Origin of the sequence: uncultured Winogradskyella sp., from assembly GCF_937958655.1 — a bacterium.
In the GTDB taxonomy this organism is placed as follows: Bacteria; Bacteroidota; Bacteroidia; order Flavobacteriales; family Flavobacteriaceae; genus Winogradskyella.
Genome location: NZ_CALGNH010000025.1, coordinates 1 through 57,671, shown reverse-complemented (window position 1 = coordinate 57,671; position 57,671 = coordinate 1). Strand labels below are relative to the sequence as shown.

At 34.0% G+C, this 57,671-nt stretch carries 45 protein-coding genes and 1 tRNA gene; 31 read left to right on the top strand and 15 right to left on the bottom strand.

The features are described 5' to 3' along the window. Nucleotides 1–39: 39 nt before the first annotated feature. Nucleotides 40–1,428 carry a dipeptidase gene (locus Q0800_RS05175; RefSeq protein WP_299128139.1) on the bottom strand — a complete coding sequence of 463 codons (1,389 nt, stop codon included), beginning with the start codon at nt 1,426–1,428 and terminating at the stop codon, nt 40–42. Nucleotides 1,429–1,533: 105 nt separating this feature from the next. Between Q0800_RS05175 and Q0800_RS05170 the strand changes: the two genes are divergently transcribed. Beyond that, nucleotides 1,534–1,615 (top strand) — tRNA-Leu (locus Q0800_RS05170). A 45-nt stretch (nt 1,616–1,660) separates the two neighbouring features. Here the strand turns inward: Q0800_RS05170 and Q0800_RS05165 are convergent. Continuing rightward, nucleotides 1,661–2,095, bottom strand: coding sequence for a DUF4174 domain-containing protein (locus tag Q0800_RS05165; protein WP_299128137.1), 435 nt, complete (start codon nt 2,093–2,095; stop codon nt 1,661–1,663). 138 nt (nt 2,096–2,233) lie between these two features. Between Q0800_RS05165 and pgmB the strand changes: the two genes are divergently transcribed. The 5 genes from pgmB to Q0800_RS05140 all read left to right on the top strand — a co-directional run bounded on the left by pgmB (nt 2,234) and on the right by Q0800_RS05140 (nt 11,387). Beyond that, nucleotides 2,234–2,890 (top strand): beta-phosphoglucomutase, encoded by a 657-nt coding sequence (pgmB, locus tag Q0800_RS05160; protein WP_299128135.1) that lies wholly within the window; start codon nt 2,234–2,236, stop codon nt 2,888–2,890. A gap of 40 nt (nt 2,891–2,930) precedes the next feature. Continuing rightward, nucleotides 2,931–5,246, top strand: coding sequence for a glycoside hydrolase family 65 protein (locus Q0800_RS05155; RefSeq protein ID WP_299128134.1), 2,316 nt, complete (start codon nt 2,931–2,933; stop codon nt 5,244–5,246). A gap of 94 nt (nt 5,247–5,340) precedes the next feature. Next, a complete protein-coding gene (locus tag Q0800_RS05150; protein WP_299128133.1) occupies nt 5,341–7,221 on the top strand; it encodes an alpha-amylase family glycosyl hydrolase in 1,881 nt (626 codons plus the stop codon). A 1-nt stretch (nt 7,222) separates the two neighbouring features. Next, nucleotides 7,223–8,905: an alpha-amylase family glycosyl hydrolase gene (locus Q0800_RS05145; RefSeq protein ID WP_299128132.1), complete on the top strand. Its 1,683-nt coding sequence runs from the start codon at nt 7,223–7,225 to the stop codon at nt 8,903–8,905. A gap of 103 nt (nt 8,906–9,008) precedes the next feature. Then, entirely contained in the window at nt 9,009–11,387 is a 2,379-nt protein-coding gene (locus Q0800_RS05140) for a GAF domain-containing protein (RefSeq protein WP_299128131.1), read from the top strand. Between the two features lie 2 nt (nt 11,388–11,389). Here the strand turns inward: Q0800_RS05140 and Q0800_RS05135 are convergent, their stop codons facing one another. After that, the gene (locus Q0800_RS05135; protein ID WP_299128130.1) at nt 11,390–12,658 is read right to left on the bottom strand and encodes a Pycsar system effector family protein; all 1,269 of its coding nucleotides are present in this window, start codon (nt 12,656–12,658) and stop codon (nt 11,390–11,392) included. A 190-nt stretch (nt 12,659–12,848) separates the two neighbouring features. Between Q0800_RS05135 and Q0800_RS05130 the strand changes: the two genes are divergently transcribed. The 7 genes from Q0800_RS05130 (at nt 12,849) to Q0800_RS05100 (ending at nt 22,602) form a co-directional block, all read left to right on the top strand. Next, a complete protein-coding gene (locus Q0800_RS05130) occupies nt 12,849–14,411 on the top strand; it encodes a protein adenylyltransferase SelO (protein ID WP_299128129.1) in 1,563 nt (520 codons plus the stop codon). A gap of 15 nt (nt 14,412–14,426) precedes the next feature. Next, nucleotides 14,427–15,152, top strand: a complete 726-nt coding sequence (locus Q0800_RS05125) for an NAD(P)H-dependent oxidoreductase (RefSeq protein ID WP_299128128.1) — start codon at nt 14,427–14,429, stop codon at nt 15,150–15,152. 27 nt (nt 15,153–15,179) lie between these two features. Continuing rightward, the gene (locus tag Q0800_RS05120) at nt 15,180–15,461 is read left to right on the top strand and encodes a DUF427 domain-containing protein (protein WP_299128127.1); all 282 of its coding nucleotides are present in this window, start codon (nt 15,180–15,182) and stop codon (nt 15,459–15,461) included. A gap of 23 nt (nt 15,462–15,484) precedes the next feature. Beyond that, a complete protein-coding gene (locus Q0800_RS05115) occupies nt 15,485–16,711 on the top strand; it encodes a bifunctional alpha/beta hydrolase/OsmC family protein (protein ID WP_299128126.1) in 1,227 nt (408 codons plus the stop codon). Nucleotides 16,712–16,713: 2 nt separating this feature from the next. Then, on the top strand, nt 16,714–17,880 hold the full coding sequence (gene egtB / locus Q0800_RS05110) for an ergothioneine biosynthesis protein EgtB (protein WP_366518833.1): 1,167 nt from the start codon (nt 16,714–16,716) through the stop codon (nt 17,878–17,880). Between the two features lie 7 nt (nt 17,881–17,887). Beyond that, complete coding sequence (locus tag Q0800_RS05105) at nt 17,888–18,826, top strand: L-histidine N(alpha)-methyltransferase (RefSeq protein ID WP_299128125.1); 939 nt, start codon at nt 17,888–17,890, stop codon at nt 18,824–18,826. Between the two features lie 77 nt (nt 18,827–18,903). Beyond that, the gene (locus Q0800_RS05100; protein WP_299128124.1) at nt 18,904–22,602 is read left to right on the top strand and encodes a metallophosphoesterase; all 3,699 of its coding nucleotides are present in this window, start codon (nt 18,904–18,906) and stop codon (nt 22,600–22,602) included. A gap of 93 nt (nt 22,603–22,695) precedes the next feature. Here the strand turns inward: Q0800_RS05100 and Q0800_RS05095 are convergent, their stop codons facing one another. Continuing rightward, nucleotides 22,696–30,585: a kelch repeat-containing protein gene (locus Q0800_RS05095; protein ID WP_299128123.1), complete on the bottom strand. Its 7,890-nt coding sequence runs from the start codon at nt 30,583–30,585 to the stop codon at nt 22,696–22,698. Between the two features lie 247 nt (nt 30,586–30,832). Further along, nucleotides 30,833–31,639, bottom strand: coding sequence for a hypothetical protein (locus Q0800_RS05090; protein ID WP_299128122.1), 807 nt, complete (start codon nt 31,637–31,639; stop codon nt 30,833–30,835). Between the two features lie 82 nt (nt 31,640–31,721). On the opposite strand from Q0800_RS05090, the gene Q0800_RS05085 reads away from it, so the two are divergent. The 8 genes from Q0800_RS05085 (at nt 31,722) to Q0800_RS05050 (ending at nt 38,150) form a co-directional block, all read left to right on the top strand. Further along, the gene (locus tag Q0800_RS05085; RefSeq protein WP_299128119.1) at nt 31,722–32,987 is read left to right on the top strand and encodes an NAD(P)/FAD-dependent oxidoreductase; all 1,266 of its coding nucleotides are present in this window, start codon (nt 31,722–31,724) and stop codon (nt 32,985–32,987) included. A gap of 97 nt (nt 32,988–33,084) precedes the next feature. Next, the gene (locus Q0800_RS05080) at nt 33,085–33,336 is read left to right on the top strand and encodes a hypothetical protein (protein WP_299128117.1); all 252 of its coding nucleotides are present in this window, start codon (nt 33,085–33,087) and stop codon (nt 33,334–33,336) included. Next, nucleotides 33,320–33,589, top strand: coding sequence for a type II toxin-antitoxin system RelE/ParE family toxin (locus Q0800_RS05075; RefSeq protein ID WP_299128116.1), 270 nt, complete (start codon nt 33,320–33,322; stop codon nt 33,587–33,589). The genes Q0800_RS05080 and Q0800_RS05075 overlap by 17 nt, the downstream gene beginning before the upstream one ends. Continuing rightward, nucleotides 33,590–34,123, top strand: a complete 534-nt coding sequence (locus Q0800_RS05070) for a DUF1697 domain-containing protein (RefSeq protein WP_299128115.1) — start codon at nt 33,590–33,592, stop codon at nt 34,121–34,123. A gap of 8 nt (nt 34,124–34,131) precedes the next feature. Further along, the gene (locus tag Q0800_RS05065) at nt 34,132–35,265 is read left to right on the top strand and encodes a diphosphomevalonate decarboxylase (protein ID WP_299128114.1); all 1,134 of its coding nucleotides are present in this window, start codon (nt 34,132–34,134) and stop codon (nt 35,263–35,265) included. A 35-nt stretch (nt 35,266–35,300) separates the two neighbouring features. Next, nucleotides 35,301–36,230, top strand: a complete 930-nt coding sequence (locus tag Q0800_RS05060; protein WP_299128113.1) for a mevalonate kinase — start codon at nt 35,301–35,303, stop codon at nt 36,228–36,230. A 68-nt stretch (nt 36,231–36,298) separates the two neighbouring features. Beyond that, nucleotides 36,299–37,201: a geranylgeranylglycerol-phosphate geranylgeranyltransferase gene (locus tag Q0800_RS05055; RefSeq protein ID WP_299128112.1), complete on the top strand. Its 903-nt coding sequence runs from the start codon at nt 36,299–36,301 to the stop codon at nt 37,199–37,201. Between the two features lies 1 nt (nt 37,202). Continuing rightward, entirely contained in the window at nt 37,203–38,150 is a 948-nt protein-coding gene (locus Q0800_RS05050) for a carbon-nitrogen hydrolase family protein (RefSeq protein WP_299128111.1), read from the top strand. Here the strand turns inward: Q0800_RS05050 and Q0800_RS05045 are convergent. Further along, nucleotides 38,143–38,487, bottom strand: a complete 345-nt coding sequence (locus Q0800_RS05045) for a helix-turn-helix transcriptional regulator (RefSeq protein ID WP_299128110.1) — start codon at nt 38,485–38,487, stop codon at nt 38,143–38,145. The two genes, Q0800_RS05050 and Q0800_RS05045, sit on opposite strands and share 8 nt — an antisense overlap. Nucleotides 38,488–38,602: 115 nt before the next feature. Here Q0800_RS05045 and Q0800_RS05040 point away from each other — a divergent pair, with 115 nt between their 5' ends. Beyond that, nucleotides 38,603–39,136 carry a hypothetical protein gene (locus tag Q0800_RS05040; protein ID WP_299128109.1) on the top strand — a complete coding sequence of 178 codons (534 nt, stop codon included), beginning with the start codon at nt 38,603–38,605 and terminating at the stop codon, nt 39,134–39,136. 267 nt (nt 39,137–39,403) lie between these two features. After that, the gene (locus tag Q0800_RS05035; protein ID WP_299128108.1) at nt 39,404–40,243 is read left to right on the top strand and encodes a pseudouridine synthase; all 840 of its coding nucleotides are present in this window, start codon (nt 39,404–39,406) and stop codon (nt 40,241–40,243) included. Nucleotides 40,244–40,246: 3 nt separating this feature from the next. Here the strand turns inward: Q0800_RS05035 and cysM are convergent, their stop codons facing one another. After that, nucleotides 40,247–41,125, bottom strand: a complete 879-nt coding sequence (gene cysM / locus Q0800_RS05030) for a cysteine synthase CysM (protein WP_299128107.1) — start codon at nt 41,123–41,125, stop codon at nt 40,247–40,249. Continuing rightward, nucleotides 41,126–41,914 carry a serine O-acetyltransferase EpsC gene (gene epsC / locus Q0800_RS05025; RefSeq protein ID WP_299128102.1) on the bottom strand — a complete coding sequence of 263 codons (789 nt, stop codon included), beginning with the start codon at nt 41,912–41,914 and terminating at the stop codon, nt 41,126–41,128. A gap of 453 nt (nt 41,915–42,367) precedes the next feature. Here epsC and Q0800_RS05020 point away from each other — a divergent pair, with 453 nt between their 5' ends. Both Q0800_RS05020 and Q0800_RS05015 read left to right on the top strand, forming a co-directional pair. Further along, entirely contained in the window at nt 42,368–43,237 is an 870-nt protein-coding gene (locus Q0800_RS05020; protein ID WP_299128101.1) for a tetratricopeptide repeat protein, read from the top strand. A gap of 185 nt (nt 43,238–43,422) precedes the next feature. Then, nucleotides 43,423–44,664 carry a response regulator gene (locus Q0800_RS05015; RefSeq protein ID WP_299128099.1) on the top strand — a complete coding sequence of 414 codons (1,242 nt, stop codon included), beginning with the start codon at nt 43,423–43,425 and terminating at the stop codon, nt 44,662–44,664. 11 nt (nt 44,665–44,675) lie between these two features. Here the strand turns inward: Q0800_RS05015 and Q0800_RS05010 are convergent, their stop codons facing one another. Both Q0800_RS05010 and Q0800_RS05005 read right to left on the bottom strand, forming a co-directional pair. After that, nucleotides 44,676–45,686 (bottom strand): transglutaminase domain-containing protein, encoded by a 1,011-nt coding sequence (locus tag Q0800_RS05010; RefSeq protein WP_299128098.1) that lies wholly within the window; start codon nt 45,684–45,686, stop codon nt 44,676–44,678. A gap of 106 nt (nt 45,687–45,792) precedes the next feature. Continuing rightward, nucleotides 45,793–46,209: a carboxypeptidase-like regulatory domain-containing protein gene (locus tag Q0800_RS05005; RefSeq protein ID WP_299128097.1), complete on the bottom strand. Its 417-nt coding sequence runs from the start codon at nt 46,207–46,209 to the stop codon at nt 45,793–45,795. 635 nt (nt 46,210–46,844) lie between these two features. Between Q0800_RS05005 and Q0800_RS05000 the strand changes: the two genes are divergently transcribed. From Q0800_RS05000 to Q0800_RS04975, 6 genes are all read left to right on the top strand, one after another. Then, on the top strand, nt 46,845–48,293 hold the full coding sequence (locus Q0800_RS05000; RefSeq protein WP_299128096.1) for an arginine decarboxylase: 1,449 nt from the start codon (nt 46,845–46,847) through the stop codon (nt 48,291–48,293). A 77-nt stretch (nt 48,294–48,370) separates the two neighbouring features. Then, a complete protein-coding gene (gene speB, locus Q0800_RS04995; protein ID WP_299128095.1) occupies nt 48,371–49,312 on the top strand; it encodes an agmatinase in 942 nt (313 codons plus the stop codon). Then, nucleotides 49,302–50,276, top strand: a complete 975-nt coding sequence (locus tag Q0800_RS04990; RefSeq protein WP_299128094.1) for a deoxyhypusine synthase family protein — start codon at nt 49,302–49,304, stop codon at nt 50,274–50,276. The genes speB and Q0800_RS04990 overlap by 11 nt, the downstream gene beginning before the upstream one ends. A 155-nt stretch (nt 50,277–50,431) precedes the next feature. Beyond that, nucleotides 50,432–50,755: a hypothetical protein gene (locus Q0800_RS04985; RefSeq protein ID WP_299128093.1), complete on the top strand. Its 324-nt coding sequence runs from the start codon at nt 50,432–50,434 to the stop codon at nt 50,753–50,755. Then, on the top strand, nt 50,755–51,531 hold the full coding sequence (locus tag Q0800_RS04980) for an RMD1 family protein (protein WP_299128092.1): 777 nt from the start codon (nt 50,755–50,757) through the stop codon (nt 51,529–51,531). Before Q0800_RS04985 ends, Q0800_RS04980 begins: the two co-directional genes overlap by 1 nt. A gap of 21 nt (nt 51,532–51,552) precedes the next feature. Beyond that, nucleotides 51,553–51,915, top strand: coding sequence for a hypothetical protein (locus Q0800_RS04975; protein ID WP_299128091.1), 363 nt, complete (start codon nt 51,553–51,555; stop codon nt 51,913–51,915). A gap of 55 nt (nt 51,916–51,970) precedes the next feature. On the opposite strand, the gene Q0800_RS04970 is transcribed toward Q0800_RS04975, so the two are convergent. The 5 genes from Q0800_RS04970 to Q0800_RS04950 all read right to left on the bottom strand — a co-directional run. Further along, on the bottom strand, nt 51,971–52,444 hold the full coding sequence (locus Q0800_RS04970) for a hypothetical protein (RefSeq protein ID WP_299128090.1): 474 nt from the start codon (nt 52,442–52,444) through the stop codon (nt 51,971–51,973). Between the two features lie 20 nt (nt 52,445–52,464). After that, nucleotides 52,465–53,142 carry a hypothetical protein gene (locus Q0800_RS04965; protein WP_299128089.1) on the bottom strand — a complete coding sequence of 226 codons (678 nt, stop codon included), beginning with the start codon at nt 53,140–53,142 and terminating at the stop codon, nt 52,465–52,467. Between the two features lie 54 nt (nt 53,143–53,196). After that, complete coding sequence (locus Q0800_RS04960) at nt 53,197–54,360, bottom strand: hypothetical protein (RefSeq protein ID WP_299128088.1); 1,164 nt, start codon at nt 54,358–54,360, stop codon at nt 53,197–53,199. Nucleotides 54,361–54,698: 338 nt separating this feature from the next. Next, complete coding sequence (locus tag Q0800_RS04955; protein WP_299128086.1) at nt 54,699–56,159, bottom strand: mannosyltransferase; 1,461 nt, start codon at nt 56,157–56,159, stop codon at nt 54,699–54,701. A 303-nt stretch (nt 56,160–56,462) separates the two neighbouring features. Beyond that, nucleotides 56,463–57,671, bottom strand: a 1,209-nt coding sequence (locus tag Q0800_RS04950; protein ID WP_299128083.1) for a glycosyltransferase, incomplete at its 5' end; no start/stop codon positions are given.

Sequence of the window (57,671 nt, the reverse complement as noted above, 5' to 3'; positions counted from 1 at the left end):
TATAGCCTCCTAAGGCTTTAGGAAATATTGACAACAACTCTATGTCTTCAATTCCGTAAAATATTTATAGAAATAAGGAATGGTTTCTATACCTTTCAAATAATTCCAAATCCCAAAATGCTCATTTGGTGAGTGAATAGCATCGCTATCTAAACCAAAGCCCATTAAAATGGTTTTACTTTTTAGTTCCTTTTCAAAAAGTGATACTATAGGAATGCTGCCACCACTGCGCTGCGGAATTGGCGTTTTGCCAAAGGTTTGTTTATAAGCTTTTGAAGCCGCTTTATATCCAATACTATCAATTGGTGTTACATAGCCTTGACCACCATGGTGTGGTGTTACTTTTACCTTCACTCCTGCTGGAGCTATACTTTCAAAATGTGATTTAAATAATTCGGTGATCTCTTCCCAATCTTGGTTGGGCACTAATCGCATAGAAATTTTGGCATAGGCTTTACTGGCAATCACAGTTTTTGCACCTTCACCAGTATAGCCTCCCCAAATACCATTGACATCTAAGGTTGGCCGAATAGAATTACGCTCATTAGTAGTATAGCCTTCTTCACCATAAACGGCATCAATATCCAAAGCTTTTTTATAGGCTTCTAATGAGAAAGGTGCTTTGGCCATTTCGGCACGTTCTGCATCAGACAAATTTTCAACCTTATCATAAAAACCTGGTATGGTAATATGTTTATTTTCATCATGAAGCGATGCAATCATTTTAGTTAATACATTTATTGGATTGGCAACGGCTCCACCATATAAACCAGAGTGTAAATCTCTATTTGGCCCTGTGACTTCGACTTCAACATAACTAAGACCTCTAAGCCCTGTTGTGATTGATGGTACATCTTTGGCAATCATTCCGGTATCAGAAATGAGGATGACATCATTCTCTAGTTTTTCTCTATTATTAGCGACAAAAACGCCCAAATTTTTACTACCTACCTCTTCTTCACCTTCAATCATAAATTTAACGTTGCAGGGTAATTCGTTGTTCTTGGTCATGTACTCTAAAGCTTTTACGTGCATGTACATTTGGCCCTTATCGTCACAAGCTCCTCTGGCAAATATGGCACCATCAGGGTGCTTCTCTGTCGCCTGAACTACGGGCTCAAAAGGTGGTGAGTTCCATAAATCTAAAGGGTCTGGTGGTTGTACGTCGTAGTGGCCGTAAACTAAAACAGTAGGTAAGTTTTTATCTATTATTTTTTCTGAATAAACAATGGGATAACCATCAGTCTCACAAACTTCTACATAATCGCAGCCGGCAGTCTCTAAACTTGTTTTTATAGCATCAGCCGTTTTTAATACGTCAGCTTTATAGGCAGAATCTGCACTAATGGATGGAATCTTTAAAAGTGCAATAAGCTCATCTATAAAGCGTTGCTTGTGTTGTTGGATATATATATTTATATTTTGCATAATAAGTTCTGATTTCTAACAAAAGTAAGAAAAAGTAAGCCTAATAATTCTTTGATTAATTGCTGTTTGAAATTATAAAGTATTGTTTATATTTGCAAACCTTTTGCAGGCGTGGTGGAATTGGTAGACACGCTAGACTTAGGATCTAGTGCCGCGAGGTGTGCGAGTTCGAGTCTCGCCGCCTGTACAATTCGAGAGCTTCAGTTTAATACTGAAGCTTTTTTTGTTCATTTTAGTTTTTGTTTTTCATCTCAGATTGACGCATTGACATTTTATCTATCTTATTAAATAGGGTCAAAATTGATACTACCTCAAAACTTTCAAATTTAATAGTGCCATCTACACCTATCAAAACAACCTTAAAATTAAAAGCGTCGTTATTATAGTTTTTGTATAAATGCTCTGATGTTTTCCATTCATATTTTTTAGTTTTAATTCTATACATTTTAGGTAAAACTTCATAAACAATTAGCTTTCTGTCTCTAAAGCCTTTGGTAGTATTACTAAAAATCTGAGATTGCTTTTTAAAGTTGGTAGACTCAGACGTCTTAGAAAAAATCAATACCACCCTATGTTTCCATTGGTGCTGTTTTAAGTTTTGAGCCGTAAGACAGCTATAGGAATTTAAAAGCATTACAATTATAAGATACTTTAGGATTGTTTTCATAGTTAAAATTAATTAAAATAAAGGATGAATGCAGTGTCTTTAAAATTCTATGATATGTTTTGAAGAATTAATAAATCCTATTAGCTTAGCAGTACTAAATACAATCTGTATTTTAGATTTCAATAACCCAGATTTTACATGAAAACAAAAGGATTTATATTCGATTTAGATGGTGTTATCGTAGACACAGCTAAGTACCACTTTTTGGCGTGGAAAAAACTAGCAAATCAATTAGGTATAGATTTTACCGAGCACGAAAATGAACAACTTAAAGGTGTAAGTAGGGTGAGATCCTTAGAAAAGATATTGTCTTGGGGAAATAAAACCATTTCCCAAACTCAGTTTTCTGAGCTAATGGAAGCTAAAAATAACGACTATTTACAGTATATTTCTGCAATGGATACGCAAGAAATATTACCAGATGTACCAAGGGTGCTTAACACATTAAAGGGTTTAGAGCAATCCATTGCTTTAGGTTCGGCTAGTAAAAATGCACGTGCAATTTTAGAGCGTGTTAATTTAAAACATCACTTTAATGCCATAGTTGATGGTAATGATGTGAGTAAAGCCAAACCAGATCCAGAAGTTTTTATAATTGCTGCAAAGCTCTTAAATGTTAATCCAGAAGATTGTGTTGTTTTTGAGGATTCAGTTGCAGGAGTAAAGGCGGCTAATGCTGCAAATATGGTTTCGATTGGTATAGGAAATTCTGCTATTTTAGGACATGCCAAGCATGTATTTAACGACTTTACAGAAATCTCCAATGCATTTATTGATTCACTAATATCAAAATAAAATAGTGTATAAAAATTACACAATAAACGATACTAATTAAATGAATTTAGATTACATCATACCCAATGAGTGGTCAATTATAGAAAAAGGCTTTAATACAGATACAATTAAAGCATCAGAAAGTTTATTCAGCATAGGCAATGGCGCCATGGGACAACGTGCTAATTTTGAAGAAAAATTTTCAGGGCCTACATTTCAAGGCAGTTACATCGCAGGTGTATATTACCCAGATAAAACTAGAGTTGGTTGGTGGAAAAACGGGTACCCAGAATATTTTGCTAAAGTACTTAACGCACCCAATTGGATTGGTATTAATGTGCACATTGATGATGTAGAATTAGATTTAAATACCTGCAAGAACGTTGAAAATTTTAGAAGAGAACTCAATATGAAAGAAGGTTGGCTCTCTCGAAGTTTTAAAGCTACACTACAAAATGATATTGAAATTGAAGTCAATACCAAACGCTTTTTAAGCCTAGATTTAGATGAAATGGGTGCTATTGAGTACTCTGTAACACTTTTAAATAAAGATGCTAAAGTAGTATATCAGCCATATATAGATGGTGCCATAACCAACGAAGATTCTAATTGGGACGATAAATTTTGGGATCTTCTAAACGTATCTCATGAAAATGAGCGTGCCTATATAATGGCAAAAACTATGAAAACCGATTTCTATACCTGCACGTATATGGAATCGAAAATTTTTATAAACGGTAAGGCATGCTCTGTAAAACCTTTAGAAAACGCCTCATCCACACACGTTGCACTTATTTATTCCTTAGACGTTAAATGTGGTGAGACGCTAACCATTCAAAAATTTGGTGGTTATACCGTGGATAGAAATCATGATAAAGATGAATTAATTACTGCAGCAAATACTGTTTTAGATAAAGCAATTAGTGCAGGGTTTTTAACCCTTTTAAAAGCCCAAAAAGCAGCCTGGGCTAAAATTTGGGATATGGCAGATATCACTATTCATGGAGATGTAAAAGCTCAGCAAGGTATCCGATTTAATATTTTTCACCTAAATCAAACCTACTTGGGTAAAGATCCGCAATTAAACATAGGGCCAAAAGGCTTTACTGGTGAAAAATATGGAGGTAGCACCTATTGGGATACAGAAGCCTATTGCATACCATTCTACATGGCAACCAAGGACCAAAGTGTGGCACGTAATCTATTGACGTACAGATATAAACACTTAGGTAAGGCTATAGAAAATGCAGAAAAACTTGGTTTTAAAAACGGAGCTGCATTATACCCAATGGTAACCATGAATGGAGAAGAATGCCATAACGAATGGGAAATTACCTTTGAAGAAATCCACAGAAACGGAGCTATTGCTTTTGCAATATTCAACTATTACCGTTTTACAGGAGATTTTAGTTACATACCAGAAATGGGCTTAGAAGTGTTAATTGGTATCGCAAGATTTTGGCATCAAAGAGCTACATTTTCAACCGATAAAGATAAATATGTAATATTAGGTGTCACAGGACCTAACGAATACGAAAATAATATAAATAACAACTGGTACACTAATTACATCGCCAAATGGTGCATTGATTATACATTAGAGATTTTAAATAAAGTTAAGGAAGGCTATAAAGAAGATTACAAGCGAGTTATTGGTAAAACAAACCTTTCTGATAATGAATTGGTACAGTGGTCTAAGGTAGCAGATAGCATGTATTTTCCATTTTCAGAAAAGCACAATGTTTACTTACAGCAAGATGGCTTTTTAGATAAGGAGTTAATAACCGTTGCGGATTTAGATAAGTCACAACGACCAATTAATCAAAAATGGTCATGGGATCGGATTCTTCGCTCACCCTATATAAAACAAGCAGACACGCTTCAAGGCTTTTACTTTTTTGAAGACCATTTTAGTACAGAAGAACTAGAACGACATTTTGATTTTTATGAGCCCTTCACCGTTCACGAAAGTTCATTGTCGCCATGCGTACATAGCATACAGGCGGCAAAACTAAATAGAATGGATCAGGCTTATAAATTTTATTTAAGAACCTCTCGGTTAGATTTAGATGATTACAACCACGAGGTGCACGAAGGTTTGCATATTACCTCTATGGCTGGGACATGGATGAGTATTGTAGAAGGCTTTGGTGGTATGCGTGTACTAAACGATAAACTTACCTTTGAGCCTAGAATACCAAATGAGTGGGAAGGGTATTCTTTTAAGGTAAATTTTAGACATCAAATATTGAGCGTTGAGGTTTCTAAGACTACAATTAATTTTAAAATAAGCGGTACTCAGGATTTAGAAATAGTAGTAAATTCCGAATCAGTTTTAGTGTCTCCAGATAAAGACGCAGCAGTAAAAATGAAATAAGATACTATTTCTAAACTAACAAGTTCAAAGTATTTGGCCATAGCTTGGGCGAAAGATGAAATAAATCTCTAGTCTTTATATAAACAACGTAGTAATGAAATCTGCTAAAATAATTTACATAGCAATTGTTTTAATAACGTTTAGTGCGTGTAAAAAACATATAAAAACATTGCCTAAAGCACAAGTAATTAAATTAAAAATGAAGAAAAAAGAAGTGGTTTATCAGGTATTTACAAGATTATTTGGCAACACAAATACTAACAATAAACCTTGGGGAACGCTTAAAGAAAATGGTGTAGGAAAATTTAATGACTTTACAGATAAAGCACTTTCAGAAATTAAAGACTTAGGTGTAACACATATTTGGTATACAGGTGTACCGCATCATAATGTAATCACAGATTATTCTCAATATGGAATAAGTAATGACGATCCAGATATTGTAAAGGGTAGAGCAGGTTCTCCGTATGCGGTAAAAGACTATTACAATGTAAATCCGGATTTAGCAGAAAGCGTAGAAAACAGATTACAAGAGTTTGAAGCTTTAATTACGCGAACACACAAAGCAGGGTTAAAATTAATTATCGATATTGTTCCAAATCATGTGGCACGTAATTACCAAAGTTTAACCAATCCAGTTGGAATTACGGATTTTGGAGCTGATGATGACACTTCACTTCAATACCATGTTAACAATAACTTTTATTACAATCCAGGAGAAGCATTCAAATTACCAAATTGGGAAAACGGTTACCAACCACTTGGAGGTAAAAGCCACCCAATGGCTGATGGATTATTTGAAGAAAACCCAGCAAAATGGACCGGTAATGGATCTAGAGCCTCACAACCCAATATGAATGATTGGTACGAAACCGTAAAAGTAAATTACGGCGTCGATCCCGATGGAAAAAAGGATTTTGATGAATTACCAGAAGGATACGATAACGAAGATTACAAAAAACATTATAAATTTTGGCAAGATAAAACCGTGCCAAGCTCTTGGGTAAAATTTAAGGATATTGCTCTGTATTGGACCGATAAAGGTGTGGACGGATTTAGATTTGATATGGCAGAAATGGTGCCTGTTGAGTTTTGGAGTTATATGAATTCGCATATAAAAACCAAAAATCCAGATGCCTTCTTGTTAGCAGAAGTCTATCAACCACACTTGTACCGTGATTATATTAAGAAAGGTAAAATGGATTATCTTTATGATAAAGTTCAGCTATACGATACACTTAAGCACGTTATGCAAGGCTATGGGAGCACCAATGCTATTCCACCCATTTTAGATGAGTTAAGTGATATAGAGCATCACATGCTACATTTTTTAGAAAACCATGATGAGCAACGCATTGCGAGTCCAGATTTTGCAGGCAGTGCAGATAAAGGAAAGCCGGCTATGGTGGTCTCAGCAACATCTACTACCGCACCAACTATGATCTATTTTGGACAAGAGTTTGGTGAAGCTGCCCAAGAAGATTTAGGTTTTGGAGACCCAACCAGAACTTCGATTTTCGATTATGGTTCCGTACCAAGTGTAGTGCGTTGGGTAAATGATAAAAAGTTTGATGGTGGGCAATTAACCAAAGACGAAAAAAACCTAAGAGATTTCTACAAACGGTTACTCAATTTTACAATAGCTAGTGAAGCCCTAATGGGTAATTATCAAGATATTCACCACTATAATCAGCAGCATACCGAATGGTACAATGATAAGGTCCTGTCTTTTGTGCGTTGGAGTGCTAATGAACAACTTATTATCATTTCAAATTTTAATGCAGAAAACACGTATGGTTTTGATTTACAGTTGCCAGAAGATCTAACACTAAAACTAAAACTTAAAGAAGGTGTTTATATGGTTGAAGACCAGCTATATAACACGTATCAATCAAAATTAAAAATTGAAAACGGAAAAGGAACCGTTAGGATAGATATTAAACCCTTGGAATCCTTTATATTGAAAATAAATTAACATGAAAAAAGTAATAATAATAATATTAACACTATTAGTTTTAGCCTTGAGTTGCAAAGAAAATACTACCAATAAAGATAATTTAGAAGTGAGGGTTGAAAAGCAACATTTTGATTGGGCTGGTGCTAACTTATACTTTTTGTTGACAGATCGTTTTAATAATGGAGATACCTCTAACGATGTTAACTTCGATAGGACAAGAGAAACAGCTAAACTCCGTGGCTTTAAAGGAGGTGATATAAAAGGGATAACCCAAAAAATAAAAGAAGGTTATTTTACAGAACTTGGCATTAATGCCATTTGGATGACTCCCATTGTAGAACAAATTCATGGTGGTACAGATGAAGGTACTGGTGTAACTTATGGGTTTCATGGGTATTGGACTAAGGACTGGACAAAAATTGACCCTAATTTTGGTACCAAAGCCGATTTACATGAGTTGGTAAAAGAAGCTCATGCTAGAGGGATTCGTATTGTATTAGATGCAGTCATTAACCACACAGGTCCCGTCACTGAAAAAGATCCTGTTTGGCCAGATAGTTGGGTAAGAACCAATGACAAATGTACCTTTGATAGTTACGAAAACACAGTAACCTGCACACTTGTAGAAAATCTACCAGATATTAGAACAGAGTCTAATGAAGATGTAGATCTTCCGCCACAACTGTTGCAAAAATGGAAAGATGAAGGACACTACGAGCAGGAAGTAAAGGAGTTAAATACTTTTTTTAAAAGAACAGGCCATCCAAGAGCACCACGTTTTTATATTATGAAATGGCTAACCGATTACATCACAGAATTTGGAATTGATGGTTACCGAGTAGATACAGTTAAGCATACCGAAGAATACGTGTGGCAAGAATTTAAGGTAGAATGCGATTACGCTTTTAACCAATACAAAACAAATAACCCAGAGAAGGTTTTGGATGATAACGCGTTTTACTTAGTCGGTGAAATTTATAATTACAACATCAGTAGTGGTCAGTATTATGATTTTGGAGACAAAAAAGTCAATTATTTTGATCCGCCAAGCTTTCATAGTTTAATCAATTTTGAGTTTAAGTGGAATTCAAAAGAGTTAAGCTACGAAGAACAATTCAAAAAATATTCAGACACTTTACATGGAGTTCTTAAAGGATTTGGAACGCTTAATTATCTGAGCTCTCACGACGATGGCAGCCCATTTGATGCGGTAAGAAAAAAGCCTTATGAGACAGCAAATAGACTCTTACTATCACCAGGAACGTCTCAAATATATTATGGAGACGAATCATCTAGATCTTTAATAGTGCCAGGCACAGAAGGAGATGCAACACTGAGATCTACTATGAATTGGGATTCCATAGCAAAACGCAAAAGGACTAAAGCCGTTTTAAAGCATTGGCAAAAACTAGGACAGTTTAGAGCTCATCATCCGTCAGTAGGTGCAGGTACTCATCATATCATAAGTGAAACACCTTATGCGTTTTACAGAAATTATACAAAAGGAGATGTTAAGGATTTTGTAGTTGTCGGACTAGATTTACCGAAAGGAAAAAAGGTGTTGGACGTATCTAAAGTTTTTGAAAACGGTGATAAGATTCGTGATACCTATTCGGGTAAATTTTCTAAAGTAAGCAGCGGTAATGTTACCATCGATTCGGAATACAGTATCCTACTTTTAGAAAAAGTAAAACCGAACTAAGGGTTTTTAACGTATATATCCCATAAACACAAAGTAAGGTTGCGTAAAAGCAGCCGACTATATTTAATTATACGTAACTTTGCATTAAATAGAACGGTAAGCATTGGATATTAATGATAACATAGAGTCACCTCTTATTATTAAAGTAAGCTTTAATAAACTGCTCAATCATTACGAAGCGTTGATTAAGGCAGATAATGATTTTATTGCTGCTAATGCTAGGCGAGTCCTTAAAATAGCAGAAGAAAATCCTATTTTACGTAAGGGTTTTAGCGACCTTTCTGTTTTTAATGACTACGAAAAAGAGATTGAAGGTATACTACAAGATACATTTAGTCCTATACTCACTAAAAATGAAATTAAAACAGCGTCTGTACCTTTTCAAGATATTATATTTAACACCTCTGCACGTTTTAAATCTATAATTGAAACAGCAGGTAAGGATTTTGAGCTTCAGATCAAAAATATGCCAACAGATCAGCGGTATATTATTGCCTGTACTATTATTCTAAACTTTTGTTACGGTTATAATATTAATTTTAAAAGACCTTTTCTTTATGAAATTCCAGATGCCAATGGCATAATGCGCTATTATAAAATATTATATAATGCAGATTTTACTGAAATAATACCAAAAGAAAATGCCCCTAAAATTACTGAGGAAGATTATAGTCAACTTATAGATAATTTTGAAAACTTAGACCTCTGGAAAGAAAAGTTTCCACCAAATAGTTATGAGTTTAAAGGCTTTGTAATCTCAAATATTTTTGACGTTACGGACGATCAGTCTATTTCAAATATTAAATCTTCATTAATTGGCGAGGATAAACGAAATAATAAAAGCTTTATGACAGGGTTTTATGATATATTTCGTTCCTTATTTGGACTTAAAAACCTAGAAATAGGCTTTTCTATATATAACGAAGAAGAAAGTAGGTTTGAATGTGTTTATGGTGTTGGTATGAATAGTTTTTTACTAAACGATTTAGAAAGTAAACCATGCTCAGACGCCCTTTGCGATTGGTCCTATAACCGGTTAATTAATGAAAAATCTTACTTTTCTATTTCTGATGTAGACCGACTGTATAAATTAGCTAAAGGAAAAGCACCACATATAAATGTTTTACATGAGCAAGGTTTTAAAAGTGCCATTTTTGCACCAATAGCTAACGACGAGGGTTTAATGGGTGTTATTGAAATTGTCTCTAGAGAAGCTAAAGTGCTCAATAGCGTCAATGCTAATAAGCTAATAGATGTAATGCCTTTTATTGTATCTGCGGTAGAGCGCTCAAAAAAGGAAGAAGAAAATTTAATAGAAGCTATTATCCAAAAAGAGTGTACATCTATTCACTCTAGTGTGCATTGGAAGTTTGAACAAGAGGCTAGGCATTACATTAAAACCCAATACAAAACTGATGAGTCTACTACCTTTAGAAAAATTACTTTTAATGAGGTGTATCCATTATTTGGTCAAATAGATGTTAAAGGCTCGTCAAACGCCCGAAATGAAGCTACGCAAAAAGATTTGGCGTTGCAATTAACTTTGGCAGAAAAAATAATAGATAAAAGTTTAGAAGAACGGAATTTGCCAATCTATGAGCAGATTAAATTTCAGATTAAAAAATTCAATACAGGGCTTAATGAAAATTTCAAAGTAGATAGTGAGCATGCCATTACCCTTTTTTTAAAAGACGAGGTAAAATCAGTACTACACTTAATTGCTCAAACTCAAAAATCTTTAATAGACGATATTGAAGATTATTTTAATAAAATCGACGACGATTTAGATGTAATCTATTATTACAGAAAACATTACGATGATACTATAAGACTTATTAATAAAAATATGTCTTTGCTATTAGATCAAAAACAGCAAGAGGCGCAGAAAATGTACCCACATTTCTTTGAGCGATTTAAGACAGATGGTGTTGAGCATAATATGTACATTGGAGAATCTATAACTAAGAAAAATAGTTTTAATATTATTTACCTATACAATCTTAGATTATGGCAGTTACAAGTGATGTGCCAAATGGAAAATCATTACTACCATAATCAACATAAGTATCCTCTTGCGTTGGATGTAGCGTCTATGGTTTTGGTATTTAACCAACCGCTATCAATACGCTTTAGAATGGACGAAAAAAGATTTGATGTAGATGGTACTTACAATGCACGTTATGAGGTTGTAAAAAAGCGTGTAGATAAAGCCTATATTAAAGGCACGGAAGAACGTATTACCGCAAAAGGAAAACTTACCATTGTTTATTCGCAAAAAGAAGACGAAGAAGAGTATATAAGATATATTAGTTTCTTACAATCTAAACAAATGCTAAATGATGATTTAGAAATTCTAGAATTAGAAGATTTACAAGGTGTTACAGGGCTAAAAGCACTACGTACCAGTATACTTTATCATAGTGAAAACAATACGAAAGATTATTACACCTATAACGATTTAATGGAAACGATTAAGTCTTAGAATTACACATAAATTTTAAGCGTACTATCTATAATCATTGAAGAAGAAGAACTGTTATCTGGTAAAACATCTTCTATATCCACACCACCAGGAATATTTTTTACAGCAATAGCAAAAGAAATTAGAGATACTATAATGCCAAACATAAAAACGGTATACGTTATGCGTAATAATCTATATTTTCGTTCCAATACCTTACCTAAGAAATAAAGATCTTTTGTGAGCGCCTTATATATGTAATCTTTGTCCTGTACCATTTCTTTTATAGCCCATTCAAAATCTTCGAGTTTCATTTTATGGAAGTTTCCAAAGAAACTTAAGTTTACCTTTTGATTTTTTACATCCTCTTTAGTAAACTCACCACTAGTAACATTAGGTCTTGTCGCTATTATTGAAAGGATCATAGACACCACGCAAAAAAACAAGAAAATTACAGTAGGCCAAGTTAAATATGGATTGGTGTCTAACTTAGATACAAGATTAGCTAAGACAACAGAAATTATAATAGCATTAACGGATAATAAAATATTAGCTTTAGTATCTGCGATATCACTTAATTTAATATGGTTTCTTAAGGCTACTCTATAAAATGTCTGTACACCTCGTTCTGGGCTTATATTTTTGTATTCAGCTTTATACTTGGCCTTAAGCTTTTCTACATTGAGTTTCTTTTTTCGTTTTTTCTTTTTGCCCATTAAATTGGCAAGATTTTTTTCTTTTCTGGGTTGCCAAGTTTTTAATGCATATTCAGTGTAATAACTATGTTTTTCCGTTAAGACTTTAATGTTTTCTGTACGCCATTCCTCAGGTGAGTAATTCTTAATACCTTGTAGTTCTAACTCTTTTCTTAAAAATTCACTAGCCTCACTAAAATATTTTTTACCAAAATGAGAAGCATCAGCATCGCGTATTATTTTTTCGAGTTCATTATTGGGTGAAGCATCAAATTTAGTAGCCATAATACAGGCAGAGACGCTTTCAATCGTTGCTTTGTCAACATTATGTTCTTTTAAAAAGGCTGTTGCAATTTTTACACTCTCGGCTTCGTGTTTGTCCGTACCTTTAATATAGCCAACATCATGAAAAAGTGCAGCTAACTCTAATATGGTAGTCTCTTCATTATTAAGCTCAGAATTTTCAATAATTTCTCGAGTACTTCTTAAAACACGTTGCGTATGGGTATAGTTATGATAAATAAAGGTGGTTGCTAACTTGTCTTTTAATAGTTTGAACACATAGTCTTGAGCGTCTTCAATAATAGACTTTGTCATAAATTCTTTAGTTTTAGAATTAGGTCTAAATTACGAAAAAATACAAGACTTAATTGTTTTAAGCACATCTGAGTGCAAACGAAATCGTATTTTTATAAAAATTTGCTTTTTTAATTCTATCTTTAGTTTAGTCGATTTAACGAGGACTAAATTTCAACTTTAAAAACTAAAATCACCTTTAGCATATTTAATGAATTTAAATCTATCTAATACTTTTGATAACGCGTTACCGTCAGATCCCAATACCGAAAATTATAGACGAAAGGTTTTTAAAGCTACACATTCTTATGTAACACCTAAGGTTCCATCCGACCCAAAATTAATCCATGCTTCAACAGAAATGATTAAAGCGATTGGATTAGATACTAAGGCTATAAAAACGCAAGACTTTATAGATATTTTTTCGGGCTCAAAAATTCAACCAAACACAAAGCCTTACGCAATGGCTTATGCTGGCCACCAGTTTGGTAATTGGGCTGGGCAACTTGGAGATGGTAGAGCAATTAATCTTTTTGAAGTTGCGCACCAAGGAAAGCGTTGGGCACTGCAATTAAAAGGAGCAGGTGAAACCCCTTACTCTAGGCAAGGCGATGGTTTTGCTGTATTAAGATCTTCAATAAGAGAGTATTTATGCAGTGAGGCTATGTTTCATTTGGGTGTACCAACCACCAGAGCATTAAGTTTAATATTATCTGGTGATGAGGTTTTGCGAGATATGTTGTATAACGGAAATGCTGAATATGAAAAAGGCGCCATCGTTTGTAGGGTAGCACCATCGTTTATTCGTTTTGGTAATTTTGATTTATTTGCAGCACGTAACGATCTCAAAAATTTAAAAAGACTAACAGATTATACCATTAAATACTTTTATCCGCATTTAGGTAACCCCTCACAAGCTACCTATATCCAATTTTTTAATGACGTTGCAGCAAGAACTTTAGAGATGATTATACATTGGCAACGTGTAGGTTTTGTGCATGGTGTAATGAATACGGATAACATGTCTATACTTGGATTAACTATAGATTATGGCCCTTATGGTTGGTTAGAGAGATTTGATTTTGGATGGACTCCAAATACAACCGACAAACAAAACAAGCGCTACCGTTATGGTAACCAACCTAACATAGGGCTTTGGAATCTCTTACAACTGGCCAATGCTTTGTACCCATTAGTGGAAGATGCTGAACCGTTTGAAGCGGCTTTAAACACCTATAAAGAAGACTTTGACGTTAAATCTTTAAATATGATGCGTTCTAAGTTAGGTTTACACGTTCAAAATAAAAATGATTATGAGTTAATAAACCAGCTCGAAAATTGTTTAACTTTACATGAGGTAGATATGACGATCTTCTTTAGGCTGCTGTCTCATTACAAACAAGATAATCCACAATTAGGACTAGAAATTGTTAAAGATGCATTTTACAAATTCGAAACTATCAAAGACCATATTTTAAAACAGTGGACAGTTTGGTTTAATTTTTACGACAAAAGATTACAGGTAGAACATTTAACCGACCAAGAACGCCAAGACCAAATGAATATGGTTAACCCTAAATATGTACTTAGAAACTATATGGCACAGTTGGCTATAGATGACGCTAATAAAGGAAGTTATAAATTAATCGATGAGCTGTTTCAATTACTTAAAAGGCCTTATAATGAGCAACCAAAACATAGTAAATGGTTTGCAAAACGCCCAGAATGGGCTAGGCATAAAGTAGGCTGTTCTATGTTGTCGTGCAGTTCTTAATTTAAAACTAAAAAAATGAATTTTTCAAATCTAAACGTACTTTACATTAATTGTACACTTAAAAAATCACCAGAAAAAAGTCATACAGCGACTTTAATGGAAGTATCGCAAAATATTCTTAAAAAAGAAAACGTCTCTTTTAAAACGATTAGACTTATAGATAAGGCTGTGGCTGTAGGAGTTTATCCAGATATGACAGAACATGGCTGGGAAAAGGATGATTGGCCAGACATTTATGAAGATATAATGGCAGCCGATGTTTTAATCATTGGCACACCTATTTGGCTTGGTGAAAAGTCGTCCGAAGCTCAAAAATTAATCGAACGTTTGTACGCTATGAGTGGCAAAACAAACGACAAAGGCCAATACATTTACTATGGTAAAGTAGGTGGTTGTATGATTACAGGAAACGAAGATGGAGTAAAACATTGTGCTATGGGAATTTTATATGCCATACAACATGTAGGGTTTTCAATCCCACCACAAGCAGATTGCGGATGGATTGGTGAGGTTGGGCCAGGACCAAGCTATGGTGATACAGAATGGAAAGATAAAAAGATAGCGCCAGCAGTAGGATTCGACTCTGAATTTACCAACAGAAATACCACCTTTATGACCTACAATCTGTTGCATTTGGCAAAATTACTCAAGGACAACAAAGGTTACAGCAATTACGGAAATTCTAGAGAAGATTGGGATGATGGGACAAAATGGTCTTTTGAAAATCCAGAATACAGATAATACTAACGCATCTTAAAATTTAAAATTATGAAAGCAATATGGAATAATGAAATAGTGGCAGAGAGCAATGATACTGTAGTTATAGAAGGAAATCATTATTTCCCTCACGACAGTATTAAAAAAGATTATTTTAATACAAGCGATACCAAAACCGTCTGTCCTTGGAAAGGAACAGCATCCTATTACACCATTGTTGTAGATGGCAAAGAGAACAAAGATGCTGCATGGTACTATCCAGAAGTTTCAGAACTTGCAAAAGGAATTAAAAATCGTGTAGCCTTCTGGAAAGGCGTAACGATAGAAGCCTAAGCGTTCATGTAGATATTATATTTATGAAAAGCACAAAATTAAAAATACAAAACAGAAAAGGGATAACGCTACATGCACATTTAGAGTTGCCAGCAAATCAAAAACCAAATTACTACGCTGTCTTTGCCCATTGTTTTACATGCAGTAGTAGCTTAAGTGCCGTGCGTAATGTAAGTAGAGCGTTAACCAATGATGGCTTCGCTGTGGTTAGATTCGATTTTACAGGTTTAGGACGTAGTGAGGGAGAATTTGCGGATAGTTATTTTTCTGCAAACGTAGATGATTTATTAGATGTACAAGCCTACATGGCAGAACATTACGAGGCACCACGTCTTTTGGTTGGTCATTCTTTAGGTGGAGCTGCGGTATTGGTTGCGGCTTCAAAAATAGAGACCATTAAAGCCGTTGCAACCATTGGTGCACCAGCAACGGTTAGCCATGTAAAACACTTATTTTCCCATCATATAGATAAAATAAGAGCAGGTGAAACTACTGAGGTAAATATTGGTGGGCGACCATTTAATATAAATCCAGAGTTTGTAGCTGATTTTGATAAAACAGATCTACCAACCATAGTTAAAGGCTTAAGAAAGCCATTACTCATTATGCATGCACCATTCGATACTATTGTAGGTATAGAAAATGCAGAGCAGTTATATAAAAATTCTCATCATCCAAAAAGCTTTGTCACCTTAGATGATGCAGATCATTTATTAAGTTTAGAAAAAGATAGCCAATATGTTGGGGAGGTTATTGGAACGTGGGCGAGACGTTATTTTCCGAAGGAAGAAAATGAAATGCTTAGTACAGAAGGTGAGCAATTGGTTGGTCATTTAAATATTATTGAAGATAATTTTACAACTACAATACAAACGAAGCATCATGCTTTTATTGCAGATGAACCTCTTAGTATTGGAGGTAGTAATTTTGGACCCTCACCTTACGAATATCTCAACGCTGCATTGGCGGCTTGTACGGTAATGACACTAAAAATGTATGCAGAACGTAAGCAATGGGATTTGCAAGAGGTATTTGTTTACATATCATACGCTAAAAAGCACAGCGACGATTTACAGATTGAAGTTAAAAAGCCAACATATCTAGATTATATTTATAAAAAACTAAAATTTATTGGCAATTTAGATGCAAAGCAAAAAGAACGTTTAAAGGAAATTGCCTCTCGCTGTCCCGTTCACAGAACTATAGCTAGTGAGGTCATTTTTGAAACAGAACTAATAGACCACCAATAATAGTGCAAACAATAGCCAATCATACTATAACAAAAGAACGTTTTTTAACCGTTAGAAAACGTACCGAAACGATATGTAAATCCTTAAAGCCAGAGGATACATCTATACAACCTGTGGCATTTGTATCGCCACCAAAGTGGCATTTAGCACACACTACTTGGTTTTTTGAGCAGTTTATTTTAAGCGAATATAAACCAGATTATAAGGTATTTAATCAGGACTTTGCCTTTTACTTTAATAGTTATTACAACAGTGTTGGAGAAAGAGTTATGAGAGCCAATAGAGGTTTAATGACAAGGCCTACGTATAATGCAGTTTTAGAGTATAGAGCGTATGTAAATATGCACATGGCTGAGTTTTTAGAACAAGAACCAACAAAAACTATACATCAAACTATAGAAATAGGTTTACAACACGAGCAGCAACACCAAGAACTTTTGGTGTACGATATTAAGTATATTTTTGGGCACCAGCCCTCGTTTCCAACGTTACAAACAGATGTAGTTTTAAAACAAGAAAAAGCCAGTCAAGACTTTATACAAATCCCAGAAGGTGTTTATAAAATCGGCCACGCAGAGGATACGTTTTGTTTTGATAATGAACTAGGTCTACATAAGGTGTATTTACATAACTATGACATTTCAAACCGATTAGTTACCAATAAAGAATATGCTGAATTTATAGAGGCTGGTGGTTACTCAGATTTTAATTTATGGCATGCAGATGGTTGGGATTTTATAAATTCAAATAAACTAAAAGCACCTCTATATTGGCATAAGTTTAAAGGTGAATGGAAGCAGTACACTTTACAGGGTTTTAGAGCTATCAATGAGGAAGAGCCAGTTAACCATATTACGTTTTATGAAGCCTATGCGTTTGCACAATGGAAAGGCATGCGTCTACCAACTGAGTTTGAGTGGGAAGTGGCCTCAAAGCATTTTAACTTTGGCCAACTCTGGGAGTGGACACACAGTGCTTATTTGCCCTACCCTAATTATATAAAAGTAGCCGGAGCACTTGGCGAGTATAACGGTAAATTTATGGTAAATACAATGGTAATGCGTGGTAGTTCTGTGGCAACACCCAAAAACCACAGCAGATCCACTTACAGAAACTTTTTTCACCCTGAAATGCGTTGGCAATTCTCAGGAATTCGTTTGGCAAAATAAGACTTATATGATGAACAATTTTGCAAAAGACGTACTCAAAGGCTTAACTTCTGACAAAAAATACCTGTCTTCAAAATATTTTTATGATGATAATGGCAGTCGTATTTTTCAAGAAATTATGAAGATGCCAGAGTATTATCTCACAGATGCCGAGTTTGAAATTCTCTCCCTGCAATCCAAACAAATTTTTGAAAGCTTAAAGTTTACGACACCCTTTAATATTATAGAATTGGGTGCCGGAGATGGTTTTAAAACATTTAAATTACTGCAATATTTAGTAACTAATAACATTGAATTTAACTACATACCCATTGATATTTCAGAGGAAGCGATAACAATTTTGGAACAAAGACTTAAAGAAAAACTTCCAAGTATTAAAATAGAACCCAAAGTTGGCGATTACTTTGAGATTTTAAAAGAAAATAAGGAGAGTAATGTTCCAAGTCTTTTATTGTTTTTAGGAGGAAATATTGGTAACTATACAAAAGAAAAAGCACAAGAGTTGTTGAGTTTATTTAATACCAGCATGAAAAGTGGCGATAAGCTTTTAATAGGATTTGATATTAAAAAGAACCCTATAACTATCCACAACGCTTACTATGATAAACATGGGATTACCAAGCGTTTTAACCTCAATTTGTTATTAAGAATTAATAGAGAGCTGGGTGCTGATTTTAAAATTGATGATTACGATTTTTACTGCCATTACGATCCTATTTCTGGTGATGTAAAGAGCTATATCGTTAGCCTTAGAAAGCAAAGTGTACATATTAAAGCTATTAATAAACTAATCGAATTCGATTATAATGAATTAATTTGGACGGAGCTTTCTAAAAAATATAGTCTAGATGAAATTAGTAACTTAGCGGTAGGCACATCATTTAAACTCGTCTCAAATTTTCTCGATTGTAAACACCTCTTTACAGATAGCTTATGGAAGAAGTGATATTGTTACTACTTATTTTTATAGAGTCAATAATTTATAACAAAGTATACGTGCTTTGTAATTAGCTATAATGTATTATGAAAAAATTAATTTTAGTATTCCTGTCATTCGCAATAGTATCTGCTTGTGCAACTTACGAGCCTCAATATAGAAATGAAGAGACTGCACAAATGCAAAGTCCAAATCAATCTATAGAACAACGATTTTATCTCATTGGTGATGCCGGGACATCACCATTAAACGGAATGTCCAATGCTTTAATAGCTTTTAAAAATCATATAAAAGATAAAATTACTACAGACGATTATGCTATTTTTTTAGGAGATAACATTTATCCGTCTGGTCTGCCAAAGAAGGAAGCTAAAGGTAGAGAAATGGCAGAGAATGCACTAAACGCACAACTAAAATCAGTAGCAAATTTTACTGGTAAAACCATATTTATACCTGGTAATCACGATTGGTATTCTAATGGCTTAAAAGGTTTAAAGCGCCAAGAAAAATATATTGAAGCTGCACTTGGAAAAAATACTTTTTTGCCAGAAAATGGCTGCCCAATAGAAGATATAGATATCGGTGATAACGTAAAGCTAATTATTTTAGACACGCAATGGTATCTCGAAAATTGGAATAAACACCCAACCGTTAATGACGATTGTGAGATAAAAACAAGAGAACGTTTCTTTGAAGAGTTAGAGGGCCAAATAAAAAAAGCTCAAAATAAAACCACGGTTATTGCTATGCACCATCCTATGTACACCAATGGTATCCATGGCGGTTACTATTCTTTAGATAAGCATTTATATCCTACACAAAGTAAAATACCACTACCAGGATTGGCATCGCTTTTGGCACAAATAAGAACCCAAGGTGGCGTATCCATTCAAGACCGTTATAACGAACGTTATAACGAATTAATGAGACGTATAGAAACCCTCACTATTGATGCCGATAATGTTGTTTTTACATCTGGCCACGAGCATGGTATGCAGTACGTAGAAAATGAGAGAATAAAGCAAATTGTATCAGGTTCTGGTGCTAAAAGATCGGCAGCAGCATTAGGGAATAATGGGCTGTTCAGTTATGGAGGACAAGGTTTTGCGGAGTTATTAATTTATAAAGATGGTAGTTCTTGGGTAAACATTTTTACTGCTGAAAACGGAACACCTAAAAAACGATTCACTAAAAAAATATTCGAGCCAAGAAGCACATACGATGTGTCACACTTACCAGATTTATTTCCACAGGAGGTTGAGGTTTCAATCTATTCTAAGGAAGAGACAGATAGAACAGGATTTTTTGAATCCATTTGGGGAGACCACTACAGAGATGTCTATAGTACTAAAATTAAGGCAAAGGTAGCAACTTTAGATACCTTATACGGAGGTTTAGAAATCGTTCGTAAGGGAGGTGGACACCAGACAAGATCTATGCGATTAAGAACAAAAGATGGTAAGGAGTTAAATATGCGAGCCCTTAAAAAGAGCGCCACGCAATACCTGCAAACTGTACTTTTTAAAGACACTTATATTCAAGAAGAATTTGAACGTACCAAAGTAGAAGGTCTCATATTGGATTTTTACACTGCAGCGCATCCCTACGCCTTTGAGGTAGTGCCAGATTTGTCTGATGCTGCGGAGATTTATCATACCAATCCAAAGCTCTATTATATCCCTAAACATAAGTATTTAGGGAATTATAACGAGGACTATGGTGACGAATTGTATATGATAGAAGAGCGGCCAGAAGAAAATTACAGTGACGAACGCAATTTTGGTTATGCAGATGATATTGAGAGTACACACGATATTATTAAAAAAGTACGAGAAGATGAAAAATATAAAATTGATGAAAATGCCTTTGTAAGAGCACGTTTGTTCGATATGCTCATTGGCGATTGGGACCGGCACCAAGACCAATGGCGCTGGGCCCAGTTTAACCAAGATAATGGTGATAACTATTACCGACCGATTCCTAGAGACAGAGACCAAGTGTTTTCAAATTTCGATGGAGCCTTGTTAGATGTAATGCGTATTATTTCTGGAGCCACAAAACAGCTTCAGGTTTATGATGAAAAATTAGAGGATATCGAATGGATGAATAGTGCTGGCGTAAAATTGGACCGCGCATTAATTCAACAAGCCAATAGAGAAACTTGGCTGAAACATGCCAAATTTTTACAAGAAAATATAACAGATGAGGTTATAGACAACGCCTTTTTAAAAGTGCCAAAAGAGGTACAAGATGCAACTCTAAAGGAGATTAAAACAAAGTTGAAAGGAAGGCGTGCTAATCTTCAAGATATTGCCAATCGGTATTTTGAGTACCTTAATGAATTAGTTATACTAAAGGGCACTGATAAAGATGATTACATCGAAGTTATAAGACAAGGAAACAAGGAGACTAGAGTTGTTATTTCCAGAATTAAGGATGGTGAAAAAGCCGATGTCTTAGTAGATAGAGTATTTCACAGGGATATAACCAAAGAAATTTGGATTTATGGATTAGACGATAAAGATATTTTTGAAGTTACCGGAAAGGGTGACAACCTCATATTTACAAGATTAATAGGTGGACAGGAGCATGATACTTATATTTTAAAATCCGGAAGACGCATAAAGGTTTATGACCACGAGAGTAAACCAAATACAATCGAAGAAAAAAATGGAGGGTTTACAAGATTTACAGATGTGTATAAACTTAATCTTTACGATTTTAAAAAGAATATAGTAAAGAATAGTTTAATTACTCCGGCTATAGGTTTTAATCCAGACGATGGTATATCTCTAGGCTTATCTTATGTAAAAACAAAAAACGGTTTTCAACGTAATCCTTTTTCTAATCAACACCGTGTAAAAGGTGCTTACTTTTTTGCAACCCAAGGATTTGCTTTAAATTATGATGCAGAATTTGCTAATATTATGAACGACTGGAATCTGCACGTTGGAGGACAATTAACTTCTGCTAATTTTACCAATAATTTCTTTGGATTCGGAAACGAAACTAAGAATTTTGATGATGATTTAGACTTTGATTATAATCGTGTTAAGACCAGTATTTATATGGTAAAAGCTGGTTTACTGAAGAAAGGAAATTTTGGAAGTGATTACGGGTTTAGAGCAATTTTTGAAGGTATTGAACTTGATGCAACAGACGATAGATTTATTACAAATATAATTCCAGAATCTAACGAGGCGTTTTATGAAAGACGTTATTTTGGTGGGTTAGAGGCAGAGTTTAAATATGCAAGTTTTGACAATAAGATCAACCCAACACGTGGCATGACTTTTAAAATTATTGCAGGTGGAAAATCAGAATTAGAAACAACCGAAAACACATATGGTTATATAGATGCTGATCTCGGTTTTTATAATGCGTTGTCGCACAATAGAAAATTAGTTTTAAAAACAGATCTAAGAACTCAATTTAGAATTGGTGATGATTTCTTGTTCTATCAGGCTGCGAATATTGGTGGTCGTAACGGTTTAAGAGGTTACAGAACAGAGCGCTTTACAGGCGATAGATCCTTAGTGGGTAGTGCAGATTTAAGATACAGTTTTAATTCATTTAAGACTAATGTTTTACCAATTCAGATAGGAGTATTTACAGGTTTTGATGTTGGTAGAGTATGGTTGTCTAACGAAGATTCTGATAAGTGGCATAACGATTATGGTGTTGGGTTTTGGGTTACAGCTGCAGAATCACTTTCGGGAACTTTCAATTTTTTTAATAGCCCAGAAGGATTACGTGTTTCGTTTGGGTTTGGGTTAAATTTTTAAACTAAAGGTTTATTTCAATTTTATATAATTAAAGGGCTCTAATATTACTATTAAAGCCCCTTACTTTGATAGATTCATTTCAATAATTTCTCTTTACTTTATAATAATCTTTTTAGTTATTTTTTCGAAATTATTTTCAATACTAATAACGTAAATACCGCTGTCTAAATCATTAACAGCTATGGTTTGTTCCGTTACATTGCTTTCTAATTTACTAAAAATAACCAAGCGACCTCTAACATCATATAATTTAGCAACACTAGCTTCATTGAGTAAACCCGAGATCACTATATTTCTGTTAGCATAATCATTAAATATCCTTAAATTATTAAGGTTATTGTCTTCTGTAGATAAAGATGAATTATTAAATCTTAAGAAGAAACGACCAGAATCATTTAATGTAGTAGTAGGTGTTAATATAAAATCGCTAGCGTTTAATAGCGTAGAGGATTGATTTAATTGATCCTCTAAATAAACATTGACGTAATTTGGAAGACTACTTTCCGCAATACTCACAGTTAGTTGCTCACCTATATTACTGTTAATACCTAACGGAATTAAAATATCACTAAAATCATTTTGACTTAGAGACTGAATAGCCATTGCTAAATCTGTGTTTTCTTCGGTTAAATAAGAATGGATTGAAAAAGAAGAAGGACTACCTCCCCAAACTTGGGCATCGTAACCAACATCTAAACCGCGAGTAGCATTAGGATTAAAATAAAAATCCGTAAAGTAGTTGCTTTCACCTTTGTTGAGGCGCAGTTTTACATGACTAATAGCAGAGTTAGACGCCGTAAGCGAACTGCCTGTAATAAAATCATCTCCTTGTCCTATAGAACGCATAGATGGACTAAAACTAATTGTACCTCCAGAAGGGTTTGAAGCTACAAAGAATCCTTGTCCAGGTGCAATTAAGGCATTAGGATTAGCATCTGAATAGGCTTGGTTCCATACGGTCCAGCCATTAGCTGCTTCACCATCATAACCATATACAGCTGCACTTGTGGTTTCTAAAATTGAAATATTAGACGCTAAAAAGTCACTTAACGTTATGTAAGATGGATACGGATTACCAATTAGATTCCAGTCCTCAAATAAGGGACCAGAATGAGTTATTGGCACAGAAATAGCACCTGTATTAACGAGACCTCTAAATGTAAAAGTACCATTATCCGTAGATGCAGTTCTGTAACCGATACCAGGATCTAAGGTTGCATTTTCACTAGCACCATAAATATCATAAGATCCTGTTACTTTGTTAAATGGACCAAATAAATATAAGCTGTTATCGCTATTACTTAAGATATTAGAGTTATTAGCTCTAAATACAGGGAAACTCTCACCAGATAACGGAGGAGCAACTAAGTCATTAGACCCAAATCCACCTTGTAAAGTATTATTACTATTTACATGTCTCTTGTAGATGATATTGCCACTTACATTACCATCAGTGATAAGACTTGAATATGTAGATACAGCATTTACAAACGAAGATTGTAACTCTATAAAACCTGTTCCACTAACATCTATGTCACCATTAGTAATGATAGATTTACCAGGATTAACAATAATAGACGCACCAGGATCCACTCTTAAATTATTTATTTCTATATCTGACGTAACGTCGTATTGCCCGCTCATAATAAGTGCATTGTCAGAACCTGTAGTGTCATCAGGCGCGTTAGGCGTCCAAGAGGTACCATCATATACTAAACCATAGATAGGAATACTTAAATTTATAACCACTGCGTCTGTAGTATTGTAAGTTACGGTTAACACAGCATTTTTTCCAAAATCACTACCAGTATGTGAAATAGTTATATCGTGACTCTCATTTGGTTTAATTAATTTAAACGGAATATCACCAGCATTAATAGTAAATTCAGAAGCATCAGGTCCAGTAATAGTCATGCTCTGTAAAATATTACCAATATTACCTTCACTATTTGTTATGGGGATTACTTTAGTTTCTCCAATACCAAATATGACATTAGAATCCCCTGTAAGATTACTTTCTACACTTGGATTACCAAAGGGATTGTCCTGTCCATAGTATTCCATATTTTTTTGATTACCACCACCACGTACAGGTGAGCCACCAGCAACATGAATTCCATTACCAGAAACAATACCTTGAGTACCATGTCTTTGATAGTTTAAGTTATCTCCAACAGACCAAGACTCTGAAACCGGATCATAAATTTCGGTAATAGCAAAAGAATTAGCACTAGATGGTGCCTCTCCACCTGCAATAAGTAATTGGTCTTCAAAATTTGCCACTATAGCACCAGCACGTGGTGTTGGTAAATTTTGAGCTGAAGGCAGTGTCATCCAACTCTGTGTTGCAAAATCATAAACATCTACTTCTGACAGAACTCCATCAAAAACGCTTCCTATTTGGCTGGTTTGTCTGCCTGACGCAGCGTATAGTTTACCATTGATTACAGTAGCATGAAAGTGATCTCTTGCTGTTGGTGCATCAGTTAATTGTGTCCATGTCCCTGTTGCAGGATCATACTCATCCAACCAACTCACAAAACCACCATCATGCCCATCACTATTACCTCCAACTACATAAAATTTATCATTGTAAACAACGAGTCCAGCTGCACCTCTTTTTCTGGTTGCAGGTATTTCAGGACCTTGAATCCATTCTTCTGTGTCTGGATTGAAAGCCCATACAAAATCAGCAGGGACTTCATCTGGATAATTATTAGTTCTAAACGCACCAATAACCCAAATTAGACCTTGATATTCCACAGCCTGAAAATGGTTAAATTCAACTGGTGCCGAATTGTTTAATGAATTCCAAGTATCCGTTGTATAGTCGTAAACATCTAAAGTCTGAGCACTTTCTCTACCGCCAAACAAGTAAAATTTATCACCGGCTTGTACAAAAGAACACTCATGTCTTGCAATGTAAGATTCGTCTTCATTTTTATCTGTCCAAAAATTAGTTAAATTAGTAACTGTCCAAGTAAATTCTATAGAGATATCTTCGGAATAAGGTTTGGTGGCTGTAACGGTAACTGTATGGATACCATCATTATTAGGTCCACCGTTTATTGCTGCGACATCAATAGTTCCAATGATTTGACCATTTGTTGGTTCAACAGATAAGCCAGCTGGTTGGCCGGTTATATTATAAGTTATATTACCATTAGGGTCACCACCACTGCCAGCAATTACTAATGTACTAGATTCACCTACTTGATTAGTTTGGTCAGCTATAGAATTTAAAGTTAAGATGGGAAATTCGTTCTCAATAGGAAGCCATCTTGTATCATCTAAGGGCTCATCAATTCCATCTACTCCTCCATTAGACACAATTAAGCGACTACCAAATGCTTTGGCCGAAGGTGCTAATAAATTCTCTGGAAGTTCGCAAAGTTCACTCCAAGAATTATTAACAATATCATATTGAGTTATGTCATCATAGAAAAAGGAATTCCCTTGTCTTCCACCTACAATAATAATCTTTCCATTATGGACGAGTGTACCAGGTTCAAAATGAGATCTTGCAGAAGGCAAATCTGCAAGTGATGCCCACGTATCTGTTTCTGGATCGTAAACATCTAAATCGTCTTGATCTACAATTAAGGATTCCTGATCATGGTTATATTGACCACCAATGGCGTAGATTAAGCCATTAAAGCTAACTGCACTTAAATGATTTCTTGCATTTGGTAGTGCAGCAGCTGTAGTCCAACCAGCAGCTTGATTATTGACATCTAAAACATAATGGTCATCTACATCTGTTCTTCTATCAGGAAGAAGTCCACCAACGTAATGGATTTTACCATTATTAAAAGCTATAGCTCCAGACCCTCTACGAACAGGTAGTGCTGGTCCCGTGCTCCAAGAATCGTTAACAGTATCATAAATTTGAACTATATCCGTAGCAACACCAGGATGATTACCTTCAAAACCAGATACAATCCATACATCTGTTCCTACTACTGCAATGCCAAAATGAGTTACTGGAATAGGCATTGAAGCTCCTGTAGACCAAGTATCTGTAGTGGTGTCAAATATTTCTGTTGCACCAGTAATGATTAAATTATCTAAGAACCCAGCAAACACATACATTTTATCACCAACTCTTGCACTAGGTGATTCTATTTTCTCTAATGAGGAATTAGGTAAATCGGTCCAAATACATGCTCCAGGGGAAAGTACATTTATTTGTATAGTGTCAGTATTTGTATTTCCTCCATCATCAGTTATAGTTAATGTCACAGTATATGATCCATCTTGGGTATAAGTATAAGAAGGATTGATACCTGTATCAGTGTCCCCATTTCCAAAGTCCCAATCGTAGCTCACAATAGCATCGTTATCATCGGTAGAATTACTTCCTGAAAACGTCACATTTAAGGGAGCTTCACCCGAAACAGGATTGGCAGATATCACAGCATTTGGGGCAAAGTTCGCGTTTCCAGATAACCCAATAACTTCAATGGCATTAATAAGCGGGTTCTCTGTCTGATGATCAAAACTAACATTTAGCTGACCGTCGGTAACAGTAACAGAATGACTTAACATTCCTGCAACTCTATGACCAAATCTACTAATTAGGTCTAAGTTATTTTCAACCACAACACCCTCAATTAGAATATCAAAAATTCTATCTCCAATGTCATTGGTGCCATTAAACGTATTTCCAACATAAAGATTTACTGTATAATTTCCATTAGCTATAGGTATAGAAAAATCCATTTCTTGACCAGATCTTTCATCATAGCGCTCTCCACCGAAAATACCGTTAAAAGTAACCTCATCAATATAATTAGGGATTGAGCTGTCTCTATTGGCATATTGCATATTACCAGGTGCATTTCTACCAGTATTTACTGAAAACGATGTTCCAGTGTAGGCGAAATCTGTAGGTGTTGCTTCCCAATCGGGACCATTATCTGTGCTGCTTACATCCGAAGTACTTCCTGCACTAATACGTACAAGCGGTATTTCACTGACCACCTCAGATGTTAGAGACACTATAGTAGGGCTGTTAGTACCGTTATGTACAATTTCTACCGATGCTGTTTTGGTTCCAGCTGTATTATCTGGCGTAAACGCAATAGGTATTAATATATTAGACTGAGGGCCTACGGATAGCGGTACACTCAAGTTTGTACTGAATAAATTTGCATTTGCACCAGTAAAATTAATTTGAGTAATCTCAATTGCTCCTAAAGCAGGACTACCAAGATTTTTTACCTCTAGATTTAATTCGTTTACACTACCGCCTGAATTGGACTGACCAAAATCTAAGGTGTTTACTATTGGATCTAAAATACGTGCTGAATCTTCAATTACATTCATAAAATCCCATGTGGCTATATATTCACTTCCAGAAGTACCAGAAGTACTAATGATACCTACTGCTAGTCCTTTACTATCGTTAGGGTCTAGAAAACTGGTTGGTAAATTTATTGCAGAGCCTAGTGTATTTATGTTAATACCATTATCTAAAGAATAATATATTAAAGCACTGTTGGTACTTGGATTTACTGAAATATATAAGTCTATACCTGTTGTTTGTAAAAGATTAGCAACATCGTAAGTTGTTGAGGTACTAACACCACCATCTTCTATAACAACTTCGAATCCGTAGGTAGTATCTGCAGAAGAAACTCCGTCCATTGCAACAACTTTAAGATAGTTGTCTTGATCTCCATTACCCATAAAAATTCCATAGGATTGGGTTGTCAATGGTGCATTACCATTAAAGGGAGTTTCTAATTTTGAATGTACTGTAAAGGGGTTAGAGTTTGTATCTACATTAATACCAAACTGAAAGGCATTCTCTTGCGTATTTGTGGCACCTAAAGCATCTCCTGAGGATACTAAATCTACAGTAGCCTTGCCACCAGCACCACCAAAAGAAAGGTTTTCAGGATCATACTGATTTAAATAATCCGTAGTACCAGAAGGATCTAATTGTAGGCCAGTAAAACCTAAACCAAAGAAACCTGTACCAGGATCATTGTTTAAAAATGGATAATTTATTGGGAGATTAGTAGAAAGTCCATTTTGAGCATCAATAGCGAAGGCGTCTTGTACATCTAAAATGCCGTCATTATCATCATCAGTATCAGTTAGATCAGAAATAAAATCAAAGTCATTATCGGTAGGTCGGCTTCCCGCCGAGCAATGATTTGTACCATTAGCAATTTCATCATCGTTTGTAAAACCGTCATTATCATAATCTTCTGTTCCTACATATTGAGCATCTCCAGGATTAAAGCAGTCTCCGAAATCAGCAGGTTCAAAAATAGTAATATCATTTGCGCCATAGGTAACCACCCAAATAGTACCTGGGTAAATTTGGGAATCGTCGCGTGCAATTAAATCTAACGGAATACTTCCAAAACCATTAAGAAATCCATTGTCTTGGGACAACAAAGTAACACCATCAGTGTCAAACTCATAACGGTTAATGTTACCATTGAATGATGCCGTAAGAATATCTCCTTGCATAGCTCCACCAAAATTAGTGGCCTTATATTCACAAATTCCGTTTGTAGATGAATTTACGATATCCAAAATATTAACATCTGGGCTAGATGCGGAACGAATATAATTTCCTTGTCTAGAATCATCAGGGAAGTCAGCCATTGTAAAACCCGTTGGACTGAAATAACCGCTAACGCCACTTATTAATGCAGACCAATCATAGGATGCATTTTCCACCCATGTTGAGCCGTCATATTCATATTTATATACTCTAGCTCGGTCAGGGAAAGCTCTTATCGGTACAGGATGTCCACCATAATAATTATTGTTTAGATCACTCGTAGTGCCTACATAATGCAAGGCGTCACCAAGATCAAACCCGTTTTCAATATTAAATTCACCCGTTATATAATCACCAGCATTTGGATCGTACACTGTGGAATTGTTTAGTGTTCCTTTTAAAACATCATTACTGTCTTTAATTAATGGCGTGCCGCCCCATCCTGCATTAGGGCCATTATCTGAGGTAAAAATTCGATTATCTGTTGTAACTACTACATCATAAGCATTTCTATAGCCTGGGGAAAAGATTTGAACCGGTCCACCAGCTTCTGGGAAGGTTTGATTAAGACCATTGTTACCTCCAAAAGGATCTCCTAAATCAATAATAGCATTGAACATTGGGTGTGAGGCATCGTAAGGAAAATTAGGATCTGTATTATCAATATCAGCGCGCTCAGGGTCGTTAAGAGAAGGTAAATCGTAAATGAATGCCGTATTACCCGTTCTAGGATCAAAATATGGGCCACCATTATTTGATTCCATCTGTTCAAGTTGTGTCAAATTTATTTTTAGTAACGCACCACTTAGATAATATTCTGATGAGCCTGCAAAATTATTACTTGGTGCACCTTGGTTGGTATTTCCTCCTACTTGCATAAGTAGATAGGTTATTCCTCCATCGGTGTATAAATCCATTCCATTGGTAGAGTGATTTTCTTCGCAACGTGGTAGTCCTCTTACTAAATCTACTTTTAACCAAGCAGTACCATTCCAAGTAAGGCGTGATAAAACACCAGAGTTAGTGTCTAAGTTAACATCATTACCAGCGGCTCCACCACCACCTATTCTAGAGTCCGAACTTGTAACGTATAATATAGGATTTGCAGCGGTTCCTGAGGTGAGGAGTCCTGTTATCTGCCTAGCCTGCGAAGAGTTGTTTGTGCCATCATCATTATGATTTGGCGTATTGTTTTTAATTAGTGTTATCTCGTTAGTATTGGTAATAGAGTAAGATCCACTGCCTGGGGCTGCGCCATCTCTAGTAACATCATACTCCCAAATTGTACCATCTTGCTGTGAAACATAGAGTTTGCCATTTGGTCCAAAGTCTAGCGATGTTGGGTTGTTGATATTAGCGCCAACAAGACCAGAAGATCCAAAGCTTATTTGCGCATTAATAGTTAATTGGCTAGTTAAAAGAAGTAATCCAAATAACAGCGTTTTTAAATTTAGACACATAACATGTAAATTTAGGTTTAATTATTTTTTTTCTTTAAGCAATTTTTAGTCATTTACATAGTTAAATGACTGCTTTTTTTAAGGGTAAAAAAGGGAGGTTAAAATTAATGAAAAAAGTCGTAATCTATTGTTTTGTAGATGTTTTGCATTATTAATCGATGAACAACATATGGGTTGAAAATAGTTGAAGTAAAAGGTATTTAGCTGATCGCAGAAATAATTGGGTTATATTAGATTTAATATTTTATTATAAACTAAACTTATAAATATTTCCACCCTTGCTACCATTACGTTCGTCGGTTATTAATACTTCAGTATTACTCTTAAAACATATACCCTCTTTTTGGGAGTTATGTCCAAATTTTAATAGTTTAATATCGCCAGAAAAGAAATCATCGCTATCAAAATTACTGAGTTTCCAGAGTTTGTCATTATTTAACAATACAACGGTAGTGCCATCAGTACTAATGTCAGCAGCTGTTATTTTATTATTCTTACCATTGAGATTATAGTCTGAGCGAATGATAGCCTCGTGACGGCCAGGTGTGTTAGGTACCTTTAACACTATGAATTTTTTACTTTCTTTACTAAGGATGTAAAAATTTTTATTCAATAAAAAGAACGCTTCAAAGTCTTTAGAATCTTGGTTTTTTGGTAAGGTAAACGCTATGATTTCAGCTTCAACACTAGGTTTAGTTAAATCTTGATGTTTAATTTTTAGAATTCTAAAAATCTTTCGTTTTTTGTTATTATTCCCAAAGTCACCAATGTAAATATTTCCATATTTATCAGAAGTTAAATCTTCCCAATCTATATTACTGGCATTGGTAATAAAGATGTCTTTAACGCTATGTCCATTTTCATTAAGTCCGTACAGTAGACTATCGTTGCCAGAGTCTTGTATGGTCCAAATAAGATCTGATTGCGAGGTTAATTCCGCAGCAGAAGCCTCTTTTATACTATTGTTAATAGTGCCAAGGATTTTTAATTGGCCAGTAGATTGACAAGAGAAAGCAATAAGCAAAACAAAAATTAGTCTTTTAATATATATCATTGTAGTTTTATTGTGTTTTAAGGATACGTATAGAAATCTTTAATCACAAAGAATAAGTTATAAAATCTTCTTAAATAAAGTATTGAGCAAACAAAAAGACATCGTAATTATAGGAGGTGGAGCTGCTGGTTTTTTCGCTGCTATTAATATTGCTGAGCAGCATCCAAATCGTTCGGTAACTATTTTAGAGCGTGGTAAAACAGGGCTTCAAAAAGTAAAGATTTCTGGTGGTGGACGCTGTAATGTAACCCATGCAGAATTTATACCATCAGAATTGGTTCTTAATTATCCAAGAGGAGAGAAAGAACTTTTAGGACCCTTTCATTCATTTATGACAGCAGATACCATAGCTTGGTTTGAGGAGCGTGGAGTAGAATTAAAAATTGAAGATGATGGCAGAATGTTTCCTGTATCTAATTCATCCCAAACGATTATTGATTGTTTTATAAACCAGGCTAAAAAGCATAATGTTGAAGTACGTTATAATCATGCTGTAAAGTCAATAGATCCATGTTATACTGAGCTTCCTTATACAGAACATAGTGGAAGTGAAGCGTCTCTAAACCAAAGCAATTTTAAGATAGAAACTTCTCAAGGAGAATTTAAATGCAATAAACTAATTGTAGCTACAGGAAGCAATCCAAAAATATGGAAATTGCTAGAAGATTTGGGTCATAAAATTGTGCAACCAGTGCCATCATTGTTCACTTTTGATATTAAGGATAGTCGTATTAAGGACATACCAGGAGTAGTGGTAAAAGATGTTGAGGTAAGTGTTTTAGAAACAAATTTAGTGTCCCAAGGGCCTTTGTTAATTACCCATGTTGGGTTTAGCGCACCAGCAATTTTAAAGCTTTCAGCCTTCGGTGCTATAGCATTGGCTGAATTACATTATAATTTCAAAATACAAGTCAATTTTATAAAACAAGATTTTGAAGATTGTGTGATTCGGCTTAAAGATTTAAAACAAGAATTAGCTAAAAAACAAGTTGTTGGGACATCACAGTTCTATTTGCCAAAACGCTTATGGAAACAATTAGTTTTAGCATCTTGCATAGCGGATACAGAACGTTGGGCAGATCTTAATAAAGTTCAATTAGAAAATTTATCCAACCAATTAACTAAAGCCATATTTAAGGTTACTGGCAAAAGTACTTTTAAAGATGAATTTGTAACCGCAGGAGGAGTCAATCTAAAAGAAGTAAACTTTAAAACCTTTGAAAGTAAACGTGTACCTCATTTATATTTTGCAGGTGAAGTGCTAAATATAGATGCCGTTACAGGTGGATTTAATTTTCAGAATGCTTGGACAGGAGGATATATAGTTGCAAAATCCATTCTGCATTAATCCTATTGCTTTTTTAGAATCTTTTCAAAATTTGAATGTTAAATAATTTTCTATTTTATATAATATATATATATTAGATATATAAATTTTATATATAATGGGAAAAACAAAAAAACTCATAGAATTAGATGATAAAGCCATTGAAATTCTAGAAAAGCAGGCAAAACTTCAAAAACGGTCCTTGAAAAATTATATAGAATACACACTCGAAGACCAGGCACTACGCTTTAGTGAACCCTCTGAAGCTTATAAAAGAATCATGGATGATATGATAGATAGAATGGACAAGGGAGAAGTTAAGTTTACATCTGTTTCTGAAGTATTAAAACAATATGGAAGAAAACTTTAGTTTTTCGGAGGACGCAAAACGAGAATTACATAGAATTGCATGTTATTTTGAATATCTAGAAAAAGGCGATCAATTCTTTAACGATTTTATAAGGCAGTTAAATTTATTGAAGCAGTTCCCATATTCTTTTCAAGTGAGATATAAGGATGTTCGTATCGTGGCACTTGAAAATTATCCGTATTCCTTACATTACAGAGTAATTAAAGGTCATATTTATATTGTACATGTTTTAAATCAATCACAAGATTACTAAATGCAAACCTCCATAGCTCTATTAAGAGGCGTAAATGTAGGCGGCCATAAAAAAATGCCTATGGCAGACCTTAGAGAATTGTTGGCTAAATCTGGTTTGAAAAATGTAAAAACCTATATGCAAACTGGCAATATATTTTTTCAATCCTCTTTAGAGGATAATAATGCGCTAGAATCAAAAATTAGAATTTTAATAGCAGATCATTTCGGCTTTAAAGTTTCAGTAATTGTGAGAACAAAAGCACAAATACAAACCATATTTAATAATTGCCCTTTTCCTGAGGAAAAGAAACTCAAAAGTTATTTTGCCATGTTATCTCAGGTTCCTGATGCTGAATTACTAGCTGAAGCCAAAGAAAAAACTTATGAGAATGAAGAATACTCCATTATTAATGATGCTATTTATTTCTATTGTGCAAAGGGTTATGGCAATGCAAAATTTAGTCTCAATTATTTTGAAAAAAAGTTAAAAGTAAAAGCTACCGCACGGAATTACAAAACGATGTTAAAACTGTTATCTTTGTCAGAGAATTAAAAAAATCGATGACAGAACAAGATTTTATTCCAAAGTCCTACAGCTTAAACATTAATAGTGGCAAGGTTAAATGGGAATCGCCAAGTAATATAGCCCTTGTTAAATATTGGGGAAAAAAAGCAAATCAAATACCAGAAAATCCATCCATTAGTTTTACACTTTCTAATTGTAAAACAATTACTGAGGTGACTTACACAAAACGAGACCTTTCGACTGCGCTCAAGGTGACAGCAGACTTTAGTTTTGATGTGTATTTTGAAGGTAAACAAAATGAAGCCTTTAGGCCTAAAATTCAAACATTTTTTGATCGTATTGAGGCCTATGTTCCATTTTTAAGAGATTTTCATTTTAAAATCGAAACTTCAAATACCTTTCCGCACAGTTCGGGCATAGCATCTTCTGCTTCAGGCATGAGCGCCTTGGCGTTGTGTTTAATGAGTATTGAATGTGATGTAACTAATACTGTCGTTTCGACAGAGCGAAGAATGAGCGACGAGAAATCTCAAAATTATTTTACCAATAAAGCATCCTTTTTAGCGCGTTTGGGTTCTGGCAGTGCTTGTAGAAGTGTTGAAGGCGAACTCGTAGTTTGGGGACAGAATGAGAGTGCAGAAAGTTCAGATTTGTATGGTGTTAGGTTTAATGGAGAAGTACACCCAAATTTTAAGAATTATCAAGACACCATCCTTTTAGTCGATAAAGGTGAAAAGCAAGTGAGCAGTACGGTTGGGCACAAATTAATGTTTGGTCATCCGTTTGCAAAAGAGCGTTTTTCTCAAGCTCATAACAATATCTCAAAACTGAAAAATAGTTTAGCTTCGGGTGATTTAAAAGCCTTTGTAAAAATAGTAGAAAGTGAAGCTCTGACACTGCATGCCATGATGATGACGAGTATGCCTTATTTTATTTTGATGAAACCAAATACGCTAGAAATCATCAATAAGATTTGGAGCTATAGGGCAGAAATGGACTCTAAAGTCTGCTTTACTTTAGATGCTGGTGCTAATGTCCATTTACTTTATCCTGAAAATGAAAAAGAAACTATTCTTAAATTTATTAAAAATGAATTAGTTAGTCATTGTCAAAACGGTCATTATATTTGTGATCAAGTAGGTTTAGGCGCCAACCAAATCAAAGATTAATCCGTATATTTGTTAACGACTATTTATCTTAAACTATGAAAGGGCCACTTTTTTACTCTAAAATCTTACTTTTTGGGGAATACGGAATCATAAAAGATTCAAAAGGTTTATCCATTCCTTACAATTTTTATAACGGTGCTTTAAAATTGGACGAAAATCCAAAGCAAGAAGCCATAGAATCTAATGAAAGCTTACAGCGTTTTGCAACCTATTTAGCTGGTTTAGATAAAAATTTAGTGCGTTTTGATATTGAGAAATTACAAAAAGATTTGGATGAAGGTATGTATTTCGATTCTTCAATACCTCAAGGCTACGGTGTAGGAAGTAGTGGTGCTTTAGTGGCAGCCATTTATGATAAGTACGCGTCAGATAAAATTACCGTTTTAGAAAATTTAACGCGAGAAAAATTATTGAAGCTTAAGACAATTTTTTCTGAAATGGAGTCTTTTTTTCATGGAAAATCTTCTGGTTTAGATCCTTTAAACAGTTACTTAAGTTTACCTATTTTAATAAATTCTAAAGATAATATAGAGGCAACTGGCATTCCGTCTCAACAAACTGAGGGTAAAGGGGCTGTATTCTTATTAGATAGTGGTATAGTTGGTGAAACCGCACCAATGGTTAGTATTTTTATGGAGAATATGAAAAATGAAGGCTTTAGAAGTATGCTAAAAGACCAGTTTATAAAGCATACAGATGCTTGTGTAGATGATTTCTTAAAAGGGGATATTAAATCTTTGTTTAGAAATACGAAGCAATTATCTAAAGTAGTATTAAATAATTTTAAGCCCATGATACCAAATCAGTTTCATGAACTTTGGAAAAAAGGTATAGAAACTAATGACTACTACTTAAAGTTATGTGGTTCAGGTGGCGGAGGTTACATTTTAGGTTTTACTGAAAATATCGATAGAGCCAAAGAGGCTTTAAAAGGTCAGAAGTTAGAAGTTGTTTACAATTTTTAACGTATGTATCCTAAACTATCACACTGAGCTTGTCGAAGTGTTGTTTTAGGATCTCACACCATTATCCCATGCTTTCTAGACGGCAAAAACATATTCTTCTTAAGTTCTTTAGTTTGTTTTCCGTGGTGCGTGGTTACAATATTTTGGTCGTAGTACTAGCGCAATATTTAGCATCCATTTATATTTTTGCACCTAATATACCACTAAAAGCAGTTCTTTTTGATGTTAATTTGCTTATGCTTGTCTTAGCATCAGCAGCGGCAATAGCGGCAGGTTATATTATTAATAACTTTTACGATTCTGAGAAAGATTTAATTAATAGACCAACAAAAACAATGCTAGATAGGTTGGTGAGCCAAAACACCAAGTTATCCTTTTATTTTGTGCTTAATTTTTTGGCTGTTGTATTTGCAAGTTATGTATCATTTAAAGCAGTTATATTTTTTTCCATTTATATTTTTGCGATTTGGTTGTATTCGCATCGTTTAAAAAAGCAGCCAATGACGGGTAATTTAGTATCTGCAATACTCACCGTAATACCTTTTTTCGCTATTTTTATTTATTATAAAAACTTTGAAACGGTCATATTCGCTCATGCTATTTTTCTCTTTTTATTAATATCAATGCGCGAGTTGACCAAAGATTTAGAGAATATAAAAGGAGATTTGGCTTTAAATTATAAAACGGTTCCTGTGGTATATGGAGAAAAAACATCAAAACTAATTATAACATTTTTAGTGATCTCAACTTTAGTATCATGTGTTATATTAATTTTGTTTTTCAAAATTGGAGCAATGCAATATTTCTTTTATTTAAGTGTAATGTTGCTCATTGTTTTTCTACTGATATTGTGGAAATCAACTAAGAAAATGCACTATCTCTTACTTCATAATATCCTTAAGTTTATTATAGTAGCAGGTGTATTTTCTATTTTATTAATCGATGTTTCTATTGTATTAAATCGTATATAACATGAAATCTACCTTAAAAATAGCTATGGCGCAAATCGCACCTGTTTGGTTAAATAAAAGCGCTACTTTAAGAAAAATTGAAAATTCTATTAAGGACGCAGCAAACGACAATTGCGAACTCATTGTTTTTGGCGAAGCACTGTTGCCTGGTTATCCGTTTTGGTTAGCGCTTACCGGAGGCGCAGAATGGAACACAAAGGTCAATAAAGAATTGCATGCCCACTATGTTAATAATTCTATTTGTATAGAAAAAGGTGAGTTAGATTCGGTTTGTACTTTAGCAAAAGCACATAAAATTGCGATTTATTTAGGGATTATGGAACGTCCTTTAGATAGAGGAGGTCATAGTATTTATGCATCCTTGGTTTATATCAATGAAAATGGCGAGGTTAAATCTGTCCACAGAAAACTACAACCAACCTACGATGAACGACTAACTTGGTCGCCCGGTGATGGCAATGGTCTGCAAGTTCATCCTTTAAAAGCGTTTACCGTTGGTGGGCTTAACTGCTGGGAAAACTGGATGCCTTTGCCAAGAGCAGCATTATACGGCCAAGGAGAAAATCTGCATATAGCCGTTTGGCCAGGAAGTGACCATAACACCAAAGATATAACACGTTTTATTGCAAGAGAGGCCCGCTCTTATGTGGTTTCTGTATCAAGTTTAATGTCTAAGTCAGATTTTCCAAATGACACACCACATTTAGAAGCCATTCTTAAAAATGCACCAGATAGGTTGGCCAATGGAGGAAGTTGCATTGCAGGACCAGATGGTGAGTGGATTGTTGAGCCTGTTTTGCATAAGGAAGGATTAATTATTCATACTATTGATTTTAACCGCGTGTTGGAAGAGCGTCAAAATTTTGACCCAGTTGGCCATTACTCAAGGCCAGACGTCACCAAGCTAATTGTAAATAGAGAGCGACAGTCTACGGTTGAAGTTAATTAATTTTATTAATGAGTTTATCTATCCTATAGTTTAAATCTCTAATTAAGATATCTTTTTCTTTTAATCTAGTCTCATATTGTTCAATAAGTCTATTCATGAGGCCATCCTCTTCAGATTGATTTTGAGGAATAATCTTATCTAGTTTTAAGAAATCGTCAATGGCTATTTTGTAAAGGTCACTTAATCTATCAATATAGTTTATCCAAGCACTTGTACTGCCGTTTTCTATTCTACTATAAGTTGCTTGAGAAATGTTAAGCATGTCAGCAACTTCTTCCTGTGAATAGTTTTGCTCTTTTCTAAGTTCCTTTATTTTTATCCCTATCAATCTATTCATTCACATTTATTTAAGATAATATTCAAAAATAGATTAATTATATTCAATTACTGAATTAGAATGCAGAATAAATGCCATTAATTTTGTTCCATTGTTAACATAATAAAATAGTATTATGAAAAAAATTAGTGTTTTATTAGTCGTTTTATTGATTTTCACTTCTTGTTCAAAAGAAGAGGCAAATGTAAATGAGCAGATTGTTAATGATGAAGCTTTTTCAAAGTCTAATATAACAAATATTGAAAATGAGATTAGAAAAATCGATTTTTCTAATGTTGCAAATTGGGACGAGAATCAATCTAAAACTATACTTATGCCTGTGATAAATGAAACCATTAAGTTGCTTAATAATGAGGGTATAAGTAATCAAGAAATTATCGATGAGTTTGGAAGTTTGGACAATCCTGAGATTTTGTATCTTTCAATGGGAATAGTTGAGTACGAAGGTCAGTCTTCATATCAGAAGGGTGATACAGTAGATTGTTTATTAAGAGCTACTGGTTTAGATGCTTTTCATCAAGGTTTTTGGAATTCTTTTTCCAATAGAAGAGCACTTTTGAGAGCAGTAGGTAGAGTTGCAACAAGAACCTTAGGGTGGTTTGGTGCAGCACTAATTGTAGCTGATTTCGCTCATTGTATGTGGGGATAAAATAGATTTATTATGAAATGGTTTTATCTTATAATGTCGATATACTTTTCAATCCTTATAGTGATTGGCTTATATAATTATTTGAAGTCACCTGAAAAGTTTAAAAAAGACAAATTGAGAAGTCTAGCTTTATTGGGCTTAGGTATATTTTTTGTGACTGTAACTATTCAAAAGTTCTTTTTTTAAAAAAGAAATTAGATAACGTAAATATAGATTAAAGAGAGCTTCGGCTCTCTTTTTTATTATACCTTTGCAAAAAATTAGAATATGAGCAGAAATCAAGATAGCAAAGGAAAAGGGAAAACTTCAGGAAGAGGAAATGCTAAAGGTAAATCCAAAGGATTTCCTAAAGGAAATGCTCCTTTTAAGAAGAAACCTCAATCAAAGAAAGTATCTAACCCAGACGAAATTCGTCTAAATAAATATGTAGCAAATTCTGGTATGTGCTCTCGTCGTGAAGCTGATGAAAATATTGCGATAGGTTTGGTTTCTGTCAACGGTAAGGTCGTAACAGAAATGGGCTATAAGGTTAAACGCACTGATGATGTTCGTTTTGATGGTCAGCGGATTATGCCAGAAGCTAAAGTGTATGTATTATTAAATAAACCCAAAGGTTTTGCAACAACAACGGCGGAAGGTAAGGGAAGAACTGTTATGGATTTGGTAGCTAATGCCACAAGTGCTAATATTAAACCTATTGGTCGATTAGGACGAAATTCTTTAGGACTATTACTGTTTACCAACGATGATAAAGTAATGCAGAAATTTACCAATTCTAAAAATGGTGTAGCCCGTTTATTTCAAGTAGAATTAGATAAAAATTTAAAATTTGAAGACCTTAAGAAAATCCAAGAAGGCTTTAAGGTAGGTGGAAAATTAATTGCTGTTGAAGAAGTTAGTTACATAGATGGTGAATCTAAGAATAAGTTAGGTATAAAGATTAAAAATACAGGTAACTCTATCTTACGTACCATTTTTGAAACCTTAAAATACGATTTAGTAAAAATAGATTGTGTAGCCATAGGTCATTTAACTAAAAAAGATATTCCTAGAGGTCATTGGAAGCATCTTACACTACAAGAGATTAATACGCTGAAGATGTTATAATCCTTAGATAAATAAATCTGAAGATAAATACTTGTCGCCACGATCACAGATAATACTCACTATAATACCACTTTCTAATTCATTAGCAAGTTTTAAAGCAGCAGTGGTAGCGCCACCACTACTCATACCAGCTAAAATACCTTCTTCTTTTGCCAATCTACGGGTCATAGCAACAGCTTCTTCTTGGCTAACTTCAATAACACGATCTACTTTAGAAGCATTAAAAATTTTAGGCAAATAAGCCTCTGGCCATTTTCTAATGCCAGGTATTTTAGAATTATCAGATGGTTGTACACCTACAATTTTAACATCTTTGTTTTGTTCTTTTAAATAGGTTGATGTTCCCATAATGGTTCCTGTGGTTCCCATAGCCGAGACAAAATGGGTAACAGCACCTTCGGTATCTCTCCAAATTTCTGGGCCCGTAGATTTGTAATGGGCTTTCCAGTTGTCATTATTTTCAAATTGATTAAAAGAAAAGTAACCTTCGTTTTTTACCTTATCTATGGCATAATCGCGAGCACCTTCTATACCATTGGGATGCAAAGTTACTTTAGCTCCATAGGCTTTCATGGTTTGTGTGCGTTCTTTTGTTGCTGTTTCTGGCATCACAAGCTCTATGTCTAAACCATAAATAGCCGCAATCATTGCAAGCGCTATACCTGTATTGCCACTAGTGGCTTCAATTAATTTTGAAGTTTTATTTATTCGCTTAGCGTCTAATGCACTTTTAATCATATTGTAAGCGGCTCTGTCCTTTACACTACCTCCAGGATTGTTACCCTCTAGCTTAAAATATAGACTTACATTAGGATTAGTATGTAATGCTGTAGATTTTACAAGCGGAGTATTTCCTATTCTATCTATTAAAGACTTGTTCATTTAGCTTGGGTTTTTAGTGTAAATTTCAACCTTATGATTATGAACTACGGTTGAGTTATCTGGTACGGAAGTGGTGAGCCATGTGTTACCACCTATAATGCTATTTTCCCCAATAACAGTGTCTCCACCAAGTATGGTTGCATTGGCATAAATGGTCACATTATTTTTTATTGTTGGGTGACGTTTTGTAAACTGATCTTGTTTTCTTACAATTAAAGCACCTAGAGTTACACCTTGGTATATTTTTACATTATTATAGATTTCTGTGGTTTCACCAATAACAACACCTGTACCATGGTCAATAAAAAACGAATGACCTATAGTAGCTCCTGGGTGAATATCAATACCTGTTAATTGGTGAGCGTATTCGGTCATTAACCGAGGAATTATAGGTAGTTTTAGATTATGAAAAATCCTTGCCATTCTATAAATAGAGATCGCAAAAAAACCAGGATATGCTATGTAGATTTCTGCAAGTGATTTTGAAGCAGGATCATTATTAAGAATAGCTTCAGCATCTTTTTTTAAACTAACATATAAATTAGGAATGTTTGTTAAAAAATCGGCCCATCGTTTACACGATTTTCCTTTGGTTTGAGGACATGCAATATCCTTTATGGTTATAAATAGTGGTTCTAAAGTTTTAAACGCGTCTTCTGTATGTGTGCCACTATCAAAAAAAGCTTTAAAAAGTAGCTTGGTAAATCGTTGAGATTCTTCTTTTAGGATCATAGGCACTTTAATTGCCGATTTCTCTTCATTGATTACCATTAATAACTTTTTATCCATTCTAACTTTTTCAATAGGTTAACGATGATTTTACTATCGTAGTTTCTAAAGGGCGAAATTAGTGAAAGTGAAATTAAAAGTAAAAAGCTTAACTCTATTTTATTACTGGTAATCTTAACAAAGGTGGGTCTAAGGATGAACTACTATAGTGTAAGTTGTAATAAGGGCTTTGTCTATGTAAAAATGCGCATCATAGAAATCTGCTCTATTAAATTATTGTTCAATGCTAAATAGTTTAACTTTTATGTCAATAGGAATCTATTTTATTTTACGTTCTTTTAAACTAAATTCTAAATATAATGAACTTTGTTTAGTTCGTTTTATTACAGTCAATATTTAAAAATACGTTAAGTAACGTATTTATAGTTCTGTTGGTAAGTATTTTAAATTTTAACATTCTGTTAATAATTAAAAGTTTGTATATTTGATATACCCAAATTTACATTCTGATCTATGAAACGCTTTGCCTATGCTATTGTTTTAGTTGCTTATTTAACGGGCTCGTACGTATATTCCCAAAATCTTGGTATTGATTTTGCCAAAAACAATAACCCATTAGATTCAATTTCTAATCTACTTCCTAAAATCTCCAAAGATTCTACTGATGCAGAGATAACCAAGCACGTTGAGGCTATGATAGCTTGGATGACGCAAGAGCTTTATAAAGAGAATTTTGCATTTCCTTTAATATACGCAGAAAAAGGACTGTATCTCTCCAAAAGGAGCGGTAATAAAAAGCACATTCATGATGCAAGAAGTATTATTGGTAATACATTTTTAAGAATAAAAGATACTACAACGGCAAAGGATTTATTCCTTAGATCATTAAATGTTGCCAAAGCGATTAATGATAGCATTTTATTATTGCGTTTTAGAACCAATTTGGCCAATATTTATTATTTTACTGAAGGTTATAAACAAAGGGCGATAGAAGAATATCTAAAAAGCAAAACTATAGCCTTAAAACTCAAGGATACCTTAAGAACGTTTGTTGTAAACCATAATTTAGCTAGGGCTTATAATGAATTAGGTAATATTGAGCAAAGTGTAAAACTTTCAGAACAAGCAGAGTATTATTTAAATCTTCTTGGTAATCCATCACATTACCGAGCTAGTCATTACCATAATCAAGGTAGGTTATTATTGTTACAAAACAAACCAGACGAAGCTATTACTTATTTTAAAAAAACAATCTCAATTTGTGAAGGTACAGAATATATTGAGGCATTAATTGAAGGGTATATTGGATTAAAAGATGCTTTAGAGTTAAAAGGCGATTATGAGGGTATATATGATGTTAATAAGAAATTAGAGATCTTATGAAGCCCAAGAGGATAAAAAAAAGACTAAAAATAAAATGGATGGTGTAACTGCAAAGTTAATGTCCGAACGTTATAAAGCGCAGGTTAAATCTAAAGAACTAGAAAAACAATTATTAGTAGAGCAAGCAGAACGGAAAAATATATTATTGTTTTTTTTTTGGTATAGGTGTATTTTTATTAGTTATTTTGGTTGTTACCTATCAATCAAACCTAAAGAAACAACAACTCGTTAAGGATTTACAACAAAAAAACAAACAGTATTTAATAGCAAAAAGGAAGAGTGAAGAATTTACAAAATCCAAAGCTAAATTTTATGCTACTGTTAGCCATGAGTTAAGAACACCGCTTTATGGAGTTATTGGTCTAAGTTCTATTTTATTAGAAAATAAAGAATTAAAAAAGCATAAAAAAGATCTTAAATCTCTAAAATTTTCGGCAAATTATTTGCTGGCTCTCGTTAACGATTTACTTCATATTAATAAAATAGAAAGTGAAGGTTTTGTAGAGGAAAATATCCATTTTAACCTTAAAGATTTAGTATCAATAATTATTTCGTCTTTCGAATATATTAGAATTCAGCATAAAAATACAATCCATGTAAAGATTGCCAAAAACGCACCTATAGTGTTAAAAGGTAACTCTGTCAGTTTGTCACAGATTCTTATGAATTTGATAGGGAACGCATGTAAATTTACCGAAAAAGGAAGTATTAATTTAGAAGTAGATTTACTAAGTATCAATAACGACATTGCCAAACTACAATTTATTGTTAGAGATACAGGTCCTGGTATAGAGAAAAATAAAATCGATCAGATCTTTAACGAATTTACGCAAATTGAAACGTTATCATCTACCTACCAAGGTACTGGACTAGGCTTACCAATTGTTAAAAAATTAGTAGAAAAAGCGAATGGAAACATTACAGTAAATAGTGAAATAGGTAAAGGCACCACCTTTAAATTTATTATTGATATCGCAATTTCCTCCGAGTCTCAAATACAAACATCTGTGCCTGTTTTAGATTTTGAAAAACTAGATGGCAAGAAAATTTTAATCGTTGAAGATAATAGAATAAACCAAACCGTAACCAAAAGAATATTGGAAAGCTCTAACGTAACTTGTGATATTGCTCAAAATGGAGAAGAGGCGATACAAAAAGTATCTAAATCATATTTTGATCTAATTTTAATGGATATTAATATGCCAATTAAAAATGGAATTGATGCTACTAAAGAAATTAGAATGTTTAACAAAACCATACCTATTATTGCGCTAACAGCAGTTGAAATAGAAGAGCAAAGACATCAAATTTTTGAGAGTGGTATGGATGATATTATTCTAAAACCTTATGATATTGATAGATTTAAAAATACGATAACGCAAAATTTATCAACAAAACCTAGAGAGGAGCTTAAAAAATTAGGTTAATCAAAAGCTTTTTATTTAACCTCTACGGTATAGGTTGCAATTAAATTCTCTTTTAAATACAAGTGTACATCAAAATAACCTTTGCTTTTAAATTGATGTTTTAATAGTAGTGTTTTACCAGATATTACCTGAGATGTTGGCTCTGTTTTCCACTGGTTATAACCACTATCTATATAAAATCTAACGTCACTTTTTTTTAGAGTGGTTTTAGTGAGGTACTCAAAAATAAGAGCCTCACCTTTTTTTAAGACATGGTGCATTTGCTTTGGTTTACCGTGCTGGTCTAAATGTTTGTAAGCACTGCCATAAATAATTGGTGACGCTAAAAACGCTCTAAAAGTTGGGACTTCATCATCTAATAACCACCATTTATGGTCAATAGGGAAGTGGTTTATGGCAAATAATTTGGGGTTGGCTAAAAAGAAACCATCATTATAATTATAGGTAAAATTATTTGTTTCAGGATCAGGAATGCCACTTGCCCAAGTAGGATCGCAGAGGTACCATTTACCATTCAATTTTATAGCGTTCCACGAATGATTGGGTAGCTCCAAGTTTTCAATATTTGTGGTACTTACTCGTCCATAGCCTTGAATAATTTCGCACTCCAAGTCTGCCAAGTCGCACAATGTTTTTAACATATATGCATAACCTGTACAGATGGTACGTTTATTATTAAGTAATTTTTTAAAAAGTTTCTTTCTGAATTTAGTAGTCCAAGCATTAAACTTAATAGAATCATTTTTAAAACGTTCTCTTTTACTTTTGTTAAGATGGTATAAGCCATAGTCGTTAGCAATATTTTGGCAAACCCATACATAGATTGCTCTAAATTTTTCGACATCCGTAGTTAAGCCATCAGTCAACTTATAGGTGAGATCAGGTAAATTATATAAGTTTTCGCCCTTATTTACTAATGCGATATTATCTGCTTTTTCAAAATTGATCGACTTAAAATCTTGTATCTGGGCATAGCTAAAAATACTGAATAAGCTCGTTATTATTAATGAATAGATTTTCAAAAAACAGGTATTAAGGATTAAAAGTGAATGACCATTACAAACAAAAAACACAACCGAAGGTTAGTTAAACTTGCGATTGTGTTTTTTATGAAAAGCTTATGATTTTTCAACTTTTTTTACGTTTAGATTTATAGGGTTTGCCTGTGTCTAAAGCACCAATCATCTCAACCATATCGGTAGTTAATTCTAGTTTAATGAAACTCGTTTTGGCTTCTATGGTCATTTTTTGAGTTTCATACCCTAGATAGCTAAAAATTAAAACATCACCGTTTATTAATTTTTTCGGAAATGTAAATTTTCCGTCTTCATCAGTCGTAGTCCCAATACGCGTATCTTTTAGCGTAACATTTACACCAAGTAGAGGCCCATCTTCGTTGGAAACTAAGCCAGATATGCTGCGCTCAACATTTTGCGCGTTTTGTGCACTTAAGGTGTTAAAACTCATAAATACGACCATTACTAAACCTATTAAGCCTAGCATTTTAATCTTTTGCTGTCTCTGCATTGTTAATTCTAAATTCATAATATCTGTGTTTTATTTATATCTAAAATTATGGTCTTATAACAAAGATATAAAATAGCCTTGAGTTTTTGGTGCTTTTGAATGAGTGAAGGAGTGTTGGTATTGAGTAAATGCACTCATTATTACTTTTTCTATTTGCTCAAAAATGTCTAAAAATCGTATATACGTACTTGCTTATTTTGTTGGTAGCTATTTTTATTAGATTCAAAACGTACTTCATCTGGCCAAATTTTAACGCAGTTTCATCTAAAAATAAAGAATTAAGACGAGTTGAATGTTTAAATATCGGACTGTGAAATTTTTTTAAAAAAATCTTCAAAAAGTTTTTCATATTAAAAAATAATTTATTTTTGCCGCGAAATTCAGAAGCTATATCTAAACCATTCTGAATTTAGCTGAACACATTGAAAACTGTTTTTACGTTCGGGTTTTTGAACATTAGGAAGTCTTATTCAAAAACTGCTTATAAGATAAGTGACCGAATTTTAAAGCTAACTTCCGTTTCTTCATTAGTTGCTAGCCAACATTTTTATGGTTTTTTACCAACTACACAAAGTCAATTTAAGATTTGAATTTTGAGATAAGATAATGCCCTTAATCGCACTCTATTTTTTTATCCTGATTTAAACAAAACAATGAATACTAAATACATTGATCTTATCGATCAATCTTTTGATTTTCCTCAGCCAGAATTTAAACTGAAAGAGAAGACGTTACAGTTTCATGATGTTAACCTTATGAAACTCATAGCAGAGCACGGCGCACCATTAAAATTCACCTATCTGCCACAGATTTCCAATAACATACAACGTGCTAAGAATTGGTTTGCAGACGCTTTTAAAAAACACGATTACAAAGGCAAATACAACTATTGTTATTGCACAAAGAGTTCGCACTTTAAACATGTTTTGGATGAGGCTTTGCGCAATGATATTCATATAGAAACCTCTTCGGCCTTTGATATTGATATTGTTAGAGCCCTAAAGGCAAATGGCAAAATTACTAAAGACACCTTTATTATTAGTAATGGTTTTAAACGAGAACAATACATTACCAATATTGCTGAGTTGATTAATGAAGGACATCATAATTGCATACCAATAATTGATAATTACGAGGAACTGGATTTATTGACAGAAGCCATTACTCCAAAATTTAATGTTGGTATTAGAATTGCTTCTGAGGAAGAGCCAAAGTTTGAATTCTATACCTCGCGCTTAGGTATTGGGTACAAGAATATTGTACCATTTTACAAGAACCAGATTCAGGATAATAAGCAAGTAGCGCTTAAAATGCTTCATTTTTTTATCAATACTGGTATAAGAGATAATGCCTATTATTGGAATGAGTTAACTAAGTGTTTAAAGGTATATACTTCACTTAAAAAGATTTGTCCAAGTGTAGATAGTTTAAATATTGGTGGAGGTTTTCCTATTAAAAATTCATTGGCCTTTGATTTTGATTATGCCTACATGGTCGATGAAATTGTTAACCAAATCAAAACCGTTTGCGATGAAGAAGGCGTAGAAGTACCAAATATTTTTACTGAATTTGGCAGTTTTACGGTTGGCGAAAGTGGTGGTGCCATTTACAAGGTATTGTATCAAAAACAGCAGAATGATCGTGAAAAATGGAATATGATTAACTCATCCTTCATTACGACATTGCCAGATACTTGGGCCATTAACAAGCGTTTTATCATGTTACCGATTAACCGTTGGTACGATAGCTATGAGCGTGTGCTTTTAGGTGGGCTCACTTGCGATAGCGATGATTATTACAACAGCGAGCAGCACGTTAATGCCATTTACTTGCCAAAGTATAATAAGGATAAGCCACTTTACATTGGTTTCTTTAATACAGGTGCTTATCAAGAAACTATTGGTGGTTTTGGAGGCTTGCAACATTGCTTAATTCCATCTCCTAAACATATTTTAATTCAGCGTAATGCAGACGGCAACTTAACAACAGAAGTCTTTGCAGAGCAACAACAAAGTAAAGATTTACTTGGGATTTTAGGATATAATTTGAATTCTAATATTGAGAGTGGTAGTCAGGTTATAAAAAATGAGATTAATATCTAACTGTCAGGTTGAGCGCAGTCGAAACCTATTTTAAAAGTAATAACTTAAAAAGATTCCCGTTTTCACGGGAAATGAATATGAAAACAAAAACTTACGCTGGTATTTCAGCAGAATATTCAAAATTAGATCAATCAAAGATTGTTTTAATTCCGGTACCTTACGATGGCACAAGTACATGGCAAAAAGGTGCTGACAAAGGACCAGAGGCTTTTTTAGAGGCTTCAGAAAATATGGAGCTCTATGATATTGAAACCGATTCTGAAGTATATAAACAAGGCGTTTTCTTGGCAGAGGCCGTTACCGAAAATGCATCACCAGAAGCTATGGTCGATGCGGTTCATAAAACCACCAAAAGCTTTATAAAAAAGAACAAGTTTGTTACCGTTTTTGGTGGCGAGCACTCAATTTCTATCGGTACGATTAGAGCGTTTAACGAGATGTTCGAAGACTTAACTGTTTTGCACATCGACGCACATGCAGATTTACGAAAAAGCTACGAAGGTTCTAAATGTAACCACGCTTGTGCGGTTTATGAGGCCAGTCAGTCGACCAATTTAATTCAAGTTGGCATTCGTTCTATGGATGCCATTGCAAAAACTGTAATGAACCAAGAGCAGACTTACTTTGCACATGACATGGCAGAGGATGATAATTGGATGGATTCTGCAATTGACCAAATGACAGATAACGTATTTATAACGTTTGATTTGGATGCTTTAGACCCCTCAATAATGCCAAGTACAGGAACACCAGAACCAGGTGGTTTGTTATGGTACGAAACCTTAGAATTCTTAAAACAAGTATTTGAAGAAAAGACTGTGGTTGGATTTGATATTGTAGAGTTATGCCCTAATAAGAATGAGAAATCTTCGGATTTCTTGGCGGCAAAACTTTATTACAAAATGTTAAGCTACAAGTTTATGAATGAAGATGCGGATGATGATTTTGAAAGCAACTTCAATGATACTTCAAGTTCAAATCAAAAATATGCAAAATTCGAGTTAGAAGATGACTACTAAAGGACAAATTTCACAATTTATGGAGACATACTATCTCCATTTTAATGCAGCTTCAGTGGTGGATGCTGCTAAAGGTTACCAAGACCAGTTAAACAATGGAGCCAAAATGTTGGTGTCTTTGGCTGGTGCTATGAGTACAGCAGAATTGGGTAAGATATTTGCCGAAATGATTCGTCAAGATAAAGTGCATATCATTTCTTGTACAGGGGCAAACTTAGAAGAGGATATCATGAATTTAGTAGCTCACAGCCACTATAAACGCGTCCCAAATTACAGAGATTTGACACCACAAGACGAATGGGATTTGTTAGCAAAGGGGCTCAATAGAGTCACTGATACTTGTATTCCAGAAGAAGAAGCCTTTCGCCGCATACAAGAGCATATTGTAAAGCTATGGAAAGATGCCGAAGCAAAAGGAGAACGCTACTTACCGCATCAATATATGTACAAGCTTTTATTGTCTGGTGTTTTGGAGCAGTATTACGAAATTGATATTAAGGATTCGTGGATGTATGCCGCCGCAGAAAAGAACTTGCCTATTGTTTGCCCAGGTTGGGAAGATAGTACCATGGGTAATATTTTTGCGAGTTATGTTCTTAAAGGCGAATTGCAAGCAAGTACTATGAAGTCTGGTATAGAATACATGACGTTTTTAGCGGATTGGTACACAGATAATTCAGAAAATGGAATCGGTTTCTTTCAAATAGGTGGTGGCATTGCTGGAGATTTTCCTATTTGTGTGGTGCCAATGTTGTATCAAGATATGGAGCGACAAGACACACCGTTTTGGAGCTATTTTTGTCAGATCAGCGATAGTACAACAAGTTACGGTTCGTATTCTGGCGCTGTGCCAAATGAAAAAATTACTTGGGGAAAGTTAGATATAGATACGCCAAAATTCATTATTGAAAGTGATGCAACTATTGTAGCACCATTAATTTTTGCGTATCTTTTAAACATGTAAGTTAATTGTGAAAAAATTATTTCGATTTTATGCAAAGGCTTCAATAAATCATTGTCCCCTTTAGAGGTGTTTATTATTGCTACATTAAAAACAGAAACCCGTTGAATAAATTTTATAACAATAACTAAAAGATTCCTGTTTACACTGGTAATATTATGAACAAAAAAGACCAACATTTAAAACGCGTTATCGTCGATTTTAAAAAATTAACGCCAGAAATCTTGGCTATGCTGGTAGAAAAATATCCAGATGGCTATGATGATGACCAAATTATTTCATTTAGAAATGCTAAGAATGAAATGATTGAAGCCGTTGAAGTTACTACAGAAGATACTAAGTATTTGGTAAAAGTAAGTACAAAATTAGCGGTTACAATGGAGAACTACGATGAAGATGATTATGAAGATTTTGACGGTGATGATCCAGAAGCGGTACAAGATCCAAACTTACAATCAGACGATAGCTACGACGACGATTAATGTCTAAAGTTATAGCGTTTCAGGTGGCATCTCAGATTAACCTGAAACAGACCAAGAGCCTACTTTTGGGTGAGCTTTTGTTCAGTGATAGCGATGAGTTGTTTTATCAACTTTTAGAGCATCAGTTTGTTTATATATTTCAATATGGGATGGTCTCTTGTTTTAACATTACCAACCTAGAAATAGAGCAGTTGTTTTCTAAAGTTAAACCGTTTTGTAAGGATTATAACACTAATAAAATTTCTGAGGAAATTGAAGTTGTGATTGAGCATAATGTTCTTAAAGTTCAGTTTAATAACATCATCCTTCCAAAAATTGATGACGAAATGTTACGTTTAGTGATGCTTAATACTTCACAATCCGTTGCATTAAATACCTATGCAGCGATAACGGAGACCTTATTGGCAGAGACTAATGAACATACAAAATATCTTGAATCTAAAGGAAAACTCGATATTTCTGGGAATAAGTTAAAACGATTTATTGGTAAGGTATTAAATCTTAAGAATAAGATTTCCGAGAACTTGTATATTTTTGACTCGCCAGATATTACTTGGGAAGATGAACAACTTAATAAACTAAATTCAGAATTAAAGAAGACCTTCGATCTTAAGGATCGATATCACTTAATCCATGATAGACTAGATATCATAAAAGAGAACTTAGAACTTTTTAAGGATATCATGGACCATAGTGAAAGTAGCAGATTAGAATGGATTATTATCATTCTAATCCTAGTAGAAGTCGTTGATTTATTTATTCTAAAATTATTTTAAACATTTTAAATTAAAAACACTATGAAATCAAAATTAACAGTAGTACTAGTTTGTATGGTAGCTTTTTTAACCGTTAACGCTATTAACAAACCAGACAAGACACAAAACAAAAAAGTAGTAAAGATTGAAGGTACTTTTGATGGCTATGATGCAGAAGATGGCTATGCATTTTTGGTAAAAGCCGATAACGAAGACGGAGAACAAACCATGTATTTACAAAGTATCTCTGTAGAAGCCTTAAAGATGGTCAACCTAAAATCTAAGGATATGGAAGGTAAACGTTTTGAGGTGTCTTGTGAACTAACGGAAACAGAGGAAAAGGATGAGTTTGGGCAGGTAGAGGTTTATGAGTCCTATCATATTGTAAATTTGAAAAGATTGTAGAATTAGTATGCCAAAAAAAAAGGATTGACAATTTATTGTCTATCCTTTTTTTAATTTAGAATTTAATACCAAAATTAAGATTTATAGGTTTTGTCTCTAGTGCTGGTGGTAGAGAATTAGAATCATTAATTTGAAACAAACGTTGTTGAATAATTATTAGGCTTTCGGTACCACTTTTAAATTTATAACTTCCGCCAAATTGCGCATTAACATCAAAAACACTAAAAGCATTAACAGGTAGTAATATGTTATTTGAATTTAGTTGTGTGGTTACATCCAAACCACCAAAACCACTAACTTTATTAGAAAATGATCTACTCAGTAATACAGGTGCTCTAATGGTGTTATAATCCCCATTATAGATCATAAATAACCCTTTTTTAAATGCTAGTTTTGGGTTAAGCTGAGTGCTAAAAAAATAGCCTTTAGTAAATAAGCTTCTGCTTAATTCTATATTAGACTGATCTGATTGCTGTGCAAAGCTCATAAATACAAATACAAAGGCGAAACAAATACTTTTTAGATACATAGTTTTAAAAAATATAGAAACTACAAGCGTCCAAGGTTATAACTGAATTTGAAATAAGGAACGATAAACTCCTCAGGGACATCAAAAAATTCACTATTACTAGATGTATAGAAGCCTAACATAAGTTCTAATTTTCTTTTTTTCCAGCCAATACCAAAATTCCATGGTTCGTATGCGGCATCAAAAGCGCTACCTATAACTACTATTAAATTTCCTTCATTATCAAAAAAAGGCTCCTTTGTATTAATTTCTGTTCCTCTGTTTAATAGTGACTTACCGAGTCTTAAAAATAGTTCACTTTTCTTGAAAATTTTAAAATGATAGTCAGCATAAAGGTGGAAACCAAAAATCAAACCTCTATTAGAAGGAGCCGAGCCAGAGACACCTTCAATTTGAGTGAAATCGGCACCTATGTAGCTATATCTTAATGAATTTGAAAAACCAAGACTTAGGTTTTTTAAAACAAAGTAATCTAGTGTATAAGCAAAAGCGACACCAGAGCTCTGTAAATCTAGTGAAACTGGAAAAGTATTTGGCGCATCATATGGTAATGGGGTAATTCTATACTCTGAGCTCACTTTAAAAAATAGTTGTCCTTTCCTATTCTCGGTTAGAAGATAATTAATGTTGTTATTTTGAGTGTAAGAAAAATTTAAAGTAATAAAAGTAATTGCAATTGTTTTAAATATAAAATTCATAAAGACATTGTATTTAAAGGGTTGTAATAGTATTACAACCCTTATTTTAAAAATTTAATAACCTCTAGTAAGATTATATTTTATAGCATTAGTATCTGTAGAGAAATTATTAGCAAATGGTAATCCGTAGGGGTTATCATAATCATCTTGCCATGATCTATATTCAATTGCTCTATATTCACCATTTGGAAAATAAAACACTGCATCTGGGTCTGTAACTTTACCCCTTATTGGTGCTGGCCAGCTATCTGATTCAAATATTCTGTAAAAAATAAAATCTGAGTTGTTAGAACTGTTATCCTCTTTCATTAAATAACGATATTGTCGATCATCTCCGATATGTCTTCTTTTAATTCTAGAAATTCGTTTAACGTCTGGGTTTTGGCAGTTTAGTGTGCCAACAATATTGTCACCACAATACCCACTGCTTGTTGGTAGTTGACTTAATTTAAAACCTTTAAAATGCACTTCTGATCTTCCTGGCCAATTTTCTTTGTGTTGTTTTACAGTCATTCTATCTATACGTAATCTCCAAGTAGAAGGTTGTGTATTCCCAGTACCGTCATTGCCAGTATCAGAGGCATTTAAATCACATTGACTAAATTCATCATCTGGGGCATCACTTATAAATGAATCTTGTTCTCCGCATTGGCCTAATTCTACCACTACAATTTCTCTATCGCTATGTTCTTCTTCACTTAGCTGTTCATAATGGAGTTCTAATTCATTAATTTCATTTTCTGTGTATCCTCTGTAAATTTGTTCTCCATCTTCAACATCTTCAATACCAATAATTGGTTTGTCCGAATTATCACTTGATTTATGCAGTAAATCAATCCTGTTTTTAGGAGAAACAAATGTTAATGTAGGATACCAATATTCTCCGTCAAGATTTTCAAAAGCAGTTAATGATTTAGTTAAATTTTGGTCACTCTCATCATATTTAACGTTATTTAATACATAGTTGGCAGAGACTGAAAAATAATCTGAGTTACCAGTATTTACTTTATCAATAAAAGATTGCACTTCTTGATAATGGTTAGAGACCCAATGACCAATAATTTTTAAATGGTAGGTTTTGTATTCTAACTTTTGCTTGGTAGTAGCCTTTACAATTGATTCTGCTGTTTGCTGAGAGATATTAAAATCTACATTATCGCTTTCAGCGTCACCTTCTTTAGAACAAGAATAGGCTGTAACTAGAACTAGTGCACACACACACACACACACCATAATTTGAATTTGTTTGTTTTCATTTTGAAATTGATTGTTTATATTATGGTAAAGATTTAGTTAATTGGTAAAGTTTGGTAAAGAAAAATCAGCGCTGATTATAGTATTAATACATTTATTATAAATAAGTGATAAAAGATCTTTACCTTTTCCTAACCTCTCATTTACAGTGTGTTAAATTAATTAAAAAAATTATACGCTAGTATTTGGTAATTTGTTAAAATTATGTTAACTGCGGAAAAACCGTAATTGATTTTACTGATTATCGAAATTTTAGGCAGTTAACCTCAATTTTATTGATGTAGTATTATAAGATGTTTAATTCAATGGCTTTTTTTTAAAACAACTTCCCAAATAAAAACAGAAAATACCACCAAGTATTCTAAACCAACAATCCAAAGATTCTCTGACTTGTCTGCTGTGCCAATCCCTAAATAAGATAAGTAACTCAATACAATAACAACAGACCAAATTAAGGGGAAGCGGTACTTAGTAAAAACACAAAATAATACCAAAGTTGCCAAATACCAAGGGTGAACCGTTGTACTCAAAAACAAGTAAAAGGTAAAGGCCAATAGCATTGAAGTTATCAGTTTTGGTAGGGTGTCATTCTTTTTAAGTAAAGCTAATCCTAATATTATTAAAACGGTAATAACCGGAAGTACCTTGCCGATGATTGCAATTTCATTATAACCTGTTATGGCATAACCAATTGCTCTGAGAATATAATAGATACTTGCGTTGAATTCAAAATTGCTAAACCAAAGTCCAACCGTTTTAGAGTAATTATTGACGAATTCCATTGAAAAAAATGGCAGAAAAAGTAAGACTACAGTTATGCCAACAATGGTATAAAACGAAAGTAATTTAAACAGGGCATTGCGAGGCTTTTTAGCGGAAGCAATCTCGTCGTTAAGTTTTACTATACTGTTACCTTGAGCGTCGTTGAGAGGCTCGTGAGATTTCTCAACTACGCTCAAAATGGCAGTAGTCTTATTGAACCACCAAAAAAACAAAGGCAAAAACATCAACGGTATCAATTTTACAGAAACTGAGCAGGCAAAAATAACAGCAGCCCATTGCCATTTGTTAGAATGTAACAAATACAAACTCCAAACCAAGAAGAAAATCATAACCCCTTCAAAATGAAGATTGCCTGTTAATTCTATAATAATAAACGGATTTAAAATATACCAAAAGATTCTGTTTGATGGCATTTTTAGCTGTTCTAAGAGTTTCTTTCCAAAATAAAGTGTACCCAAATCCGCAACGATAATAATAACACGCATAACCATTACTGAGCCTAGAATACTCTTACTAGCAAAAAGACTGGTTATAAAAAAACAGAGTTGATTTATTGGTGGGTAATTGGTAAAATGCATGGCACTTAGTTCTCCCATGCCATTATATAATTCTTGTGCTTGGGTAACAGGAAATTGTTCGTTTACAATAAACGAATTGGGTGTGTATAAGTATGGGTTAAACCCTTCAAAAATCATACGTCCATCCCAAATAAAGCGGTAAAAATCTTGTGAAAGATTAGGGATTGAGAATAGAAATAATAATCGGAATAGTAGTGCTGAGATCACCAAAATTCTATAATAAAAGCCTGAGGTCTTAATAATTTTAAAGGCAAAAAAGAATAATGCCGTGTAGAGTAAAACCAGCTTTAAGGCCTCTGTGCGCTCTAATCCTATTGCAAACCATACGTAAAATATACAACTTATGAGTATGTAAGCTAAGGTTGATTTTTTGTGTTTGTAGATGTTTGCTAGTCCTAGCATAAAACCAAAAGTACATGATTTTTTTAGTTTGAAAACCTAATAGCACTCTAAATAAAAAGAATACGATTAAGACGGAATTTTAGGAATTCCGTTCTAAGAATGCTGCGCGTGTAAATTACCTCTTTTATTAGGTTTTTAGCCACCATGATTTAAAATAAGTTTGCTTAAGATACTTGCGTTAACCTTTGGTAAGCCTGCGTTAGTGATTGTAGTGGCATCCTTTTTTTTGAGATCCGAAAAAAAAAGATATAACGGAAAGCACGGTAGTATGTAGCTTTAGCGGAATAATAAACGCCCAAAAAATTAAACTTTAGAACCTAAAGACTTAAAGAATACATAGCCAAAGCCGATAAATAGCATTAAATGAAAAGGAAATAACCCAAAATCTCCGCCTTGGTCTCCGACTATAAATGCGCTATACATGCCAAATCCAAAATAAGACATTAAAATACCTTCTAAAACAACGTTTCTAGATAGTTTTTTTCTTAGGTATTTGTTGTTTTTCCAGTTGTCTTTAAATGTTTTGATATTAAATTTTGGTGTACGTACAAAGTCACTTTTTTTGCCAACATGCCCTTCTATTACGGCAATTGAGTTGTGCAGCGAAAAGCCCATGGCAATTGAGAAAAACGTAAAAAACATACCTATGTACCCAAAGAATTTTTTAAATCCACTACCGTATATATTTTTATACATAAACCAGTAGCAGACAAAAAAGATAATGGTACTCATTACAAAGAAGCTCATTACATAAAAATAGTGGCGTAAATGTGCGTATTCGTTTTTGATGTAAAGCATAGGAATACTTAGAATTGCAACAATGAAAATGCTTAAAAACATGGAGCTATTTAAGAGGTGAAGTAATCCATGAATCTTTGTTTTTGCAGAAATGTTGTTAGATTTAACGACACGCCACAGCATTTTTCTAAAGTTTTCGGCGCCACCTTTATTCCAGCGGAATTGCTGAGAACGTGCAGCACTTATAACAATAGGTAGTTCTGCCGGTGTTTCTACGTCTTCTAAATATTTAAATTCCCAATTTTTTAGCTGAGCTCTGTAGCTTAAATCTAAATCTTCGGTAAGTGTGTCTCCTTCCCAATTACCAGCATCAATGATACAGGCTTTTCTCCATACTCCAGCTGTACCATTAAAATTGATAAAGTGGCCTTTACTGTTTCTGCCTACTTGCTCTAGTGTAAAATGTGCGTCTAAAGCAAATGCTTGTATTTTGGTTAGTATTGAGTAATTTCTGTTAATATGTCCCCAGCGAGTTTGTACAACACCAACCTTATTATTTTTAAAATATGGTATGGTGCGTTTTAACCAGTTTGGTTGTGGTAGAAAATCGGCATCAAAGATGGCAATAAATTCTCCTTTGGCTACTTTTAATCCTTCTTTTAAAGCTCCTGCTTTAAAGCCTACACGATTGGTTCTGGTAAGGTGTTTTATATCTAAGCCTGTAGCTTTTAATTTAGCGATATGTGCTTTGGTTGTATGCACGGTTTCATCCGT

What these genes read in the sequence shown, in the direction of transcription:
- Q0800_RS05050 (WP_299128111.1), top strand. Translation starts at nt 37,203, where the DNA reads ATGAAATCTACCTTAAAAATAGCTATGGCGCAAATCGCACCTGTTTGG.
- Q0800_RS05065 (WP_299128114.1), top strand. Translation starts at nt 34,132, where the DNA reads ATGACAGAACAAGATTTTATTCCAAAGTCCTACAGCTTAAACATTAAT.
- Q0800_RS05035 (WP_299128108.1), top strand. Translation starts at nt 39,404, where the DNA reads ATGAGCAGAAATCAAGATAGCAAAGGAAAAGGGAAAACTTCAGGAAGA.
- Q0800_RS05080 (WP_299128117.1), top strand. Translation starts at nt 33,085, where the DNA reads ATGGGAAAAACAAAAAAACTCATAGAATTAGATGATAAAGCCATTGAA.
- Q0800_RS05120 (WP_299128127.1), top strand. Translation starts at nt 15,180, where the DNA reads ATGAAAGCAATATGGAATAATGAAATAGTGGCAGAGAGCAATGATACT.
- Q0800_RS05165 (WP_299128137.1), bottom strand. Translation starts at nt 2,095, where the DNA reads ATGAAAACAATCCTAAAGTATCTTATAATTGTAATGCTTTTAAATTCC.
- Q0800_RS04985 (WP_299128093.1), top strand. Translation starts at nt 50,432, where the DNA reads ATGAACAAAAAAGACCAACATTTAAAACGCGTTATCGTCGATTTTAAA.
- Q0800_RS05135 (WP_299128130.1), bottom strand. Translation starts at nt 12,658, where the DNA reads ATGACAAAGTCTATTATTGAAGACGCTCAAGACTATGTGTTCAAACTA.
- Q0800_RS05020 (WP_299128101.1), top strand. Translation starts at nt 42,368, where the DNA reads ATGAAACGCTTTGCCTATGCTATTGTTTTAGTTGCTTATTTAACGGGC.
- Q0800_RS05150 (WP_299128133.1), top strand. Translation starts at nt 5,341, where the DNA reads ATGAAATCTGCTAAAATAATTTACATAGCAATTGTTTTAATAACGTTT.
- Q0800_RS05060 (WP_299128113.1), top strand. Translation starts at nt 35,301, where the DNA reads ATGAAAGGGCCACTTTTTTACTCTAAAATCTTACTTTTTGGGGAATAC.
- Q0800_RS05105 (WP_299128125.1), top strand. Translation starts at nt 17,888, where the DNA reads ATGATGAACAATTTTGCAAAAGACGTACTCAAAGGCTTAACTTCTGAC.
- Q0800_RS05005 (WP_299128097.1), bottom strand. Translation starts at nt 46,209, where the DNA reads ATGAATTTAGAATTAACAATGCAGAGACAGCAAAAGATTAAAATGCTA.
- Q0800_RS04990 (WP_299128094.1), top strand. Translation starts at nt 49,302, where the DNA reads ATGACTACTAAAGGACAAATTTCACAATTTATGGAGACATACTATCTC.
- Q0800_RS05125 (WP_299128128.1), top strand. Translation starts at nt 14,427, where the DNA reads ATGAATTTTTCAAATCTAAACGTACTTTACATTAATTGTACACTTAAA.
- Q0800_RS05055 (WP_299128112.1), top strand. Translation starts at nt 36,299, where the DNA reads ATGCTTTCTAGACGGCAAAAACATATTCTTCTTAAGTTCTTTAGTTTG.
- Q0800_RS05000 (WP_299128096.1), top strand. Translation starts at nt 46,845, where the DNA reads ATGAATACTAAATACATTGATCTTATCGATCAATCTTTTGATTTTCCT.
- cysM (WP_299128107.1), bottom strand. Translation starts at nt 41,125, where the DNA reads ATGAACAAGTCTTTAATAGATAGAATAGGAAATACTCCGCTTGTAAAA.
- epsC (WP_299128102.1), bottom strand. Translation starts at nt 41,914, where the DNA reads ATGGATAAAAAGTTATTAATGGTAATCAATGAAGAGAAATCGGCAATT.
- pgmB (WP_299128135.1), top strand. Translation starts at nt 2,234, where the DNA reads ATGAAAACAAAAGGATTTATATTCGATTTAGATGGTGTTATCGTAGAC.
- Q0800_RS04955 (WP_299128086.1), bottom strand. Translation starts at nt 56,159, where the DNA reads ATGCTAGGACTAGCAAACATCTACAAACACAAAAAATCAACCTTAGCT.
- Q0800_RS05090 (WP_299128122.1), bottom strand. Translation starts at nt 31,639, where the DNA reads ATGATATATATTAAAAGACTAATTTTTGTTTTGCTTATTGCTTTCTCT.
- Q0800_RS05115 (WP_299128126.1), top strand. Translation starts at nt 15,485, where the DNA reads ATGAAAAGCACAAAATTAAAAATACAAAACAGAAAAGGGATAACGCTA.
- Q0800_RS04965 (WP_299128089.1), bottom strand. Translation starts at nt 53,142, where the DNA reads ATGAATTTTATATTTAAAACAATTGCAATTACTTTTATTACTTTAAAT.
- Q0800_RS05100 (WP_299128124.1), top strand. Translation starts at nt 18,904, where the DNA reads ATGAAAAAATTAATTTTAGTATTCCTGTCATTCGCAATAGTATCTGCT.
- Q0800_RS05095 (WP_299128123.1), bottom strand. Translation starts at nt 30,585, where the DNA reads ATGTGTCTAAATTTAAAAACGCTGTTATTTGGATTACTTCTTTTAACT.
- Q0800_RS05145 (WP_299128132.1), top strand. Translation starts at nt 7,223, where the DNA reads ATGAAAAAAGTAATAATAATAATATTAACACTATTAGTTTTAGCCTTG.
- Q0800_RS04975 (WP_299128091.1), top strand. Translation starts at nt 51,553, where the DNA reads ATGAAATCAAAATTAACAGTAGTACTAGTTTGTATGGTAGCTTTTTTA.
- Q0800_RS05155 (WP_299128134.1), top strand. Translation starts at nt 2,931, where the DNA reads ATGAATTTAGATTACATCATACCCAATGAGTGGTCAATTATAGAAAAA.
- Q0800_RS05130 (WP_299128129.1), top strand. Translation starts at nt 12,849, where the DNA reads ATGAATTTAAATCTATCTAATACTTTTGATAACGCGTTACCGTCAGAT.
- speB (WP_299128095.1), top strand. Translation starts at nt 48,371, where the DNA reads ATGAAAACAAAAACTTACGCTGGTATTTCAGCAGAATATTCAAAATTA.
- Q0800_RS04970 (WP_299128090.1), bottom strand. Translation starts at nt 52,444, where the DNA reads ATGTATCTAAAAAGTATTTGTTTCGCCTTTGTATTTGTATTTATGAGC.
- Q0800_RS05070 (WP_299128115.1), top strand. Translation starts at nt 33,590, where the DNA reads ATGCAAACCTCCATAGCTCTATTAAGAGGCGTAAATGTAGGCGGCCAT.
- Q0800_RS04980 (WP_299128092.1), top strand. Translation starts at nt 50,755, where the DNA reads ATGTCTAAAGTTATAGCGTTTCAGGTGGCATCTCAGATTAACCTGAAA.
- Q0800_RS05175 (WP_299128139.1), bottom strand. Translation starts at nt 1,428, where the DNA reads ATGCAAAATATAAATATATATATCCAACAACACAAGCAACGCTTTATA.
- Q0800_RS05075 (WP_299128116.1), top strand. Translation starts at nt 33,320, where the DNA reads ATGGAAGAAAACTTTAGTTTTTCGGAGGACGCAAAACGAGAATTACAT.
- Q0800_RS05045 (WP_299128110.1), bottom strand. Translation starts at nt 38,487, where the DNA reads ATGAATAGATTGATAGGGATAAAAATAAAGGAACTTAGAAAAGAGCAA.
- Q0800_RS05040 (WP_299128109.1), top strand. Translation starts at nt 38,603, where the DNA reads ATGAAAAAAATTAGTGTTTTATTAGTCGTTTTATTGATTTTCACTTCT.